The sequence below is a fragment of the Butyrivibrio sp. WCE2006 genome, assembly GCF_000701985.1.
GTDB lineage: Bacteria > Bacillota > Clostridia > Lachnospirales > Lachnospiraceae > Butyrivibrio.
The window spans coordinates 57,672-115,342 of sequence record NZ_JNKH01000001.1; the positions used below are offsets into that span (position 1 = coordinate 57,672).

Below are 57,671 nucleotides of genomic sequence, written 5' to 3' on the forward strand. Positions count from 1 at the left end.
ATCCTGAGGCAGCTGCAATCCTTCTTCGCAACTGGCTTAAGGAAGACTACGAATTATAATTTAGTTATTTGTTTGAACAAATTTAGAGGGGAGCACTTACTATGGCAATTGACGGTGAAGAGTTTGATGATGACGAGTTAGATGGTGCCGGTAATATGGGAGGTAATCTCCCGCCTGTAGGCAATTACGATCCGTCTCTTACTGCAGATTTATCAGGAACGCAGAAGGCTGCTATCCTTTTGATCGCATTGGGACCGGAAAAATCATCTGCAATTTTTAAACATTTAAAAGAAGACGAAATAGAGGAACTTACTCTCGAAATAGCTAATACCAGAAGCGTAACGCCGCAGATCAAGGAAGCTGTCATAGAAGAGTTCTATGGAATATGCCTTGCCCAGCAATATATTGCTGAGGGTGGTATAAACTATGCGAAGGAACTTCTGGAGAAGGCTTTGGGTGAAGACAAGGCGATGGATGTAATCAGTAAGCTGACTGCATCTCTGCAGGTTAAGCCCTTTGAGTTTATCAGAAAAGCGGATCCTTCCCAGCTCCTTACCTTTATTCAGGATGAGCATCCGCAGACTATTGCTCTTGTTATGTCCTATATGTCCTCAGCTCAGAGTGCTCTGATACTGGGTGCGCTGCCTCCGGAGAGACAGGCGGATGTTGCAAGACGTATAGCGACGATGGATAGAACAAGTCCTGATACTATCAAGGAAGTAGAGCGTGTTCTGGAATCAAAACTTTCATCACTGGTCAACCAGGATTACACGGTTGTCGGTGGTGTGGATGCTGTTGTTGAAATCCTCAACGCAGTTGACCGTGCGACAGAGAAGCACATCATGGAAACTTTGGAAATCGAGCAGCCTGAGCTTGCTGATGAGATCCGTAAGAAGATGTTCGTGTTCGAGGATATCCTTCTTCTGGACGATCGTGCCATACAGCGTGTGCTGCGTGATGTTGATAATGCTGACCTTGGTCTTGCCTGCAAGGGATCAACAGAACAGGTACAGACCGCAATCTTTAATAACCTGTCCAAACGTCTTGCTCAGATGATCAAGGAGGATATGGACTTCATGGGACCTGTTCGTATGAAGGATGTTGAAGAAGCTCAGCAGAAGATTGTTAATGTCATACGTAAGCTTGAGGATGCCGGTGAGATTGTAATCTCCAGAGGCGGAGGTGATGATCTGGTTGTCTAATCAATCTAATTTACTTAAGTTCGGTTGGTATCAGGTTGATGAGAACGATAAACATATCATTGATAACAACGAGCTTTCTGAGAAAAAAATAGAAAAATATCAGGCAGAAGAAGCGCGTCGAAGGGAGGCATTGGAGAAAGGTGAGCCAGTGCCTGCTTTTGGTGGTTTTGAAGAAGGCCTTGGATTTGAACAGATAGATGCTTTTGATGGTTCTTCAAATATAATAGGCAATACCAATTATGATCAGGAGGAAATGGGGGAGTTTTCAGAAGGACTCACAGATTCCTTTGATCCGGAATATGGTATGGGATATGAAGGAAATGAAGCCGGATTCTCAGATAATCCTGATTTTATTAACGAGAATAATTTAGATGCCTATAACGAGGGCAATTTTGAGAACTTAGATGGTGATCCTGCAATGGGACAGGAGATGACTGATGGTATTGGCAATCAGGGAATGCAGTTTTCTGATGAAGATATCGATCCCGGAATGCAGCAGATTGAAGAAACTGTTCAGGAGCCGGAGCCGCCACAGATCAATCTCGAAGAGATACAGGCACAGATTGATGAACAGATAAGAATGGCGGAAGAGCAGGCTAAACAGATTATCGATAACGCTAATGCTCAGGCTAACGAAATAGCGAAAAATGCTGAAACCCTTAAGAATCAGGCTATCGAAGAGGGCAGGAATGCCGGTTATGAAGAAGGCAAGAGAAAAGCTGAGGAAGAAATCGACCAGATGAAGGCAGCCGCTGAAGCAGAGATAGCTGAGGAAAGAAAAAAACAGCAGGCGGATTTTCAGCAGCTGATTGCCAGTATCGAACCGGATATGGTGGATACTCTGACTCAGATTTATGAGCATGTTTTTAATGTTGATCTTAGAGAGAACAAAGATATAATTCTTCATCTCATAAGAACAACTCTTGGTAAGGTTGAGAGTGGATCAGATATAATATTGCATATTTCTTCAGATGATTATGACCTTGTGATTGATGAGAGGGCTACTCTTGATGAAGCAATGGCGTCACCTAATTCAACGCTTGAGATTATTGAGGATCCTCTGCTAAATGAAAATGAGTGCATAATAGAATCTGACGGCGGTGTATTTGACTGCTCTCTTGGCGTGGAGCTTTCGGAACTTTCAAGAAAGTTAAAGCTTCTATCTTTTGACAGGAGTAAACGCTGATGGCAAATGGACTTATTGATTATTCTAAATACAAAAAAGTAGCTAATAATATGTTCTACAGGGTTCGCGGTAAGGTGGTGAATGTAGTAGGGCTTACTATTGAGTCGGCAGGACCTGAGGCTAAGATGGGTGATATCTGCTACATCTATTCCAAGAAAAAGGACGGAGAGGGTACTGCCAGGCCTTCCGGCAGAGGAACTATGGCCGAGGTGGTAGGCTTTAAGGATAATCATGTTCTTCTTATGCCCTATGAGAATATAAGCGGCATAGGTAATGGCAGTATTGTTGAAAATACTGATTCGCCTTTAAGAGTTAATGTCGGAGAGGGTCTTCTTGGTAAAACCCTTGATGGCCTTGGCAGAATAGATGGAACCAACTATGGAAAAGGGACCATGCTTGAAAATGGTATAGCTTATTCTGTAGAGAATCAGCCGCCGGACCCCATGACCAGAGATCCTATATCCGATGTTTTGTCCCTTGGAGTTAAGGCAGTTGATGGCCTTTTGACAGTTGGTAAGGGACAGCGAATCGGTATTTTTGCAGGTTCAGGTGTTGGCAAATCAACACTTATGGGTATGTTTGCCAGAAATACCAATGCGGATATAAATGTTATCGCTCTTATAGGAGAGCGTGGAAGAGAGGTAAGAGAGTTCATTGAGCGTGACCTTGGACCTGAGGGAATGGCGAGATCGATAGTTGTTGTGGCGACTTCAGATAAGCCTGCGCTTGAGAGACTTAAGGCAGCTAAGACCGCTACCTCAATCGCTGAATATTTCAGGGATAAGGGAAAAGATGTTCTTCTTATGATGGATTCTCTCACACGTTTTTCCATGGCGCAAAGAGAGATAGGCCTTGCAAGTGGTGAGCCGCCTGTTTCAAGAGGATATCCGCCCAGCGTGTATGCCGAGATGCCTAAACTCCTTGAGAGAGCGGGTAAATCCAGAAATGGTTCAATAACAGGACTTTATACAGTACTTGTAGATGGTGATGATTTTAATGAACCTATCACAGATACCGCCAGAGGTATTCTTGATGGTCATATAGTTTTAAACAGAAAGCTTGCTCAGAAAAATCATTATCCTGCTATCGATGTGCTTGCAAGTATTTCCAGATGCATGAGCGCAATTGCTCCCGCCGAGCAGAAGCGTGCAGCCGGAAAACTTAAGAATGTACTTGCGACCTATGCAGATGCAGAAGACCTGATAAATATCGGAGCATATAAGAGTGGAGCCAATAAGAGCATCGATTACGCTATATCCAAGATAGATGCGGTTAATAATTTTCTTATGCAGGAAACTGATGAGAAATTTACTTACGAAGAAGTGTGCGCCCAGCTTACAAGTATGTTTAAAGAATAATTAAGAGGTTTTATATGGCAAGATTCAACTACAGGCTCCAGGGAGTTTTGAACCTAAGACTCCAGCAGGAGGAACAGGTGAAAATGGAATTTGCCCAGGCCTCTAAAGAGCTGAATGATCAAATTGAAATATTAAACGGACTGATCGCTACCCGTGATGATTTTATACGTGAAGGGTATGAACTAAGAAATGCAAACGTGATGGATGTCCGGCAAATAGTTGACAATAATTATTATCAGAGACAGATGGATGTAATTATAAAGGATCAGGAGGTTAAGGTTGATTCCTACCGCGCCAAATTTGAGGTTGCAAGAATGAAACTCACCAGGGCGGTGCAGGAGAGAAAAATGCAGGAAAGGCTAAAAGAGAAGGCCTTTGAGCAATTCGTTGAAGAAGAAAAAGAAGCGGAAGCTAAAGAGGTCGATGAGAGGACCAGCTTTACATACACTCAGCGTAGCAGAGAGGAAGAGTAATGGCAGAAAAAGCAGAAAAGCAGAAAACTGAGGCACCGGCTGAACCCAAACCGATTGATCCGGATAAAGAAGCCAGACAAAAGCTGAAGGAAGACAAAAAAGCTTTAAGGCAGGAAATGAAGGAACAGCGTAAGGCAGCAAGGCTAAGGGAAATAGAACTGGCTGAAAGAAACGCTGAGCTAAACGGAGATGATTCCGGCAGCGTGGCTACGCTTATAGTTACCTGTGTGATCATTCTGGTATGGATAGCAATCATGTTAATGCTGATAAAGCTTGACGTTGGTGGTTTTGGATCTAATGTCCTGGCACCAATCATAGGTGATGTACCGGGGCTTCAGGCTATACTCCCGGAGGGAAGTTATACTCCGGTAGCTCAGAAAAAGGCTGAGGAAGCAGCCAACACACCTATCGTAAATCCCGTAGATGAAAAGCTTGCTAACAGCCTTGATGAGGCTAATCTTTATATCAAGAGACTTGAGGAAGAGCTTAGAAAAGAAATGGAAGATAACACCGCTCTTCAGGAGGAAAACGAAAAATTACAGGCAGAAGTCGAAAGACTGCAGCCTTTTGAGGAAGAACAGGCAAAGCTTGAGCAGGAAAAAGAGGATTTTTATAAAAACATTGTCTATGCTGATAATGCACCTACCCCTGAGGAGTACCAGAAGTACTACGAAATGATAGAGCCTGATGTGGCTGCTCAGATATATGCACAGATAATTCAGGGAAGTGCTGATGATGTCGAGCTTGAGCAGTATGTAAAGGCTTATTCATCCATGAAGCCTAAAGAAGCAGCAGCCATTTTTGATTCAATGGTTGAGAATGATACGGGTGATGCAGTCAGGCTTATTTCTAAAATACTTGGTGAGATGACTGCTGAGAACCGCGGAGCAATCCTTGATAAGATGACTGAGGAATATGCAGGAAAGGTTACGGATTACATGGAGCCAGCTGCTCATAAAGCCACGGTTTCAGGAGTGGGAAACAGTAATTGACAGATTTCCGAACGCTGTTCTTATTGCGTTTGGGAAAATATGATATGTAGTTTATAAAATTTTAATTTTTTTCGGCCATGTGGGTAAAGTTTTTTCCTGCATGGCCGATATATGTTGTGTAAAGCTATGGGGATAGTGTACCCATATTGTATTTTGTATGAAAGGAGGAAGTGAATTTGATTACAAATGCGATTCCGGGAATTACAAACATAAATGCATTGGTTAATACCGCACCGACAAAAGGAATTGCTGCATCAAAGGAGCAGACTGCAGATTTTTACAAGACCCTGAACAATGCCAATACTCAGAAGCAGGCATCGGCCATATCATCATCGATAGCAAAAACTCTCACAAATACAGGAGCTGTATATGAAAATAATAAAAATACCGCTGCTTATGAGAGAACTCAGGATTTGAAGCAGTCACAAAATGTATCAGGAGAAAATGCTAATTCTCAGAACGTTAACAGAACTGATACAACCAGGACCGCTGAGAACAGAGGAGCTGCTGAAAATTCAAGGGATACAGGAGAAGAAGTAAAGGATGTAAGAGAAGCAGCTGAAGTTCCCGAGGAAGTTATAGATCAGACAGAGGAACAGGAAGTAGTTGCTGAAGTTTTCATTCCGATTCCTGAAAATCCCGAGGGAGACGGGGCAGTACAGGTGGTAGATGAAGCACTGACAGCTCTCGAACAGGCGATGCTCGATGATAGCAGACAACTTATGCAGCAGCTTGCTGACACACTTGGCATGAGCATCGAAGATATCGAGAATGCCATGGCAACATTAGGGCTGACTAATGTAGCAATCCTTGATCCCACTAATCTCACGCAGATTATCGGAGAAGTTACAAATGCTGATGATGTGATGGCTATTGTAACCAATGCAGATCTTTACCTCAACGTGCAGAATATGCAGGATGCGGTTGATACCACAAGACAAAATCTTATGGAAGAGTTTAACCTTACAGAGGAAGGATTAAGCTCGGCACTGCAGAATTTCAACGAGAGCCTTGCAGAGAAAGAAGCACAGAGCCAGATTCTTGCAGCTGCAGAGGAAAATGTTAATGCTAAGAACCCAGCAACCTTTGAAACACCTGCTGCAACACTTCAGACAGAAGCGGTCAGACTTGATATCACAGGCGGTGAAGGTGTCATCAAAGAAGTTACATCTGAAGTAGCAAATAATGAAGTTATGGCAGAAGATGTTTCCGCTTCAGAAAACTTGAGAGGCAGGGGAAATGATGCAGAAGTTCCTGACTTTACTCTTAAGGTGGAAGCGCCTGTTGCAGAACAGGTAAAGAGCAGAGAAACCGGTAGTGAAAACAGCCAGAACAATGACAACAGTAATCTCCAGCAGAATACAGACGGCTCAATGTACAATCAGGTAATGAACCAGATATCATCCTCACTCTCTGAGGTAGTTGAGACTGAAAGCTATGGGCAGATGGCAAGGGTAGGCACTCAGGACATTATGGATCAGATAACCGAGTTCATTAAAATGAATGTTAAGGCTGATTCAACAACAATGGAGATGCAGCTTCATCCCGCAAGTCTTGGTAATGTGAATGTAATAATTGAAGCGGCAAGAGATGGTAATGTAGTTGCGAAATTCCTGACACAGAATGAGGATGTAAGAGCAGCTATTGAGAGCCAGCTTCAGCAGCTTCAGGATAGATTAAACGAACAGGGCGTAAAAGTAACCGCAGTTGAGGTTACTGTTAATGCGGGAGCATTTGATCAGACACTTAATGACAGCCAGAGTCAGAGAGAGGATGATCAGGATGCGCAGGAATCAATCAGAAAGCCCATGAGAAGAATAAGGCTGGATGATCTTACAGCAGAGGACTTTGAAGAAATTGACGAGGAAGATCAGCTCACAGCAGAGATGATGGCTATCAATGGTAACACAGTAGACTTCTCAGCATGACAAATTGTCGGAGGTGACAAAATGGGAGTAAATGCAGTAATTGAAAACGGTAAACTTGTTGATACCTCAAACAAAGTCGAAGATGCCAAAAAAGCGGCTGCTTCCAATCAGGGTTATGACAAAAATGCGTTCATGAATATTCTTTGTGCACAGATGAAATATCAGGATCCCTTAGAGCCTACTTCCAACACAGAGTATATTAACCAGTATGCGACCTTCACTCAGGTAGAGCAGATATCCAATATGGCTGAAGCGTTCTCAATGTCCAGAGCGTCAGATCTTGTAGGAAAAACTGTAATAGTGACGAATGAAGGCGGCGAGAAGGTTCAGGGTAAGGTTGATTACGTGACCTACAAGAGCGGAGAGGCATATCTTAACATCGATGGTACAGACTATAAGATGGATGATGTCAATTCCGTTGCGGATACACATTTTGCTGAAATCCATGATCAGGCAGATGACCTTGATACATTGATGAGCAAGTTCCCTGCATTTGAAAATATGGTATTTACCGATGCGCAGAAGGTATTCGATGCTTATGATTTTTACAAGCAGATGGATGCGGATGCGATTGCTCTTATTGATAAGAAGGACATCGAGAAGCTTGAACAATATTATCTGAAGGCGAAAGAACTTCTTGAAGAAGCACAGAAGAACGACGCTGAATATCAAAAGAACAAAGCAGCAGAAGATGCTAAAAAGGCAGAGGCGATTACGGAAGATAAAGATGCTTCCACAGATAGCGGAACAGATGAAAACGCAGCGACAGCACAGCAGCAGTAAGGATTCTTTATTTGCCAATTATTAATTTTTATTAAATATTGTTGATATGCCTTAATTATATGACTTATGTGCCGAAATATAAATCGGCAGAGCAAATAAAGGCTTAGTGTTTTGTTTATAGAAAGGAGTAAGCCGTGACAATAGATAAAAGCGGATTCCTTTCAATTGAACAGGTTCAGGGTAAATACCTTGGTCAGACTGAAAAGGTCAGAGGCGGGAATACCAATATTCAGAATTCTGATTTTGGAAAAATCCTTTCTCAGATCGAAAATAATCAGGCAGGCGTTAAATTTTCAAAACATGCCTCCAACAGACTAAGTGACCGCAACATTGAGCTTACACAGGATCAGATGAACCGCCTGAATAATGCAAGAAATCAGGCCAATGCGAAAGGAATAAACGAATCACTCATCCTGGTTGATCAGCTTGCCTTCATCGTTAATGTTAAGAGCAACACAGTTGTAACGGCGATGGATAGCCAGGAAACTGGCAACAACGTTTTCACCAATATAGACGGAGCGGTAATCGCATAGGTTCTACTAAAGAGAAGAATGAATGAAAAATGACCGGACCGAGGCTGAAGGGCAGTCAGCCGCAAGCTTACCGGAAGTGGTAAGTGTCTAAGGAGGCCATGAATTCCCGACTGACAGAAGGAATTCAATTTTCGTTTCCTTTCTTTTCATTCCCTATCGGAAAATAGAATATGTGTGCCGTCCCCGAAGAGTGCTTAATTGTACTCGGTTTTTCAGGAGGACATGCCTTATGATGAGATCACTTTTTTCTGGTGTAGCAGGACTTAAGACCCACCAGGTCAAGATGGATGTTATTGGTAACAACATCGCTAACGTTAACACCACATCCTTCAAGTCACAGTCTATCACCTTCAGTGATTTGATGTATCAGACTTCACAGCGTGCATCAAGAGCTACCGAGAGAGTCGGTGGTACAAATGCCCGTCAGATCGGTCTCGGTGCTAAGTCAGGCGCAATTGCTACAGCAATCACACAGCAGGGTGCAACAGAAACGACAAATAATCCCTTCGATATGCGTATTACCGGCGACGCTTTCTACGTAGTAAACAATGGTAACCAGACAATGTTTACAAGAGATGGTTCCTTCTACGTAGACGGTGCAGGAAACCTCGCAATGCAGTCAACAGGATACTTCGTATATGGCTGGTCTGCACAGGAAGATCCTGAAACCGGAGCAATCACAGTTAATACAAACGGCGGTGTTGGAAAACTGTCAATTATGACACCTGAGAATATGACATATCCGCCGGAAGGAACAACAGAAGCAGTAGTAAGTGGAAACATCGACGCTCATGATACAAATATCACAAGTGATACAGGAAAAACAGTATCTCTTGAATTCTATGATAACCTTGGTTATCTCTACACTGCTAAATTCGCAGTCCGCGACGTAGAAGGTGTTGAACATGCTTATACCATGACTCTTGATGATATCCTTGATTCAAACGGAAATACAATCGGTGCAGATAAGCTGAGTAATGTCAGGTTTACGAATCAAGCAAATGAAGAACCAATAACTTACAACATCCTGGATGATCATACAAAACTTATAAATACCACTAATTATTCTGCGATAGTTGGACAAACGTATACAACATTTAAGAACGCATCAGGTTCTACAGCGTACACTAAGGTGCCTACAACAGGAATTATACAAGATCTAAATGATAGTTTTCCGGGCTTTTTATATAATGTATATGGGAATGAAGCTTCAGGTGCAAATGCTACAAACTATTATGAAATAGCTGAAGACGGATCTATGACTATATATAAAGTTAATCCAGGAACCAACGCTACGGCAAATCTTGCGCCTTACTATCTAGCTCGAAAAACCGACTCGATGTTTACATATGCTTCGCCAGATGGAGATACGACTTCTATTGCTAAGACAGGTAACTGGGCTGATCTTGCAGATAATTCTGATCCAGCCAATCCTGATCCTAAAAAGAAAGTCCTTCAAGACATGTTTATGCTTACAGATGCAAATATGACTGCTATAGAAGCATTGAATGAACCAAGTTATGTTATTTCTAATGATGGAATTAGTAAATTGACTATAACTGGTTATGTTACTGGCAACAAGACATATGATACAAATAATGTTGTAATTACAAGTAATGGTTTAAGCAAAGCATATATTAAAATTGGTACGGGGGCCAAAAAAGAGATTAAGAAAGAAGGATCAATAACTGATCTAACTTCAGATATTAGGCAAGCATTAGGACTTGATGGGAATGAATTTAATACATCTTCTGCAAGATATACTATAGATACGGAAAATACTCCACCTACTGTAAGCTATAAATATCCAGATACAACTGTCGATATTGGACCGTTTGAAAATGATAGAATTTATGCGGTTGATAAAAAGAATGCACCAGCAGGAAGTATTCTTTTTAGAAATTTGAAGACTGATAAAACGGTTACCGTAAGTGAAAGCGGTACCGTGGGTAGCTTGGGATCATCTGTAAAAGGAATTCTTGAAGCTGTTTATGGTTATGTACCTTCTGATGATGATGTTACATATTCATTAACTGGAAATGGAGCCAATTTCCAGGTAGGAGTAAAAGATAATTCTGATATAGGTGGACCTTATGGCATAACCGTTTCAACGAAGGAATTAAATATTCTTGTTGAAACTCCGCCACAGATGACCGAAACAACAGCTACTTTTATTAACCAAACAGATGACTCTAAGCTGTACGAGAATATTCCAAGATCTGGTTATGTATCAGAATTATATGACGCTACCCTTACACATGATTTCTTTGAAGATGTTTATGGGTATACCCCTGATGCAGGTGCAACAGATTATGAAAATCTTACTTATAATATTCTTGAAAATGGAACATTACAGATAATCAAGAATTATATAGGAATGACTTATAATGAAAAAACAGGAGCTATTGAAACTCCAACTGAGAAGATTACACTTCAGTTCATTAAAGATAGTTTGATAGAAAATGATGTGGACCTTATGGGCGGCTTCACAAATGTAAATTTGGATCTTTCCACAACTACAAACTATAACACAATGGCAACCTCCACAATCGGAGCAGTAAAGGGAGATAAGGACAGTCTTAAGACCGGACGTGCAGTTGGTGAGATGAATGGTGTCACAATCAGCAAGGACGGATCAATCTACGCTACATATTCAAATGGACAGACAAAACTCCTCGGACAGATAGCTACAGCAGAATTTGCCAATGCATCAGGTCTTGAGAAGAACGGTGACAACCTCTACACACAGACCCTCAACTCCGGCGAAGCTACAATTCAGGATGTAACAACAGACGGTGGCTACATCACAACCGGTGTTCTGGAAATGTCCAATGTAGACCTTTCAAGTGAGTTCACCAGCATGATCACCACACAGCGTGGATTCCAGGCAAACAGCCGAATCATAACAGTATCAGACACACTCCTTGAGGAGCTTACAAATCTGAAGAGATAAAAGTAATCGCTTAGCGATGTGCAGAACACTTGGCGAGGTATTTTCGAGCCTAGTGTAATGTCATACAGTGTAGGTAATTTCGAGCTTAGCGTACTACTTTGTTCTGGCGAAGGCTTTAGCCTGAGAGCAGAACTTCATATTAGATGTATCGCACTTATCGAGGGGGAGAAGTGCAGAGTACATATAAAGGGCGCTCATCCGAGCGCCCTTGTGAATTATATGAAAATGTTTTAGCATTTATAAAGGACCATATTTTGATTTATATTTAGCAAGTTCTGCGTCTTTTTCAGCAATGACGGAATTCTGATCAGCAATAGTAGAATCCTTCTCTGCAATAATAGCATCTTTTTCTGCTATGATGACAGCAGCTTTAGCATTTGCTTCATCTATAGCGTCTTGGCGAACATTCTGTAAATGGAGTTCTTCATTATATTCAAATATGCTCATTTCCTGTACCTCCGCTCGATGCTTCATAAGAAAATCCACTAAAATACCTTCACTAATGCATTCATCAACTGCCTTTTCTACAGCATCCTCGATTACCATAATCTTAGCATATGCTCTGATTTTTGCAACGAAGACAGAGTAATCGTTGAGTGTCTTGCAGGCATGCATAATATCGGGATTGTGATTTTTGTTTATGTTGATGACTGTGACTACTAATTCCAATTCTGGTGTTGGAAGAGGTTTCTCATATTGATCTGACAGTCTGTAAGTAGATATATCATCATCCATATCTTCACCATTGTAGAAAACTACAAATCTGGGAGCAGGAATTTTAATTACTTTTTTCTTGTATAAGTCATCTCGAACGATCATTCCAGCAATTATCTTTGATACATAAAGCAGAAATCTTAGAGGCATATTTCCGCATTCCGTACTTTGATGCTCATATAGATTTAGCTCAAAACTGAAGATGAACGAGATATCATTTTTCATCTTCATATAGACACCTTCCTCAAGGGTGTTAATCTCTAAATCATCTACGTTTACATAATTGGTGTTGTTGACGGCATTGTATAAGGATAAGAGTTCTTCCTTGCGATTAAAAAGCATTCTGAAAACAGAATCTTTATATTTACTATTTACTTTTAATGTGTTATTCAATTTTTCCTCCATGTTGGTTCAATTTTTTATCAGAAAACCACACAAGGATTTAGAAATAAAAAAATGAGTTGTTAGTTTTAAAATATTCTATATAGGATAAAAAAATAAAAAGGAAAAAATGGGAGATGCTCCCTGGAAAACCTATATGGTTTTCTGATAGATAATCATAATAAAACATGAATATAACAATGTCAATAAATAAAATGATATTTACTTACTAAAAAAGGATGAACGGTGTCACAGTAAGTAAGGACGAAACAATCTACGCAACATATTCAAACATCCACACTTGCTCCTTGGACAGATTGCAACAGCAGAATTTGCTAATGCATCAGGTCTTGAGAAGAACGGTGACAACCTCTACACACAGACCCTTAACTCCGGCGAAGCTACAATTCAGGATGTAACAACAGACGGTGGCTACATCACAACCGGTGTTCTGGAAATGTCCAACGTAGACCTTTCAAGTGAGTTCACCAGCATGATCACCACACAGCGTGGATTCCAGGCAAACAGCCGAATCATTACAGTATCAGACACACTCCTTGAGGAGCTCACAAATCTGAAGAGATAAGTAATCACTTAGCGAGGGGGGAGATAAGTGAATAACATAAAAAATGGCGCGTGCTTAGCGTCATTTTTTATTACTACTATGCTTCAATATTATTGTCAGAATGTTTAGACCTGTATTCTTCGAAAAGCTTTTCTCTATAATCAGAATCGAAGCTCGCCTTCTTTACATCATCGTCACGATTATTGCTGTATAGCCAGGAATACAAATCATTGGTAAAATCGATTCCTCGTTTTATTCCTTCCTGTACTCCTCGCTGTTCTGCGCCTTGCATCTCCATATCGTAAAACACAGTATTAAGTTCGCTTTCAAATGTCATACGCTGTACCTCCCTATCCTGTGAAAAAATTTCTGCATCTTCATATATGTTTTTTATGAAGGGACTATTGCTGGTGGCATCGTATACGGAACGATTATTGATATCTGCAATAATTGCCAAGATAGCAAGCAGTTCAAGATCTTCATCTTGATTATAGGTCTTGTTTAAAAACTGTTCAAGGGCTTTATCCAGCTGAACAAATGCAATCTGTCTAAGCAGCGGAAACTCCATTCCGGTATCACTTGTGGCTGTTTTGATTCTGTGAATGTATCTGGTGCTATTAAATTCTTTGAATGCTTTTGGGCTGTTTTTCATAAGGATTACAACAACAGCGCTTTTTACATTTTTGTAGTTGACAGTATCCTTTTTTCTGCAGTCTGCTGAATATAACATCATGAGCATTCTGGAGGAATGGATGTCTGCACGATTAAAAATGAATTCTTGGGCAACAGATTGAAATTCGAGATTGGCATATCGACCGTCAGTTATCCATGAACTCATGTCAAAAATGAGTCTTTTTGATTCCATGTTGTCAAGAAGTGTTTCATTTGATGCAGGACTTTTTGTTACAAGAGTGTCATCTTTCATTATTCTCTGCATCAGAAAATCGAATCGCTCAGGATGAAGATCTGGTGAAAAGATTCTTTTTGCCATTACATCAGTTGTAAGAGGGACTAAAGCGTGACCATCTACAATTGATACCAAAAGCTTTTTGATATCTGGAGAGAGGTCCATATTGTTAATTATCTCTGCACGCAGAGAAATATTATTGTTGTTTTGTGTCATGTATTTCCTTTCGTATTTTTTCAGATTTCAGTAAATTTCTTTTGCAAAAAGATAATAGTGAAAATCAAATGAATGAAATTCATCTGTCGCATTAGAATAATGCTTGGACAAAATATCATAAAATCAAAATTGACACAAGAGAAGATTTCTTAAGATTTCTTTAATGAAAATAAATTACATATATAGCGATAAAATATGAAATAAAATTACATATAGTAGTCAAATTTAAACTGGTTTTAGGATGGAATATCTAAAATCAAAATAAACAAACAAGAAAAAAACTTTGAATTAAAAAAGTAAAAGCGTATAGGCACAAATGCTGTCAAAACTATTTTAATAAATTACGAGATGTTGTATAATTGAAAATAAAGTATGCACAAGATATAGCATGTAAAAATATTTCAAAAAAAAGAAATAAAATGTGAAATAAAAATACAAGACCCTTCTTTTTGCGGAATATTGTGCATCAAAATAATGAAAAACCATGATAAAATTGATTTATCATAGTTGATTCTGTAATTATTTTGATGTTTTGCCACTTTTTTTCGAAAAATATTTTCATGAAGAAACTGGCGTATATAGAGGAGATTGGCTGTGATTGAGGTAACCAGACTGGATGGCCGCATTATTTTGGTCAATGAGAATCTGATAGAAACTGTTGAATCAACTCCGGATACTGTTGTCTTAATGGCTAACGGACGTAAGTTTATTGTTAAGGAATCATTATCAGAGATAATGAAGAGATGCAATGAGAGAAGTGGCGTACAATGTGAAGCACCACTTGTATCTACAGGAGAGATGGCTGTGCAGAGCCGCATTAGTGAAGCAATGCACAGATGACAGCTGATTATAGTACTTCAGAAGGTATCGTGATATTAAATTGAGGGGGTAACTAAGTGGATATAGCGTCATTACTCGGTGTAGTACTTTGTTTCATATTCATGATTTTGAGTATCGTATTTGGTGCAGGTATTACCGGTGTTAAATACTTCGTGGATGCGCCTTCTGCGATGATCACATTTGGAGGAGCTTTCATGGCGGTTCTGGCTTCCAGAACAATGCCCAGCTTTATAAGCGGACTTAAATCCTACACACTTATTTTTAAGGCGCCGGCTGATGATACTAAGGCAGTAATAAAGCAGATCATTGATCTGTCCAATACCGCCCGTAAGGAAGGTCTTCTTGCACTTGAGGAAGCTGCCAGTAACATAGAGGACCCTTTCATGAAAAAGGGAGTTGGTCTTATAGTCGATGGTACTGAGCCTGAGCTTGTAAAGGCTATATTAGAGGCTGAGATAGATGCTATGTCTGAGAGACATAAAGAGAATTACACATTCTTCGCGGATGTTGCAGGTATGGGACCTTCCTGGGGAATGATCGGTACACTTCTTGGACTGGTTCTTATGCTTCAGAACATGTCAGATCCGTCTTCAATCGGACCGTCCATGGCCGTTGCTCTTATTACTACATTCTATGGCTCAGTTCTTGCTAACTGGTTCTGTTATCCTGCTGAGAATAAGCTTAAGGCAAGAGATAATGCAGAGTATACTCTTAAAAGTATTGTTATTGAGGGACTTTTGTCTATACAGGCAGGTGAGAACCCTCGTGTTACTGAGGAGAAGCTTAAATCATTCCTGTCACCTGCTAACAGAGCAGCCTATGAGGCAGAGAATGGTTCCAGCGATGGGGGTGGAGAGTAATGGCTAAAAAACCAGAGGAGATTAAGCCTGGTCTACCGGCCTGGCAGGGTACTTTCGGTGATCTGATGAACCTTCTCCTTTGCTTCTTCGTTCTTTTGTTCTCCATGGCTACCATGGACGCGCAGAAATTTGAAGAAGTGGCATCCTCCTTTAGCTCGGCCTTTGGCATTTTTAGTGGTGGTGAAGCCGCGTTGGGGAAGGGAGCACTGGTAGGAGATGGTATTTCGCAGCTTAACGAATTGTCCAATTATATTATTTCTATGGGTATTTCACAGTCCGGTTCACAACAGGAAGAAGTCACTGACACCAAGGGTGAAAACGCCAGTGAAAATGGCGGTGCCGGAGTAAATGAAGAAGGCGACAATGCCGGAATGATGCCCAGTGAGGGCTCTGAAGGTACAGGAGAAGATGGCAACGCTGCGGGCTCTGGTTCTGAGGGAGACCTTGAAAATGCAGGTCAAGAGAGTGAACCGGCGAGCGCCGAGGAGACACAGGAAGCAGCAGAAGCGGAACAGCTTAAGGCTTCTGAGAGCCTGGCTGCTGAGATAAGTGAATCTCTTGATGCTATGGATCTCACCAAGCAGATTGATGTAAATTTCACCAGTCAGTTTGTACAGCTCACACTTCAGGGAGCTATCCTTTTTGATACGGGTGAAGCGACACTTAAGGATGGTGCAAATGTAATTCTTGACAAGGTTGGTTCGGTACTTGAGAGATATGCCGGAGGCACAATAGAAATAGAGGGACATACAGACAATGTTCCCATGCACAGATCCTATGGAAAGTATACAAATAATGATGAGTTAAGTGATGGAAGAGCACTTTCAGTATTTTATTACCTGATGGAAAATACCAGTCTTGAGCCATCAAATCTGAAGCACTCAGGACGAGGTGAATATGAACCTGTTGCTGATAATTCAACACCAGAGGGACGTGCCAGAAACAGACGAGTTGAGATAAGAATTTATAATCCGCTAAGTCCTATGTATTAAGGAGAAAAATAAATGAAAAAGAACCTGCTTGCAATTATCATTTTAGCTTTACTTTTGGTTAATACCGGTATGACAGGCTTTATGATGCTTACAGTTATGACCACTAATAATCAGGCTGTTGCTCTTATAGGAGATATAGCAGCTGCGCTTCAGATTGAGGCTAACGGTGGAGAGAACGGACAGGGATTTTCCGGATCAGCAACGGGTAATGTTGATATCGCCAATGTTGATTCCTACTCAATTCCGGATATGACAATTACACTTAAAGATAGTGGCGATGGAAAGACTCACTACATGCTTTGTACAGTGGTTCTTTCCCTTGATAAATCAAATGAAGATTATGCTACATATGGTACAGCAGAATCCATTGTTACATACCAGGATATGATCAAGTCCAAGATTTCATCGGTAATTGGTTCATATACACTTGATGAAATCCGCGAACATGAGGATGACGCCAAAGCTACTATTCTTGAAGAGATTCAGGAATTGTTTGGATCAAGGTTCATATATGATGTGAACTTTACAGGAAACGTATATCAGTAATTTATTGGGGAGTATGAAAAGAGTTTATTATGTTTTTGTTTTGGTGTAAAAGTGAGGTGATCTACGCTTGAGTGAAGTATTATCACAGAATGAGATAGATAATCTACTGGCGGCTCTGAATACCGGTGAACTCGACGTAGATCAAATGTCTGCTGCGGACGAGAAAAAGGTCAAGGATTACGACTTTAAACGACCGGCCAAGTTCTCTAAGGAACACTTAAGAACTCTGGAGATGATCTATGAACATTATGGAAGACTGTTGTCAACAACGCTTCCGCTTTATCTTAGAAAAAACGTACAGGTTTCAGTTGCAAACTCTGAGACGGTTACCTACTCGGAGTTCAGTAACGCACTTAGTAACCCTGTTATTTTGGGAATTATCAACTTCCTTCCATTACAGGGAACAATAATACTAGAGCTTCAGGCAAATATAGGATTTGCATTTATAGACAGAATGCTTGGCGGAGAGGGACAGGGCCTTGATAAGACCAGACCTTTTACAGATATTGAGATTCCGCTTATAGAAAAGCTTATAACCATTTGCATGCAGCTTATGGTTGAGCCCTGGGAGAACGTTCTGGCGATAAATCCTATCATGGAGCGTATAGAGACGAATCCACAGTTTGCGCAGGTTATATCACCTACTGATATGATTGCGATCGTGACACTTAATATTAAGATTGGTGATGTGGAAGGACTTATGAATATCTGTCTTCCCTACTTTACTTTGGAGAGTGTCATGGATAAATTGAATACCAAGTTCTGGTTTTCAACTATGCAGAAGCATGATGATGATACATACGGGGATCATCTGGAGGCTTTGGTCAGACACGTAGATGTGCCTGTTAAAGCAATTCTTGGCAGATGTAATGTATCAGTTAGCGATTTTGTACAGCTCCAAAGGGGCGATATTATAAGACTTGATAATCAGGTTAACAGTGAACTTCAGGTATATGTGGGAGATATTTACAAATTCACCGCATTACCGGGAACTACAAAAGATAAGTATGCCGTCAGAATAACGTCGGTAGTAAGAGAGGAGGAAGAGTAGCAGCATGGATGGAATGCTTTCACAGGAAGAAATTAATGCACTGCTCGCCGGTATGGATACGTCAGGAGGTGGCGATGCCGGAGGTGGAGATGCACCAGCTGCAGAAGAGCCGGCAGGCGATGCTCCTTCAGGCGGCGGTGGCGGCGGCTTTGTGGCCGGAGAAATTGATGAGAGTCTTCTGAATGACGATGAGAAGGATGCGATTGGAGAGGTAGCTAATATCAGTATGGGTTCCTCTGCAACGACTCTGTATTCCCTTGTTAATCAGAAGGTTAATATCACTACGCCTCAGGTTGAGCTGGCAAATTGGAATACGGTTCTTAATAATTACGAAAAGCCCTGTGTATTTATTCAGATTAAGTACACGGTAGGTCTTGAGGGAACCAATATCCTTATTCTTAAGGAAAGAGACGTTATGGTCATCACTGACCTTATGATGGGTGGTGATGGAACTAATACAGATGGTGAAGTAGGAGAGCTGCAGTTATCTGCTATTTCTGAAGCAATGAACCAGATGATGGGTGCGGCTGCAACATCGCTTTCAACCATGATTGGTCAGAAGGTAGATATCAGTCCGCCGGAGGCAACACTTCTGGATATGATTGATGATGATCCCAGTGAGATATCAGAATTCCTGACAGGGACATTCTGCCGTGTTACCTTCAAGCTTCAGATTGGTGAGCTGGTGGATTCAACATTGATGCAGCTGTATCCTATCGACTTTGCTAAGAGTCTAAAGGATACCATCAGTACTGAATCAGCAGAGGATACTGCTTCTGCGGCAGTTCCGCCGCCGTCACCTGCACCTGCACCTGCTCCTGATATGGGAATGCCGACACCGGATCCTTCAGCTATGCAGGGTGGAATGGCAGGAATGGCAGGAATGCCGGGCATGGATCCTTCCATGATGCAGGGCATGCAGCCCCAGATGGGTATGCCTGGTATGGGAATGCCAATGATGCCTATGGGTATGCCGATGATGCAGCCTCAGATGATGGGTGCAAATGTGCAGCCTGCGCAGTTCCAGAGCTTTGCTCAGGGTAATCCTATGATGGCTGCAGGGGAGAACATTGGATTGATCAAAGATGTTCCTCTTGAAGTAACGGTTGAACTTGGAAGAACTGCCAAGGCCATATCGGACATTCTTGATTTTGCTCCGGGTACAATCATTGAGCTTGAAAAAGTAGCCGGTGAACCTGTAGATGTGCTAGTTAATGGTAAATTTGTAGCAAAGGGAGAAGTAGTGGTAATTGAAGAAAGCTTCGGTGTCCGTGTTACAGAAATTATCCAGTAATATTGGAAGGACTAAATAATGAATGTATCATCGGTATCGCAGCTTATTACGGTGCTTATACTATTTTTCCTGGTTTTGGCTGCGACCTATTATGTGACAAAATGGATTGCCAGATACCAGAAGCAGACAAATTATACTGCAAATATGGAGATCATGGAGACCTGCAGATTGTCTTCTTCCAAATATATGCAGATAGTAAGGGTTTCCAAAAAGTATCTGGTGATCGCAGTTTGCAAGGATACAGTAACTGTTCTCACGGAACTTTCTGAGGACGAGTATGATCCGCCGGATTTTAAGGCTAATGATCCGGTAGATTTTAGTAAGGAATTTGAAAAGGTTTTAGAGCGGTTTAAAAGCAAAAAGTAAAATGCAAATAGTTTTGACTTTTGATTTGTTCTAAGAAAATTTAGGTATGAAAAAAATTAGGGGAGTAATTGATTTAAGGCTGTTATTAAAGAGAGGCATTTCATTGTTATGCCTTTCTTTTGTAATGGCTTTTTGTATTTTTAATAGTGGTTCGGTTGATGTACATGCTACAACATCTTATGTTGATGATACTCACAACACAGACCCTACGGTTGACAGGGATACACATCTTACCGGAACCGATGGAGAGAGAACCAATATCACAGCGCCCGGTTCATCTAAGGATGCTGATGATCTCCAGGAACTTAATATAGCTAATACCGTTACGGTTACATATAACAATGGTAATGGTGAGCTTAATGGAGCGCTGAGAATTCTCATCACTCTGACACTTATAGGTTTGGCGCCGATTCTTTTGATAATGATGACTTCCTTTACAAGAATCATCATTGTCCTGCACTTTACAAGAGCAGCCATAGCTACACAGACATCACCTCCAAACCAGGTACTGCTTGGCCTTGCGCTGTTTCTGACTTTCTTTATCATGCAGCCGACTTTGAATGAGATCAATGAAACGGCCATACAGCCTTTTGATAAGGGAGAGATTTCGCAGCAGGAGTTCTTTGATACAGCCATGATTCCTATAAGAGATTTCATGTATGGTCAGACTCAGACCAAGGATGTCAGACTTTTTATGGAGATTGATAATATTGAGTGGGACGGGGAGCTTGATAGTATTCCCAATGCAGTACTTGTTCCAAGCTTTCTTATAAGTGAGCTCAGAACGGCGTTTATTATCGGATTTTTGATTTATATTCCGTTTATTGTTATTGATATGGTGGTTTCTTCAGTACTTATGAGTATGGGTATGATGATGCTTCCGCCTACCACAATTTCAATGCCCTTTAAGATTCTTTTGTTTGTTCTTGCTGATGGTTGGAATCTTATTATCGGAAGCCTTGTTAAGACGTTCTATTAAAAAGAAGGGAGTTCTTTATGACAGTAGATGACGTGACTGCCATTATGGCAAGTGGTTTGTTTATGGTAATCAAGATTGCTGTTCCTGTACTTTTGGTATCTCTGGTAGTGGGACTTTCTGTGTCCATATTTCAGACAGTAACATCAATTCAGGATCAGACACTTACATTCGTTCCTAAGATTATACTGACATTTGTGGCTCTGATGGTTCTGGGAAACTGGATGCTGACAGAATTATCCGGGTATGTTGTGAAAATGTGGTCGGATTTTTCTTTATATATACATTAGCGAGGGAATGAAGCTTTGATAGACTATACCTTTACCTATGGTGATTTGGAGATATTTCTGCTCATACTGGTAAGGGTGACAATGTTTGTTTATATTGCGCCTTTTTTCAGCATGAGTAATACGCCTCATCCCGTCAGAATAGGTTTTTCATTTCTATTATCGGTGCTTTTGTATGGATTGGTACCTGTGAATACGCTTGATTACAACACTATCTGGGGATTTACACTAATTGTACTGAAAGAATTTTTTACAGGTCTGCTGATAGGTTTTGCAGCACAGATATGTACATTGATATCCAATCTGGCAGGACAGATATCTGACATGCAGATAGGCTTGTCCATGGTTCAGGTTATGAGCCCCGGATCCAGGGAGAATGTAGCGGTATCTGCGGCACTTTATCAATATGCATTTATTGGAATGATGCTTGTAAGCGGATTGTACAGATATTTTATATCTGCACTGGTGGACTCGTTCAGACTTATTCCTGTCAACGGAGCAATATTTAATTCGGACAAGCTTTTAAATTCAATGCTTAAATTTGTCAGTGCTTATATGATCATTGGATTTAGAATATGTCTTCCGATTTTTATCGTTACTTTTGTAATGAATGTCATTTTAGGTATTCTTGCAAGAGTAGCACCTCAGATGAACATGTTCGCGGTAGGCGTTCAGCTTAAGATGATAGTTGGACTGTCTATGATGTATATAACAAGTATACTTCTATATAATGCATCGGATTTTATTTTTTCCAATATGCGGCAGCTTATGACGGAGTTTATAAATGATCTTATGTGAGAATCAGGAAAAACTGAATATTGGACTCATGATTTCCTATGATCTGCAGTTTTTTGCTGATGGTCCCGGTGGAGAAAAAACCGAGCAGCCCACGGCTAAGAAGCTTCAGGATGCCAGACAGGAAGGACAGGTGGCAAAGAGCCAGGAGATAGGTCATGCCGCCGGACTTATGGCGCTTTTTATCATGATCAGGGTCTTGTATCCGTATATGGGGACCAATTTTTCCAATACCTTCAAATATGTATATACGCAGATACCGGATATTATTGTGATGCATAATGGCAATATGCCATTTACTAATCTTAGGGTTATACTTACCCAAACGCTTTTGAGAATTCTTTTGACTGCAATTCCGTTTCTTGCGGTGGCTCTTATCATTGCATTTATCTGCAATGTAGTACAGGTAGGATGGAAGATCACCACAAAGCCATTACGTCCAAAGCTCAGTAAGCTTAATCCGATAAAAGGCTTTAAAAAGATTTTTTCAACAAGAAAAATCTTTGATCTGGTTAAAGCGATTGCCAAGATAGCTGTCATTGGTGTAGTTGTATATACATATTTTCTTAGTTATACAGCTTCAATATTTACTCTGTATGACATGCCTTTAAGACAGGGAATCGGTCTTATGGGTAATACCATAGTAGAGGTTGGCATCAGAATTGCTGCGGTATACGTTGTCATTGCTGCGATAGATTATGTATATCAGAAGCGCAAGTTCAGAAAAGATATGATGATGACCAAACAGGAAGTAAAGGATGAGTATAAGAATACTGAAGGAGATCCTCAGATCAAGGGACAGCAGCGCCGCCGAATGATGCAGGCATCCCAGAGGCGTATGATGCAGGAACTTCCCAAAGCAGATGTAGTCATCACGAACCCTACTCACTATGCGGTAGCAATATCCTATGATGCTGAAAAATATGATGCTCCCAGGGTTATAGCAAAGGGAGAGGGATATCTTGCCCAGAGAATCAAGGATATAGCCAAAGAAAACAATATAGAGATAGTAGAGAATAAACCTCTTGCCCGTATGCTTTATGCAAATGTTGATGTAGGTGAATTTGTTCCACCGGAGCTCTATCAGGCAGTTGCCGAAGTGCTGGCATTTGTATATCATCTCCAGGGTAAGGTGTGACCAGGTAAGCTGCTGCTCAGACAGCTCAGCACACCTGGTGAGATGAGCTTGAAAATATGTAAAGCTTTTAACTTCACATTAACTTCATTCTTGTGCCTAATTTTGTACTTGAATACAATATATAGTGTGCGATATACTAATTATGTATAAGTATAAATAATTGGGGAAGGGGGATGAATATGCTTGAAATTATCAGAAAGCGTGCATTTGATTATGGTGTGGCGCTGTATTTTGTTGCTGCAATCATCATGTTCATTGTGCCGATTCCCACATGGCTTATGGACTTTTTGCTTGCTTTTGATATGTCGCTGTCCTTTGTTATTTTGTTTACGGCGATGTTTTCAAAGGAAGTACTGGATATGTCATTCTTCCCGACAATCCTTTTGTTCACCACAATTTTCCGTATTGCACTGAATATATCGTCCACGAGACTAATCCTTACAGGCGGTGACGCAGGTAAGGTTATTGAGGTTTTCGGTTCATTCGTTGGTGCCGGAGATCTTATTATTGGTGCGATTGTTTATATTATTTTGATCCTTGTACAGTTTATGGTTATAAATAAAGGTTCTGAGCGTGTTGCTGAAGTATCAGCACGTTTTACATTGGATGCTATGCCCGGTAAACAGATGGCTATCGATGCAGATTTGAATACCGGAGCAATCACTGATCAGGAGGCAAAGGAGAGGCGTGAGAAGATTCAGAATGAAGCAAGCTTTTTCGGAGCCATGGATGGTGCTACTAAGTATGTAAAAGGAGATTCTACTGCCGGTCTTATTATTACTGCGGTAAATATTGTCGGTGGTATTCTCATGGGCGTTTTGAGGCAGGGAATGCCGATAACAGAAGCCCTTGATAAGTATTCTATTTTAACAATGGGTGACGGTCTTGTTAGTGCCATACCTTCACTTCTGGTATCTCTGAGCACAGGTATTCTTGTTACTAAGGGATCCAAGGAAGCGGATTTTGGTCCTGCACTTATTGGACAGCTATTTTCTGCTTCGAAGACTTTGTACCTTGTTGGCGGACTTATTGCAACACTGGGTCTTCTTACTCCGCTTCCCAATATTCTGTATCTGCCCCTTGGTGCAGTTATCGCAGGCCTTGGATTTTTCATGGACAGACACGAGAAGATTGCGGCTACAGAGGAAGAAGTCATGGCTGAGGAAGAGCAACAGGCTGAGGAGATAAGGCAGCCTGAGAACGTCACAAGCCTTCTTCAGGTGGATCCGATAGAGCTGGAATTTGGTTATGGTATTATTCCTCTGGCTGATGTCAATCAGGGCGGTGACCTTCTTGACCGAGTTGTAATGATCCGTAGACAGATTGCTCTTGAGCTCGGTACTGTTGTGCCAATCATTCGCCTGCGCGATAACATTCAGCTTAATCCGAATCAGTACATTATTAAGATAAAAGGTATTCAGGTAAGTGACGGAGAAATTCTGTTTGACCATTACATGGCAATGAATCCCGGTAATGTAGAGGAAGAGATAACTGGTATTCCTACCTTTGAACCATCTTTCCATCTGCCTGCAACCTGGATCACGGAGAGTCAGAGAGAGCGTGCCGAATCTCTTGGTTATACGGTAGTAGATCCGCCTTCAATCATTGCAACACATCTTACTGAGGTTATCAGAAATCATATCGCAGAGCTTCTCACAAGACAGGATGTTCAGAATCTTGTCAATAATCTGCAGGAGAGCAATCCTGCTCTGGTGGAAGAGCTTACGCCTAAGCTGATGAGTCTTGGTGAGATTGAAAAGGTATTGCAGAATCTTTTGGCAGAGGGAATCTCCATACGAGATCTGGTAACTATATTTGAGACTTTGGCTGATTATGCACCCTCAACCCATGACAGCGATATTCTTACGGAATATGTAAGACAGAGTTTGAGGAGAGCTATATCAAATAAATATTTTTATCCCGGTGAGACTACAAGTGTCATTACCCTTGATCCCAAGATAGAGCAGGAGATAATGCAGTCGGTTAAACAGACAGAGACCGGAGCTTATCTGACACTTGATCCCACGAGGACAAAGGCAATCCTTAAATCTGTAGGAGAACAGTCCAAGAAGCTTGAGGATGCCGGAATGATACCGATAATTATGACTTCGCCAATAGTGCGAATGTATTTTAAGAAAATGACAGAGGATTATTACAAGGATTTGATCGTACTTTCATACAACGAAGTTGAACCTAATGTAGAAATGCAATCTGTAGGAATGGTAACGGCATAATATGATTATAAAAAAATATACCGGAAAAACTGAATCAGAGGCTACAGAAATCGCAAAGAAGGAGCTGGGAGAAAATATTGTCATCATGAATGTCAGGCCCATGAAGAAAAGTGGACTTTTCGCTATTTTTTCTCCGCCCAAGATTGAAGTAACAGTGGCTCTTGAAGATGAGCCTTCAAAAGTGATGAGAGCTGTTAAGCCTGCAAAAGAGCAGAATAAAGCCGTAAGGCCGCAAAAGCCCCAGTCAATGGCAGACAAACTGCTAAAAGCCCAGGAACAGGGAGAGATTCCTCCGTTAAAAGTAACTCAGGTAGCGACTCCTGAGCCTGCAATTGCTCCGCCCAACGTAAGAGAGTTCTCTCATGCGCAGGATGAGAGCAGCGCTATAGAGGAAAAGCTTGACAGTCTTCACAATCTTTTAGAGAAGAATCTTAAGAATGAGAAGGAAGAACCCAGAGTAGAAGCACTTGATGAAGATATAGATGATGTGCGGACTGAGAATACTGTTTCCGAAGAAACGCTTTCTTTTGTGAGAGTTCTGTATAATACCCTCATTGAAAATGAGGTTGATGAAATTTATGCAAACCAGCTTACCGATGAAGTTGAAAAGGTCAGCAAACCCAATATTCCTATGGAATATGTGCTGGCAAATGTTTATCAGAAGATGGTTCTTAAGTTTGGACCTGCTGACAAGATAAAAGACAGTCAGGACGGCGCTATAGCAGAAATATTCATCGGCCCTACAGGCGTAGGTAAGACAACAACCATTGCCAAGCTCGCTTCAGAGCTATGCATTGCCAAAAAGAAAAAAGTGGCACTTCTTACGGTTGACACCTATAGAATTGCTGCTGCTGAGCAGCTTCGCACATATGCTACCATTATGGATATTCCGTTCAGGGTAATTTACTCCATAGAAGAGATGAAGCAGGCTGCAGAAGATTTTAAGGACTATGATTACATAATGGTAGATACTGCAGGCCACAGTCTTCACAATGAAGAACAGAAGGAGACAATGATAGGTTTTATCCACGCTCTGGAGGAGTGTGTTGAAACCGAAAATTATCTGGTACTAAGTGCTACCACCAAATACAGAGACTTGATAGAGATAGCAGATGGCTATTCGGAACTTGTTAAGTACAAGCTTATATTCACTAAGATGGATGAGACCAGGTCTGCAGGTAATCTCTACAATATTCATATGCACACCGGAGCTCCCATGTCATATATTACAAACGGTCAAAATGTTCCGAGTGATATTGCTGTATTTGATGCACAAAAAAGTGTTAAGGGTCTTCTGGGTGGAAAATAGTAGAAGAATTTAGGATATTTTGATAGAATAGAGACAGGATTATTTTTATGGATCAGGCACAGCAGTTAAGAGAAATTATTAAAGCAGAAAATGCAACTCAGCGGCCTTTGGCAAGGATTATAACGGTTACAAGCGGTAAGGGAGGCGTTGGTAAATCCAACGTTTCAATCAATCTTGCAATACAGTTCAGAAGGATGGGGCAGAGAGTAATAATACTTGATGCGGATTTCGGACTGGCTAACATCGAGATCATGTTTGGAACTGTACCAAAGCACAACCTGAGCGATTTGATATACAAACACAAGAATATAAAAGATATTATTACATGGGGACCGGAAGGTGTTGGATTTATATCCGGCGGCTCCGGTATTTCCGGTATGTATAATCTGGAGAGAAAATATCTCGTTGATATTATTGTTAATCTGGCGGAGCTCGATGCCATAGCAGATACGATAATAATTGATACAGGCGCAGGAATTTCCAGCGCAGTTATGGAATTTCTGGTTGCCAGCGGAGAGATTATTCTTGTTACCACACCGGAACCTACTTCGATAACGGATTCCTACTCTCTGCTTAAGGCGTTAAACCAGCAGGACAGATTTTCAAGGGATAATACGATTATCAAGGTTGTTTCAAACAGAGTGGCAACCGGTGAGGAGGGACAACAGCTGTTTAATAAACTGAATGCTGTTGTAGCGAGATATTTAAAGCTCCCGCTTAAATATCTGGGCGCAATACCTCAGGATCAGATGCTGGCAAGAGGAGTAATGCAGCAATCGCCGGTATCAATTCAGTATCCTAATTCGAAATCCTCGAAGGCTTTTGAGCAGATTGCTGCGGAACTGGTGAATAAAAATGAGATTGAAAAATATAAGCCAAGAGGAATGGCTGCATTTTTCTCACATATAATAACAGGGCGTAAACTTAATTCTGAGAAGAACACCGGAGATAAGGCTTCCGGTCAATAATAAAAGGTAAGAGGGGTACCTACATGCTTGCGGACTATATTGCGCCAGGCAACAAAATTGAACTGAAGGCCATCGGGAAGGTCTGGATGGACGATGACAGCCGCACTAAAAAGATTCACCTGAGTAAGATTACGGATATTTTATCAGAGGATAGAATTGAAGTTCTTATGCCAATGGATAAGGGAAAACTGGTTTTATTGCCGGTTGATGGTGAATACAGCTTGTGCTTTTACAGCTCAAGAGGACTGTTTCAATGTTACGGAAGGATAATTGACCGATACCGAAGTAATAATGTATATATTTTGGTTCTTGACCTTCTAAGTAATCTACAGAGACTCCAGCGTAGAGAATATTACAGATTCAGCTGTGCTTTGGAGCTTCGGTCGCGTATTTTTACGGAGGAAGAAGTTGAAGCCATAAGGCGAAACTGGGGATTACTACTTGGGACCAACAAACCATTACAGCGAAGCGTTATAGTAGATATAAGCGGAGGTGGTTTGAGGTTTGTTGCTAATTTCCAATACGAAGAAGGTAGCACAATTTATTGTTCTTATCGATTACCCGGAAATATTAATAATATAGAGTACGAAATGGTGTGCACCGTACTCAGGGTACAGGAACTCGAAAACAGGCCAGGACTGTATGAGCACCGCATACAGTACACCTACATTGATGAGACTTCCAGAGAGGATATTATTCACTTTATCTTCGAAGAAGAACGAAAAATTAGAAAGAAGCAAAACTAAATGTCGAAAAAAATTTTATTAGTTGATGACTCTGCACTCATGAGAACCGTCCTTAGTGATATAGTTAATTCAGATTCTAGATTTCAGGTTGTAGATAAGGCTAAAGACGGGGTAGAAGCCCTTGGGTTACTTAAGACCAAAACATATGATGCTGTCATATTGGATGTAAATATGCCGCGTATGGATGGTATTACGTTACTCAAGGAGATTAACAAAAATAAAATCAGGGCTAAGGTTATGATGTGTAGTACAGACACCAAGGAAGGGGCAAAAGTAACATTGGATTCATTAGAACTGGGAGCACTTGATTTTATTCACAAACCGGATCGCGCCTCGGATTGTCGTGGCGACGATTTCACCAAGACGCTTACAAGGACACTCGCAGCAGTTTGCGAGTCCAGAGCGCCTGTCAGCGCGAAGGCTTTTTCAATCGATGAGATCAAGGCCTCTCGTAAGATGGTGGATATTGTCGCTAAGCATGCAGACAAGGTTACAGGTAATCGTATTGTGGCGATTGCCAGTTCTACGGGTGGCCCTCGTGCGCTTCAAGCGGTAATTCCGAAACTTCCCAAAAATCTGAAAACACCGGTTGTACTTGTGCAGCATATGCCGGAGGGCTTTACAGCTTCACTTGCAGAGAGATTGGATTCTCTTTCTGAGATCAAGGTTAAAGAGGCTGCTGAAGGAGATGTACTTCAGGCAGGAACCGTCTATATTGCAAAAGGCGGCAAGCATATGCACATTATTACATCAGCCGGAAAGCATACCATACACTATGTGGATGGCCCCACAAGAGAAGGCGTTAGGCCTTGTGCAAACTTCATGTATGAGTCTTTGATGGATTCCGATTATGACTCTATATGCTGTGTTGTACTTACAGGTATGGGGGCAGATGGTACTGAGGGAATAAAAAATCTGAAATCAGCAAAGAAGGTTCATGTCATTGGTCAGGATGAAGCATCCTGCACAGTATATGGCATGCCTAAGGCAGTGGCAACAGCTGGTCTCGTTAATCAGGTAGTAACACTTGATGACGTAGCCCAGGAAATAATTTTGAACGTTGGCGTTAAGTAATCGTCTTGCGTTGTAATTGTTCCCTGTGTAATAGAACACTTTGGCTTGCAGAGTGTAGAAAGGATTACATTTGGCGGAACATTTATCGGGCATGACGCACTTCCTTGTGAAGCTGAGAGCAGAAGTATCCTGATTCCTTTATTTGACGCTTGCGTGACGTTTATATGGAGGTATAGGGATTATGGATGTTTCTCAGTATCTAGGCGTCTTTCTTGATGAAGCAAAGGAGCATCTCCAGACACTGAATGACAGTATCATGCAGTTGGAGCAGGATCCGGAGAACGAAGATTGTATTAACGAAATTTTCCGTTCTGCACATTCCATGAAGGGAATGGCAGGAACCATGGGCTATAAGAATATGCAGAATCTTACCCATGATATGGAAGATGTATTTTCAGACGTTCGTAATGGAACGCTTAAAATTGACTCTAGTATGATAGATACATTGTTCCAGTGTCTTGATGCAATTCAGGCATATGTGGACAATATCACGGAGTCTCAGGACGAAGGAACTGAGGAAAATGCTAACCTGATTAAAGCCTTGGCTGATATCAGAGCAGGCGGAACAGGCGGCGGAGCAGCTCCTGCTGCAGCACCCGCACCGGCAGCTGCTCCTACACCGGAAGCAGCACCTGCACAAGCGGCTGCACCTGCAGCGTCAGCACCTCCTTCAGATGCCGATCCTACAAAGGATTACAGAGCTATAAAGATTGATCCTGATACCAAGGGCACCTTAGAGGATGCTAAGAGCCAGGGCAAGAAGCTTTATGGTCTCAATGTAAAAATTCAGGAGAGCTGCATCCTTAAGGCAGCAAGAGCATTCCTTGTATTTAAGGGTATTGAGGAAATTGGCGAACTTATTATTTCAGAGCCATCAACCCAGGATATTGAGGATGAGAAGTTTGAATTTAATTTTAGTCTAATTATTTCTACAGACGAAGAAGATAAAGATAAGATCAAAGATATTGTTAAGAGTGTTTCTGAAATCGAAGATTGTGAAATCGGAGATTATGATCCTAACGCAGCAGTAAGTGCTGAAGAAACAGCAGCACCTGCAGCAGCACCTGCAGCTGCACAGCCGGCTCAGGGAGCAGCGCCTGCAGCAGTACCTGCAGCACCTGCGGCTAAACCTGCTGAGAAGGCACCAGCAAAGGATGCAGGAGGTAAGAAACCTGTTGGTAAGCCTGTTGTTAATCGTACAGTTCGTGTTGATATTGATAAACTGGATGTCCTCATGAACCTGGTTAGTGAGCTGATTATAGCTAAAAACTCTTTGATTTCTGCAGCGAATTCTGCAGGTATAGTAAGTGGCAATGTAAACGAGCAGATTGAATATCTGGAAAGCGTTACTACCAATCTTCATGAATCTGTCATGAAAGTTCGAATGGTACCTATTGAAAGCGTACTCCAGAAATTCCCTCGTATGATAAGAGATCTTAATAAGCAGCTTGGTAAGAACATGGAGCTTACCATGACCGGTGAAGATACTGAAATGGATCGTACCGTTGTTGACGAGATCGGTGATCCTTTGATGCACCTTTTGCGTAACAGTGCTGACCACGGTATCGAATCTGCTGAGATTCGTGCAGAGAGAGGCAAGCCGGAAGAAGGACATATCTTCCTGCATGCTTTCCAGGATGGTAACAGTGTTGTTATTGAAGTCGGTGATGACGGTAATGGTATTGATGCTGAAATCGTAAAGAATAAAGCTATTGAAAAGGGAATTGTAACTCCTGAAGAAGCTGCAACTTTAACTGAACAGCAGTGCATAGATTTCCTTTTCCATCCCGGATTTTCAACGGCTAAAAAGGTTACCGAAGTTTCAGGACGAGGAGTTGGTCTTGATGTAGTTAAATCAAAGATCGAATCTCTTTCTGGTGAGGTAAGTGTTAAGACTAAGCTTGGTGAAGGAAGTACATGGCAAATCAGACTACCTCTTACTTTGGCTATTATTCAGGCTCTGATGGTTGTAGTTGGTAATGAAAAATATGCTATTCCTCTTGATTCAATCCAGAGTATTGAGGATGTTGCACCGACAGATATTAAGACTGTTGAAAATAAAGAAGTTATCAATCTTCGCGGAAGCGTAACTCCTATCATTCGTGTAAGTGATGCACTTGATACCGAGACTACCAAGAATGAAGATGAAGATCTTGTTGTTGTAATCACAAGAAAAGGTGATCAACAGTTCGGTCTTGTAATAGATGAACTGATGGGACAGCAGGAAATCGTAATCAAGCCTCTTGGCAGATACATGAATAAGTGCCGTATGATCAGCGGAGCTACGATACTTGGAGATGGTGAGATAGCACTCATTCTTGATACAAATCAGTTGGCATAAAAGTGAGATAGAAAATCTCTGATTTTCGTTATCGAACTTTGTTCTGGCGAGCGAAGTGAGAGCAGAACTTCTGTGTTGAAGTAAGCAGAACTTCCTCATACAACGAAAGGATAATAATATGAATGAATTAAGAGATACACAGGATGTCGGCGAACTGATTCAGTATATTATCATCAAACTCGGCGACGAACAGTATGGAATAGATATTAAGTACATTGATAATATTGTACGCATGCAGCAGATAACAAGAGTTCCTCAGGTTGCTCATTATTTAAAGGGCGTTATCAACATTCGTGGTGTCATCGTTCCTGTGATGAGTCTTAGACTTAAGATGGACATGGCTCCCGATGAAATAACGGATAAGAGCAGAATTATTATTCTTAAAGCAGAAGAGGATACTCTTATTGGAATCATCGTAGACCAGGTTAATCAGGTTCTTACTCTTGGAAGCAAGAGTATTGAAAAGGTTACGTATAGCGCAGATAAAGGCAAGAAACTTAACAGCTTCATAAGTGGTGTAGGAAAATATGAAGGCGGGCTGGTTTCAATTCTTGATCTAAGTATGGTTGAGATGGAAGAAGACAAGGCAAAGGCATAATGGTTGAAGGAGTCGGTTACCGTTAGTGTACGTCTCTTTGGCGCTTGCGGTATCCGACAGGACTAAATTTACATTTATAGAGGAGGAAGACCTTTGAGTGAGATGAGTTTGGAGAATATGTCTGACCAATACTTTGATGTTCTTAAGGAATTGGGAAATATTGGTGCGGGCAATGCAACAACTGCACTTGCACAAATGCTTGGTACAAAGGTAGATATGTCTGTACCACAGGTTAAGCTTCTTGATTTTAAAGATGTCGGCGACCTGATGGGCGGTGCTGAACAGATTATGACTGGTATTTACCTCGCTGTAGAGGGTGATATCAATGGTAGTATCATGTTTCTTCTTGGCATGAAGGCTGCAAGACACCTCGTAAATATGCTGATGGGAATCACTGATAAGGATGAGAATGTCCCTTTTGATGACACGGAACTTTCTGCAATCAAGGAAGTGGGAAATATCATCACAGGTTCCTACCTGAATTCACTTTCCATGATTACAAATTTGAAGCTCCTGCCTTCGGTACCTTTCCTGGCTATAGATATGGCCGGAGCAATTCTTTCAGTACCTGCAATTGAATTTGGTATGATGGGAGATAAGATTCTTCTTATCGAAACAAACTTTTTTGACACTGAAGTTCTCAGCGGATATTTCATCCTGCTGCCTGATGTAGACGGTTACAGTAAGATATTGACATCCCTCGGAATGGGAGATGTCAGCATTAGTGGATAAGGAGCTAAGTGAATGAGTCAAATTATCAAGGTTGGTATGGCCGATCTTAATATTTGTGTCAGTCCTGACGGAATCACGACACTTGGACTTGGCTCCTGTGTAGGGATTGCTGTAAGGGATCCGGTGACAAAAATAGGCGGTTTGGCGCACATTATGCTCCCTGATTCTAAGGAAATCAAGAATAATTCCAATATTCCAAAGTTTGCGGATACTGGAATTGATGAACTTATTAAGCAGGTTGTGGCAAAAGGTGCCAGCAAGTCTCGTCTTGTTGCAAAGATAGCTGGCGGAGCCCAAATGTTTGCATTTAATTCAGGTAATGCGACCATGCGTGTCGGAGAAAGAAATGTTGCAGCTACGATAAAGAAACTTAAGGAACTTGGTATTCCGATTTTAGCTCAGGATACTGGCAATTCTTATGGACGTACTGTTATTTTCTATCCTGAAAATGGCAACTTTGTTATCAGGGCAGTGGGGAAACCGGAAAAGACGATATGAGTGCTGAAGACAATACTGAAGAAGTTAAAACCAAAAAAACAGTTGAAAAACAGACCAACGAAAATCAAGCTGATGAAGCCGGCGAGGAAACTCCTGAAATAGTTAATGAAGACAATACAGAGGAAGCGCCGGAAGAAGAAAAGAAGGAAAAAGAGAAAAAGTATCGTACAGAGACTATTACGATTACTGAAGCTCCTAAAACCAGGCTGATAACTGCTTTCGTAATGCTTGTGGGTAGTGGATTCATTGCAATCTATACAATGCTGCAGCATTACGAAATCGGAGCCTGGATAAAGACTCTCTTTGTGTCTGTAATTATTTTTTTCATCGTCGGCAGACTATTTGAGCTATTGGTTGTTCATTTTGATACCCTTAATTCGGATAAAGAAAAAGCAATCAAGGCACAGGAAGATGCAATAGCTCAAAGACTGGCTGACGAAGAGGCTGCCCGCATTGCCGCTGAAGAAGCCGCAGAAGCAGAGCGCCTTGCAGCTGAAGAAGCTGAGAGGCTTGCAGCTGAGGAAGCAGAAGAAAATGAGAATAATACACCGGGTGAATATGATTCATTCGGAGAAAGCGATGATTTCGATTTAGGTGGAGACCTTTCGGAATTTTAACAGGGATAATTAACTTATGGATGAAGCTGGAAGAAGTAAGCTTTGGAATGAATATCATAAGAATAAGGCACCTGAGCTCAGAGAAAAACTTATTTTGGAATACGCTCCGCTGGTGAAGCTCGTTGCAGGGCGCCTTTCCATGTATTTGGGATTTAATGTTGAGTACGATGATCTTGTGGGCTATGGAATTTTCGGACTTATTGACGCTATAGACAAATTTGACCTTATGAAGGATGTTAAATTTGAAACTTACGCCAGTGTCCGTATCAGAGGTGCCATTCTCGATCAGATCAGAAAAATGGACTGGATTCCCAGAACTATCAGGCAGAAGCAGAAGAAGATTGAGGCTGCCATTCACGAGATAGAAAAAGAGCAGGGACACCCTGCTACTGATACTGAAATAGCGTCTAAGCTGGGAATTTCTGATGATGAATATGTAAACTGGCAAAATCAGATGAAAGTCACAGGTGTTGTTTCCCTCAATGAGTTTATGGAACAGGGAAGCGATGTGCCTGAGGACACTAATAATCTTGCATCCAGTTTCGAAAAGCCTGAAGAGGCAATAGAAAAAGAAGAATTAAAGAAGATGCTGGCCGAGAGTCTTGCACTTCTTACCGATAAAGAAAAGAAGGTTATTTTGTTATATTATTACGAAGAACTTACTTTGAAAGAAATAAGTAATGTTCTCGAGGTTTCTGAATCCAGAGTATCACAACTTCATACAAGAGCACTTCAGAAGATGCGTGAAAAACTCGGAAAGTATATGGGAATTCTCACACAACTTGGCTGAACGCACGATTTAGGAGGGGATAATGAACGGTTACTTTCAGCTAATCACAATGCCCACATCCACAGGAATTAGAGTTTATGAGCCCACCGATGGCGGCGAGACTTTGAAATATGATGATGTAAAAGAATACCTTGATGAGAGAAAGGTCAGCTATAAACCGGCTATATTAAACGAGGCTATTACGGAAGCAACAGGAGAGATTGTTGTTTTAAACGATAATTCCTGTTTTCCAGAAAGAGAAAGCTATAAGCTTACGATTTCTCGAGACCGTATGGAGGCCTCGGTGTTTTTTTATGCTCCATCTGAAAATGCAGAATATATGAATCCCCAGGAATTTCTGAATGACCTCGCATCCAGAAATATTGTGTACGGTATCGATCAAGAGGCGATATTTGCATATTTTTCACACAGAGAATACTGCAAAGAAATAGTTATTGCCAGGGGGACAAAAGTAAGAGAAGGCAGTAATGCGAAAATAGATTTACAGTTCAATGCCAATCTTCATGCAAAACCGGCCATGCGTGAGGACGGTAGCGTTGATTATTTTAACCTGAATATTATCAATCATGTTCATAAAGGGGAAGAACTGGCTATTCTTACGCCGGAAGATCCGGGTGATGCCGGGAGTAATATCTATGGAGAAGTACTAAGACCTCACCCTGTAAAACCCAAAAAGCTTGTTGCAGGCAAAAATACTTATCTTTCTGATGATGGTCTTATTTTGTATGCTGACACTGACGGACATGTTACTGTTAGAGATGGTAAAGTTACAGTCAGCAATGTAATTCAATTTGAGAATGTTGATGTTGCTACCGGTAACATAAATTACGACGGTAGTGTTGAGGTAAAAGGAACCGTAGCCGCAGGCTTTTCAATAAAGGCAGGAGCTAATATCCATGTTAAAGGTGCTGTCGAAGGCGCCAGTCTTACGGCAGGTAATGATATCATCCTTGAGCGTGGAATAAATGGCACTGGTAAAGGTGAGATAAAAGCCGGTGGTAATATAGTTACAAAATTCATTGAAAATGCTAAAGTAAGTGCTAAGGGGAGCATTACAAGCGAGAGTATATTACATTCCAATGTTTCCGCCGGAACTGAAATCCGTGTTTCCGGTAAAAAAGGATTCATAGCAGGTGGAAGAGTAACAGCCAGAGATAAGATAATTGCAAAGGATCTTGGAAGCGATATGGGTGCAACTACTATAATTGAAGTAGGTGCTGACCCAAGCATAAAGGTGAGAATCAGGGAGCTTCAAAAGGCAATATATGATTCAACGAAAAGGCTTGAAAACATAAGGCCTACAGTCGAAGCTGTAACCAAGAGACTCCGCAGTGGAAGCCGTTTGTCAGCAGAACAGACGAGGCAGGCTCAGCAACTTATTACTCAGAACAAAATTCTGACTTCTCAGATTGATAAGAATTCCAAAGAGCTTGAAGAATTGCAGCAAAAACTTGCTGATTCAAAGGAAGCGTATGTTGTCGTTGAGGGGACTGCATATCCCGGGATTACTATTCATATTGGGGATCAGCAGACAACGATTAAACTTGAATCTACTTATTGCAGATATGAGCTAAGAGATGGGAAAATTAAGACGGGTCCAATCTAATTATGTTGAGTAAATTTGTCGATATATAATACATGAAAAGGGGGAGATATAGCGGGAGAAGGGAGGTAAATATGTCGATAAACAGGATTGATTTTCAGGGCTCTGTTGTCAGAACAAATGATATTTCACAGATAAAAGCCAATGAAGATAATAAAGCATTTACTGATCAGAATGCTTTTCAAACGGAATTTAATAAAGAAGTTGACCAGAAATCAACTTCCGTAACGAAAAAAGAAAATGCTGATCAGAAGCAACAGGAAAAGCATGATGCCAGGGAAAAAGGAAAAAATGAGTACTTTGGTAATGGCGGAAAAGGAAGAAATCACTATAAATCTCCGGAAGAGCTTGAAAAATTGACGGAAACTCTTATCGGAGCTGATGGTAAGCCTTTGGATATGCATATTTCCTCAGGGTTTGACTTCAAAATTTAAACACTTTATAATACTAGATAATGTATTCTGAATGGGAGCGGAATACAAAATCAGAGTGGGGATTATATGATTAGCGTTACGGAAATAATTTTAATCGCTGCCGGGATCCTGGCGGTTATATTAGGGTATCTGATTCCTAACGGAAAAGATTCTTCAGGCTTTGATTTTGATGGGGCAAATCAAAGAATTAATGACATGGTTTCAAAGGCTATCAAGAATTCACAATCTCAGATTGATGATATGCTTGATGATTGCATGGAGGAAGCAATCAGTAAGGCTGAGCGCGCCATGGATCGTGTGACTAACGAGAAGATGTCTGCTATTAGTGAATATTCAGATACTGTCATGAATGATATCCATAAAAATCATGATGAAGTTGTTTTTATGTATGATATGTTGAATGACAAACACAAGAACCTCAAAAACACTGTCTCTGAGGCTAATCGTGCTGCAAAAGAGGTGAAGGAAGCAGAGGCTAAGCGTCAAGCAGAAATTGAGGCTGAAGCGAAGCGTAAGGCAGAGCTTGAGGCTGAAGCTAAAAAGCAGGCTAAACTTCGTGAAGAGGAAATGAAGAAGGCAAAACGCGAAGCTGAGGCAAGAAGGCTTGCTGAACTTGAGGAGGAAGCAAAACGTAAGGCTTTAATTGAGGCAGAAGCCAGAAGAAAGGCTAAGCTTGAAGCTGAAGCAAAACGCCAGGCAGAGCTTGAGGCTGAGGCAAAGCGAAAAGCAGAGCTCGAAGCAGAGGCAAAGCGCCAGGCTGAGCTTGAAGCACAGGCAAAGCGACGCGCAGAGCTTGAAGCAGAAGAACAACGCCTTGCTGAGATTGAAGCTGAAAATCAGCGTCAGGCAGAGCTTGAAGCACAGGCCAGACGCCAGGCAGTACTTGAAACAAAAGCGAAGCAGTTATCAGGATATGCAGCAGATACATTTGTAAATGATGAATATGATAATAATGCAGGGAATATGGCTGTGATAACGCCTGAGAAGAATATACAGGGCACTCAGGAAGAAAGGTTTTATGATTCCGGTGCAAGTTCTCCGTTTGCTGATGAGCCGCATTTTTCATCACTTTCAGATATACTTGACAGAGCAGATGCTGCGGCTGCAGCAAAGACCAATAACAGGGTTATCGGAACTGACACAGCTATGAATAATGCTGAGGACGATGGATATTATTATGATGATTATCTTGACGAAGATGAATATAATAATATAGAAGTTCCTGCAAAGGTAGTTTCAATCAGCGATGCTCCGAGGAAGAAGGCAGAAGTAGTTGAAGAGACTAAGGCTAAGGATTCTGTAAGTGATCCTGTTTCCAGAAATCAGAAAATTTTAGATATGCATAAAGCTGGTAAATCAGCCGTAGTTATCGCCAGAGAGTTAAGACTTGGGATCGGTGAGGTAAAGTTGGTTATAGACCTTGCAGGTAAGCATAAGAAAAGCCGTACTTCAATAATGTAAATGATTTTGGTAATGCATTTCAGATAGATCTTTAGTAATAAAGTATGAATCTTGTGGGCTATTTCCTCTTTTACCCGCAAGAAGTCATTATTTTATTCTAAATAAATAAAATAACAGCTCCGGGGGAAGCAGATAATTAACTATGAAACTAAAATACTATTTAAGAGGACTTGGACTTGGCACAGTTCTTACGGCGATCATAATGGGAGTTGTGCTTGGAAAGCCGAGTAAGAATATCACGGATGCGGAAGTCATAAAAAGAGCAAAACAGCTTGGAATGGTTGAGGCTGAAAGCACATTATCAAGTTATTCGGAATCATCAAAAAATCCGGAGGAATCAGACGAAAATGTTTACAGTTCATCCAATAAGGAAGTGGATAAAGAAGGAGAAGAAATATCTGAAGAAGTCCACGAAGGGGAGCCTGAAGCAGGTGATGCAGTTTCACAAGTGGTACAGGAAGCGCAAAAGAGTGGTGAAACTGGAGAAAGCAGTGAAAGCGTTGAACCCGAAGAAGATGTTAAGCTCGCTTCTAATGAAGCTGGTGGCACAGTTTCGACAGATGTGGTCGAGGCGAAAGGACAGGAAGGCATCGGAGCAGGCACAAATGATGCTTCAAATGGAGCAGTCGCAAAAGATTCAGAAAAAGCAGATGAAAGCAGCTCTGAAACAGTAAATACAGCCGCAGAAACAACGATAATTACTGATGAATCCAATGCGCAGAATTCCGGGCAGTCAGATAATACTGAAAACGCTAACAATACAGCTTCTGTAAATAATGCTGAAGCTACCAATAATACTGTTCCTGCCAATAGTATTGAAGCCGCTAATAATTCGACTTCAGCAAATAATGCTGAAGCAGTTAAAAACAGCGAGCCTGTTAAAAATGAAGAACCTGTGCAGAGCGATACTGAAGTTCAAGACACGGAAACGTCTTCAGATTCATCAGCTGCCGGCAATGATGTCAATTATATCGTTGTTGATCTTCCAAGCGGAAGTGAATCAGATGACTGTGCAAGAATCCTCAGGGAGGCAGGAGTTATCGATGATGGGGTAGGTTTTAACAAATATCTCATAAGCAGCGGTCAGGACAGACGTATAAGATCAGGCTCCAAGCAAATTCCCAAGGGATCATCCTTTGAGGAAATAGCAGCAATAATAACAAAATAAAAGCTTGTCAAAAGCCCAAAATCATGGTATTCTAATGAGGCTGTGAGCGTTTGGGCTTTTATTATGCCCATTTTTAGCTGACAGAGTCACAAATAAACACGCACATCCAGATTTTATCCGGTGTCCTTTTGGGGATAGGATGAGATGCTTTCGAAGGAAATAACGCCCCTTCGGTTACAAAGTAACAGATGCGCGGAAGATTAACCAAATGGAGGTAATAACATGAGCGTTGTATCAATGAAACAGTTACTTGAGGCAGGTGTACACTTTGGTCATCAGACAAGAAGATGGAACCCTAAGATGGCTCCTTACATCTTCACAGAGAGAAATGGTATCCACATCATCGATCTTCAGAAGTCAGTTGTAAAGGTTGACGAGGCTTATAAGGCAGTATTTGAGATCGCTTCACAGGGTGGTACAGTTCTTTTTGTTGGTACAAAGAAGCAGGCACAGGATGCAGTTAAGACTGAGGCTGAGCGTTGCGGTATGTACTATGTAAACGAGAGATGGCTTGGCGGTATGCTTACAAACTTCCGTACAATCCAGAGCAGAATCGAGCGTCTTAAGAAGCTTGAGAAGATGCAGGAAGATGGAACATTTGATGTTCTTCCCAAGAAGGAAGTAGCACAGCTCAAGAAAGAATATGAAAAGCTTGACAAGGTTCTTGGCGGAATCCGCGACATGAAGAGAATCCCTGATGCTATTTTTGTAGTAGATCCTAAGAAGGAAAGAATCTGCATCCAGGAAGCTGAGGCACTTGGAATCACACTTATCGGTATCGGTGATACAAACTGTGATCCTGATGAACTTGATTTCATCATCCCTGGTAACGATGATGCTATCCGTGCAGTAAAGCTTCTTGTTGGCAAGATGGCTGATGCTGTTATCGAAGCTAATCAGGGTGCTGAGAACCTCACATCTGAGGAGCAGGCTACTGAGGAAGAGGCTACTGAAGAGTAATTCTTTAGAATTTAGTCTGGCTCAGCCTTATGGCTGAGCATATTATCAAAAAAAGAAAACTTTATATTATTTATAATTGGAGGACTTAATAGATGGCTATTACAGCAGCAATGGTTAAAGAGTTACGTGAGTCTACCGGTGCAGGCATGATGGAGTGCAAAAAGGCACTTACTGAGACTAACGGTGATATGGATGCAGCAGTAGAATTCCTTAGAAAAAATGGTCAGGCTAAGGCTGAGAAAAAGGCTAGTAGAATCGCAGCCGAAGGTCTTACAAGAGTAGCTGTAAAGGATGATAAGACAGCAGCTGTTGTAGAGGTTAACTCAGAGACTGATTTCGTTGCAAAGAACGAGCAGTTCCAGAATTTCGTAGAAGCAGTTGCTAAGCAGGCTGCTGAGACAGATTCTAAGGATATGGATAGCTTCATGGCTGAGAAGTGGATCCTTGACGGTTCTAAGACTGTTCAGGAAGCACTTGTTGAGATCACAGCTGTTATCAGTGAGAAGATCAGCATCCGTCGTTTTGAGAAAGTTGTAGCTGAGAACGGTGTTGTTGTTCCTTACGTTCATGGTGGCGGAAGAATTTCAGTTCTTGTAGAAGCTGATACAGATGTTGTCAACGACAATATCAAGGATGCTCTTAAGAACGTTGCAATGCAGATTGCAGCTCTTTATCCTAAGTATGTTGATATGAATGATGTTCCTCAGGAATTCAAGGATCATGAGAAAGAAATCCTTCTTGCTCAGGCTACAAAGGAAAATGAAGAGCTTCCTGAAGGCAAGAGAAAGCCTCAGCAGATCATCGAAAAAATGCTTGTTGGTCGTCTCCAGAAAGAGCTTAAAGAGATCTGCCTTAATGAGCAGGTATATGTAAAGGCTGAGGATGGCAAGCAGACAGTTGCTCAGTACATAGCTCAGGTTGCTAAAGAGAATGGTGCAAACCTTTCAATTAAGCGTTTCATTCGTTTTGAGACCGGTGAAGGCATCGAGAAGAGAGAAGAGAACTTCGCTGAAGAGGTTGCTAAGCAGGCAGGAATGCAGTAATTCCTATTTATTTCATTAGAAATAAACTGCTCCGCAAGGATTATTTTAAATGTGATTGCCCTTGCCGTTAAGCTGACGGCAGGGGCTTTTATACATATAAAATGTTAACAAGCTAAAGTTTTGCTGGGAGCATGTTACCGTCCATGAACAAAGTGAATGGTACGGTATCCGTATCCGACCAGAATTAATCAGATATAAACTATCGTTTATAGAGGAGGAATTGGTACAGATGGGAGTAGTTAATCTGAAAGGTACAAGCTCCGGTATTATACTGGAACTTGATCCAAAACTTCCTTTTGACGTTCTGATCACGGAAATAGCTAATAAGTTTCGCGAATCCCGTTCATTTTTGGGGAAAGCCTCTATGGGAATCATCGTTAGGGGCAGGACTATAATTGATGAAGAGGAAAATGAAATTTTAGGTGCTATTAACGAAAACAGTGATATAAATGTCACATGTGTTTTAAGGGAAGATCCTGAAACGGACAAAATATTTGCCAGTTATATAAAGGAAGAGGTGCCGGAAGTTGTCGAACCGGCAGTGACTCAGGAAGTGCAACAGGAGCCCTCATTTGATGAGGAAAAACTTATAGAAGATAAGAATTCAGCTGTAATTCATGCCGGTAATCTGAGATCGGGACAATCAATAACCTATGATAAGAGCGTTATTATAATGGGTGATGTTAAGCCCGGTGCATCTGTTAATTCCAAAGGCAGCATATTTGTTCTTGGGGCATTAAGGGGAAGTGCTTATGCCGGTACAGATGGTAATGAGAATGCATTTGTTATGGCTCTTGAGTTTAATCCCCTGCAGGTTAGAATTGCCAATTCAATAGCAATTTCACCTGATTCTGAGACAGGGCCAAAATTAAAAGTGCGAAGGTTCAGGAAAACCGCTACGGTTAAGAACACTGAAGTAGCATACATTTTAAATGGCCACATTGTAAAAGATATTTACGGCGCAGCGTTTTTGCGCGATAATCGATTTATATAAGTAATACGGAGGATGGAATGGGAGAAGTAATAGTAGTAACATCCGGCAAAGGCGGAGTCGGAAAAACAACAACTACAGCAAATATCGGTACTGGACTTGCTAAACTTAATAAGAAAGTAGTACTGATAGATACTGATATAGGCCTTAGAAATCTTGATGTTGTTATGGGCCTCGAAAACAGAATAGTCTATAACCTGGTAGACGTAGTTGAGGGAAGCTGCAAAGTTAAGCAGGCTATGATAAGAGATAAAAGATTTGATACTCTTTTCCTTCTTCCTGCTGCACAGACTAAGGATAAGACCAGTGTAACACCTGATCAGATGAAGAAACTTGCAGATGATCTCAAACAGGAATTTGACTACGTAATTATGGATTGCCCTGCAGGAATTGAGCAGGGATTTAAGAATGCTATAGCAGGAGCTGAGAGAGCGATTGTTGTAACTACTCCGGAGGTTTCAGCCGTAAGAGATGCAGACAGAATAATCGGTCTTCTCGAAGCTAATGAAATTGGAAAAACTCAGCTTATAGTTAACAGATTAAGACCTGATATGGTTAAGCGTGGCGACATGATGAGCGCTGAAGATGTTATTGATATTCTTGCTGTTGACCTTTTGGGCGTAGTACCTGATGATGAGAATATTGTTATTGCTACAAATAATGGTGAACCACTTGCTGGTGACAGTTCACTTGCAGGTCAGGCATATATGAACATCTGCCGCAGAATACTTGGTGAGACCGTACCATTCCTTAATCTGGAGGATAAAAAAGGCTTATTTGCAGCAATAGCAAGTGTTTTTCGTAAGTGATAAGGGGGATAGGGCATGAAACTGACAGATATTTTCAAGAAAAAGTCTTCAGGACAGGCTGCCAAGGACCGTCTAAAGCTGGTTCTTGTTTCAGACAGATCAAGCTGCTCTCCCGAAATCATGGAGAAAATCAAGAATGATATTCTCGACGTATTATCAAAATATGTTGAGGTAGATCAGGCAGGGCTTGATATTAAGTTGACTCAGATGGATACTGAGGGAGCTGATACTGATGCAAAGAGCGTTCCTGCACTGTATGCTAATATTCCTATCAGGAATATGAAGCACACAGCAAAAGACTAATGCAGATAGTGTGTTTCTTTTAAATTCTTTATTATGTAAAGGGTGCTTTAGGGCATCCTTTTAATATGAAGAATTTACTTTAAATTTTGATTATATTTTTATAAAAAACATTGAAAAAAACAGAGATTATTGATATTATACAGTAGAAAGTATTATTGTACGCAATTAAATATATATTATTTGAATTATTAGGAGGAAAAATGAGTAAAGAAAATTATGATGGATTAAAACTGGAGAATCAGTTATGCTTTCCGCTTTATGCATGTTCTAAGGAGATCATCAGAGCATATAAGCCTTTTTTGGATGAGGTGGATTTGACATACACCCAGTACATAACCATGATGGTTTTATGGGATAAAAAGGAAATGAACGTAAAGTCACTTGGAGAATGCCTGTATCTCGATTCCGGTACACTTACACCTGTGCTTAAGAAACTTGAGAGCAAAGGCTACCTTAAGAGAACCAGGTCTAAGACTGACGAGAGAAACCTTCTTGTATCAATTACAAAAGAGGGAGAAGCACTTAAAGAAAAGGCAAAGGACATTCCTTCTAAGATAGGTGGATGTGTCAGACTTTCTGAAAATGATGCCAAAGAACTCTATAGATTGCTCTACATGGTCATTGATAATGTACGCTAATTATTTATGAAAAATTTGTTTTAATTATAATAATTTTTTATGTAAAATTTCATAATTTGTGGTAGTATATTTAAGGCATGTTTTGAGCTCTTTTGCTTATAGACTGTTAATATTTTATCCTGAAAGGGGTGGAGATTCTTTGACTATTTCAATTCTTAAAGCAGTGAGTTTCCTTATTCTATTTCCGTTTGTGATTGCAGTAATGATGTTCTGCATAAGGAATTCATCTCTACTGCGTAATTTTGTTGCAATTGTGGGCGGATTCAGCGTTATGGCTACGGCAATCATGGTGGGTATCAGAGTACTTTCCATGAAAGGCACAACGCGTAATACATATCTGACTTCAACTGCACCCCATGACCATATAATAATGGGAGGAGAACTCCTTTTGATGGCCATAGTTATTTTCCTGAGTTTAAAGTATAAAAAGTATTATGCGATACTTTTATCAATGATCGGAACAATTCCGGTTTTGGCTATGGATCTCTCAGGTTATGCTGTTGAGGGGAATGCTCATTTAAGGGTGGATTTCCTTTCCGCAGTAATGATCCTTATCGTTGGTATAGTTGGTATCCTTATTTGTATCTACGCTGTTGGATATATGAAGGATTATCATAACCATCATACTGATGTAGAGGACAGATCTAATTACTTCCTTGCACTTTTATTCGTCTTCATTGGTGCTATGTTTGGTCTTATTGTTTCTGATAATCTTGGATGGATTTATTTCTTCTGGGAAATCACAAGTGTATGTTCTTTCCTTCTTATTGGATATACAAGAACAGAAGAGGCTGTTAATAACAGCTTCAGAGCATTATGGATGAACTTGCTGGGTGGATGCGGCTTTGCAGCTGCTCTTTTACTTTGCAATTTCAAATTTGGCATTTCAAATCTGAGTCAGCTTACAGCAATCATACCAAGACAGAACATGGTTGTAATGGTACCTGTTACTCTGATTGCTTTTGCTGCGCTTACAAAGAGTGCGCAGTTCCCTTTCTCCAGATGGCTTCTTGGAGCGATGGTTGCACCTACACCCAGTAGTGCACTTCTTCATTCAGCTACAATGGTTAAGATTGGTGTGTATATGCTTATCAGACTTTCACCTATGCTCAAAGGAACCTTTACAGGTGTCATGATCACAGTTATAGGTGGATTTACATTCTTTGCCGCCTCACTTCTTGCAATTACTGTTAGTGACGGTAAAAAGGTACTTGCTTATTCAACAATATCAAACCTTGGACTTATTACAGCCTGCGCAGGCACAGGAACCACAGAAGGTGTCTGGGCTGCTACAATGCTTATACTGTTCCATGCTGTTTCCAAGTCACTTCTGTTCCAGACAGTTGGTGATATTGAGAACTGCATGCATAGCCGTGATATAGAAGACATGCATGGTCTTATTATCAAGCTTCCAAAGCTTGCATTCATTATGATCATTGGAATCTGTGGAATGTTCATGGCTCCTTTTGGAATGCTTGTATCAAAGTGGGCAGCTCTTAAGTCATTCGTTGATTCCAATTCTGTATGGCTTGTTCTGTTCCTTGTATTTGGTTCAGGTTCTACACTTTTCTACTGGGCTAAATGGCTTGGAAAGATTTGTACTGTAATTCATCAGTCATATGAGCTTGAAGACATCACTCCTAAGAGTGAGATGATTTCGCTTATACCTCTTACATGTATGATCATTGTTATGTGTTTTGCATTCCCTAAGATGTCTGACATAATGATACAGCCTATTCTTAATGAGGCATTCCATAAGAACATACCTAATGTTATCGGTGGTTCTGATGTTATCATCATGATGATCATGGTTGCCATGATATTTGCTATTCCGATTGGAAGCAGATTACTTGCAATTGGTAAGAAGAGTAAGATGACTATGTCTTATGTAGCCGGTGTTAACGCTGGTGATGACAGACATTATATCGATTCATTTGGTAAGGCCAGACCGCTTTATATGTCAAACTGGTACATGACAGAATATTTTGGAGAGGATAAGCTTCTTGCTCCCAGTATTGTAATCTCTGCAATAATTGTGATTGTAATGCTGATAATTGTATGCGGAGGTGCTTTCTAATGGTTATGACAACAGTTATAAAGGTAGTTCTTTATATTTTACTTGCTCCTATTATTGGAGGACTCATGGAAGGTATCGACCGTGTTGTTTCTGCTCGTATGCAGAGAAGACAGGGCCCGCCGCTTTTACAACCCTTCTATGATGTCTATAAGCTTCTTGCAAAACAGACAACCGTTGTTAACAGCATTCAGGTTCTGTTTGTTATAGCTTATCTGATATTTACCATATTTACCGGTTCGCTTTTCTTTGGCGGCGGTGATATGCTGCTTGTATTTTTCGCTCTTTCAATGTCAGAGGTAATGATGGTACTTGCTGCATATTCAACAAATGGTCCTTACAGTGCACTTGGTGCCAATCGTGAGCTTTTGCAGATGATGTGCTATGAGCCCATGATTCTCCTTGTTGCAATCGGATTCTATGAAGCTAACGGAAGCTTCATGGTTAATGATCTTGTACAGGCTGCTAATCCGGCTATTTACAAGATCCCGGGTATGCTTATTGGATTTTTGTTTATCTTAACAATAAAATTCAGAAAATCTCCTTTTGACATGAGTACATCTCATCACGCACACCAGGAGATGGTTAAGGGTCTTACATCAGATATCTCAGGTACCAACCTTGCATTTTATGAGATAGCAGAGTGGTATGATGAGGTACTTATGATGGGTATTGTTGCTATGTTCTTTATTTACAACAACCCTATCAGTATAGTTTGGGCTCTTATTGCATGTGTAATTTTCTATCTTATGGAGACACTGATAGATAATGTATTTCCTCGTGTTAAATACATGGCAATGCTTGTCAGCAGCTGGGTTGTAATTCTTGTTAGTGCAGGAACAAACCTTCTTATCCTCAGTGTAATAGGTAAATAAAGGAGAAACTATGAAAATTTCAAAATCACCCTGGGTGTTACATTATGATGGATCCAGTTGCAATGGATGTGATATTGAGGTTCTTGCAACAATGACTCCACTTTATGACGTTGAAAGATTCGGAATTATAAATACAGGAAATCCTAAGCATGCAGATATTCTTCTTCTAACAGGAGGAATTAATGCTCAGACAGCACCTGTTGTCAGACAGCTTTACAATCAGATGCCTGATCCTAAGGTAGTTATTGCCTGCGGTATCTGTTCATGTGACGGAGGTATTTTTAAGGAGTGCTACAACATTTTAGGAGGATCAGATAAAGTTGTTCCTGTTGATGTTTATGTACCCGGTTGTGCTGTAAGACCTGAAGCACTTATTGATGGTGTCGTTAAGGCACTTGCAATTCTTGAAGAAAAGAGAATTAAGGTTAAGGAATCAATGAAGCAGGGTTACTGCACAGTTGATTACAGTAAGATTGCAGTACGTATGAAGGCAGAGGATTATGATCCTGCTACACAGTATGATGCTGTTCTTACAGAAGAAGCACTTCGTGAGCAGGCTGAAGCTAAGATTGCTCAGACTGCAAAACCGGCACCTAAGCCGGCAGCACCTGCGGCAGCGGCACCTGCAGCTGCACCTAAAAAGGATGAAGGAGGAAACGCCTGATGAATATGGATTTAAAGATTGTTAAGGCGGAAGAAATCATCGACGAGGCGCAGAGACTTAAGTTTGATGGATATCATCTTATGCAGCAGTGTGCAACACGTACCGCTGATGGTTATGAACTTGTTTACAGCTTTGGCAAAGCATTAGAGGTTTGCCAGGTTAAAATTATACTTGCGGAAGATCAGCCTATTAACAGTATAAGCCATGTATTTCCATGTGCTTTTCTTTATGAGAATGAAATGCATGATCTGTTTGGAATAGATATTCAGATGATCAGTCTTGATTATAAAGGCTCATTCTACCGCACTGCGATAGAAACACCATTTAAGTAATTGCTTGGCGAAGTTTTCATGAGCTTAGCGTACCACTTAGTTCCCATATAATTGGTTACGGAACTAAGTGGTGATAATAACGAATTAGAAAGAGGAGATTCTATGTCAACTAGAAGTGTAATTCCTTTTGGACCTCAGCATCCTGTTTTGCCGGAGCCCATTCACCTTGATCTGGTATTAGAGGATGAGAAAGTTGTTCAGGCTATTCCTTCCATCGGATTTATACATCGTGGCTTGGAGAAGCTTGTAGATAAAAAAGATTTTCATGAAATGGTTTATGTCGCAGAGCGAATCTGCGGTATATGTTCACTTGGACATGGCCTTGGTTACTGTGATGCTGTAGAGCACATCATGGATCTTGAGGTGCCGGACAGAGCAAAATACCTGAGAACTATGCTCTCTGAGCTTAGCAGAATGCATTCACACATGCTTTGGCTTGGTCTTCTTGCAGATGCATTTGGATTTGAATCATTATACATGGAATGCTGGAGAATAAGAGAAGAAATTCTCGATATGTTTGAAATTGCAACAGGTGGTCGTGTTATCTTTTCAATAATGAAAATTGGCGGACTTAGAAGAGATATACCTGATGATATGCTCAGAGATTTCCGTCAGAGACTTGACAGCATCAAGGAAGGCCTTGATATAGTTGCAAAGCCTTTTATAGATGACGTGGCAGTTAAGAACAGACTTGTTGATGTTGGTATTCTTACTCCTGAGAAGGCAGATTTACTTGGAACAGCAGGTCCTTTCCTTCGTGCCAGCGGAATCGCCCGTGATATCAGATCAACAGGATATTGTGCATATGGTGATATCGACTTCGAGCCTATTATCAGTACAGGTTGTGATTCTTACGCACGTACTGAGGTCCGTATAAAGGAGATATATCAGGCAATCGATATTATGCGTCAGTGTATTGATAAGATGCCTGCAGGCCCCGTTGATATTCCGGTTAAGCCTAATCAGTTCCCTAACGGCGAATATATGGCAAGAATAGAACAGCCCAGAGGGGAAGCTCTTTACTATGTAAAGGCTAACGGAAGCAAATTTATCGATCGTATGAGAGTAAGAACTCCCACATTTGCTAATATACCTGCACTTGTAGACGTTCTTGCCGGATGTGATCTTGCAGATGTGCCGATTCTTGTACTTACTATTGATCCTTGTATCAGTTGTACAGAGCGCTAACGCTAACACAGAATGAAAGAAGGTAGGAAGATTTGAGTCTTATAAATTTTAATACACAAGTAATTAAAAATCTGTTCTCAAAGCCTGCGACTTGTAAATATCCATTTGAGCCGAAGGAATATCCTGAGCGTACACGCGGACATGTACAAAATGATATGGACGTATGTATTCTTTGCGGTCTTTGTTCCATAAAGTGCCCTACACATGCTATCACAGTTGATAAGGCAGCCAAGACCTGGTCTATCAGACCTATGAGTTGCATTCAGTGCAGATGCTGTGTAGATAATTGCCCTAAGAAATGCCTTTCAATGGATACACATTTCACAGAGCCCGGTTCTGAGAAGGTTACAAAGACTTTCAAGCAGTCAGAAAAAGCTATTGCAGCACAGGAAGCTCTTATGAAAGCAGCTAAGGAGCGTGCAGCAGCCGCAGCTGCAGCAAAGGCAAAAGCAGCTGGTAATGCGGCCCCTGCAGCAGGAAATGCAGCCCCTGCAGCTGGAAGTGCAGCTCCTGCAGCCGGAAATGCAGCGCAGCAGCCTGCAAAGCCAGCAATGACCGGTGCAGAACAGCTTGCAGCAGCTGCTAAGAAAGCACAGGCAGAGAAAAAGGACGAATAAAAATGAGAGCACTAATCCGTGTTTCGGGAGCTGTACAGGGTATAGGGTACAGACCTTTCGTAGCAGAGCTTGCAACTAAATATGAGCTCAAAGGAGAAGTGAAAAATCTTGGCGGTATTGTAGAGATAATTGTGGATGGTGGTGAAAAAAGCATAAGCTCATTTAAAGATAAGCTTTGGACTTCATCACCCTCCGGCAGTATTATTGTTAACATATCTTTAGAATATCTTAATGAGACTGAACCGGAATGTCTAAAAGACAGTTCCGGTTTTCGTATTGTTGAGAGTAGTGATGATGAGGATAATACCTACATTCCTGTTTTTCCACCGGATATCGGTATATGTGATAGGTGTCTTTATGAACTACAGGATAAAAATGACAGAAGATATGGCTATCCGCTTATCAGTTGTGCATCCTGCGGGCCAAGATTCAGCATTTTGCAAAAGCTTCCCTACGACAGAGAGACGACCACAATGGGCGTCTTTTCGATGTGTCCGGAATGTGCAAAAGAATATAAGATGGGTAGACGCAGACATGCGCAAACCATATCATGTCATAATTGCGGTCCTCAGCTTAAGTTTTTAAGACCAGATAATTTAAACATAGAAGGCAATGAGGACGCTATCAGTGCAGCTGTTGAATTGCTAAGGAATGGCGGCATTATTGGACTTAAAGGAATAGGTGGGTATCAGTTACTTGCAGATCCATATAATTATGATGCAGTTAGTAAGCTAAGAGAAATAAAAGGAAGAGAACGAAAACCCTTTGCTGTTATGTTTGATTCCATATCAGATATAAGAGAAAAGTGTGAAGTGTCTGAGCTGGAAGAAAAATACTTATGTTCATCAGCAAGGCCGATAGTTCTTCTTGATAAGAAGGCAAAGAAAATACTGAAGGCTAAATATCATTTAACTGAGGAATTGGATTTATCAGCAAAAGAGACTGAATTCTCCGAAAATGTCTGCGGTGAATCAAGGCAGATAGGAGCCTTTTTACCTTCAAGCGGTATTCATAAAATGATCACTGTGCAATTAAAAGCCATAATTGCAACAAGCGGTAATATATCCGGCGAGCCTATGATTATTTCTGATGATATATTTAGAGAGAAATTTTTAGATAAGATTGATGGGATTTTGTATTACGACAGAGAAATTCTAAGGCCCTTAGATGATTCTGTTCTGCAGATTATAAGACGCTGTGACAATACTGAAGTCCCGAGATTTATAAGAAGAGCACGAGGATATGTGCCTACTCCTGTTTTTCTCAAAAACAGACTGAAATGTAGAAACTTATATCATTCCTTTGGAGCTGATTTAAAAAATACGTTTTCAATAGGATATGGCGACAGAATTGTCATGAGCCAGTTTCTCGGAGATATGGAAAATTATGGGATTTTAAAGCTACAACAAAAGGAAGTTGAAGAATTTGATGCTATTTTCAGAACAGATAAATTAGATATTAAGGATGAGATAATTGTCTCCGATATGCATCCTGGATATCATTCATCCAAGCTTGCAGATTTATATGCCAAAAACAGGATGACATGCATATATGATATGCATACTCGTAATGGGCAGACATCAATTCAGGATGATAACGTACGAATAGAATGCATACAGATTCAGCATCATCATGCCCACATAGGTTCAGTTATGGCTGAGAATGGTCTCACGGAGTGCATAGGCGTTGCATTTGACGGCACGGGATTTGGAGAGGACAAAACCATATGGGGAAGTGAATTTATGCTTTGCCGCAGTGGTGAATTTGTAAGAGAGGGATATCTTAAGCCTGTTCATTTGGTAGGACAGGATGAAGGAATGAAAAATGCAGCAATAGCGGCAGCATGTTACCTTGTTGAATATGATAAGGAGATTCCTTCTGATATTATGGAGCCTGGCGAGTCAAATCTCATCAGAGCTGCAATCAGTAATAATATAAATTCTTACCCGAATTCCGGAATGGGGAGACTTTTTGATGCCATTAGCTGTATTTTGAGGGTGTGCAAATATAATTCCTATGAGGGTGAATGTGCCATAAGACTCCAAAATCTGGCTGAAGAATACATTGAAGATGTAATAAACTGCTCTGATATAGAGGATAAAAATCGTATAGATGTATTTAAAAATATGTCTCATTTACCGAAAACACCACTAATAGATATCAATGACCTAACAGGTGAAATGGATGTATCCGAATTGTTGGAATTTTTCCTGAACTCAAGAGATAGTGGTGATGCAGGGAAGCTGGCTTACATCTTTCATTATTCTCTTGCAGATGCTGTGAGAAAAAGGTGCATTCGTTTGCGGGAAAAATATGGTATCAGCACGGTATGCCTTTCCGGAGGAGTGTTTGCAAACAGGCTCCTTCTCACAATGTGTGAGAAGTTCCTTTCAGATCTTGATTTTGTGGTATACTATAACAGCATTTTACCTACAAATGATGGTGGGATTTCAGCAGGGCAGATTTATCTGGCTGATTTGAGACAATATTGAACTTTACATTAACTGTAAAGTGTTTATAAGAAAGAGGATAAAAATATGTGCGTAGCATTACCGGGACGCGTTACAAGTATTGACGGAACCAAGGCGACTGTTGATTTTTCAGGGAATACAGTTGAAGCCGAGGCAGGACTTGTGAAGATTAAATTAGGTGACAGAGTGCTTGTTCATGCAGGATGCATCATTCAGACAATGAGTGATGCGGAAGCTGACGAGATAGAAGAACTGTTTAAGGAAATAGAGGATCTTTAATTTATATATGGATAAACTTGAGTATATAAAGGAACAATTAAAAAACTATGATGGCGAAGAACTCAGATTTATGGAGGTTTGCGGTACTCATACAGCAGCAATTTCTGAAAATGGAATTCCGAACCTTCTGTCTCCGAAAATACATCTTATTTCGGGACCGGGGTGTCCTGTATGCGTCACAGTTACTGCAGTGATAGACAGGCTCTGTGAATTATCCATGACTGAGAATACTTATGTTCTTACCTTTGGAGATCTGATAAGGGTCAGAGGAAGCAAGATGAGCCTTGCGGATGCAAGAGCCGAGGGTGGGCATGTGGAGATGCTGTATTCCCCCATGGATGCAGTGAAAATGGCTATCGAAAGGAAGGACAGAAATTATGTTTTTGCTGCGATAGGTTTCGAAACCACTACTCCTGTATATGCCATGGTTCTTGAAGAAGCAATCAGGCAGGGAGTCAGAAATCTGAAGCTTTTGACATCATTAAAGACAATGCCGGAGGTTATCAGATGGGTTTGTAATAATACTGATAATATCGATGGATTTCTTGCTCCCGGACATGTATCAGTTGTTACGGGATCTAAGTTATTCAAGGAGTTATCGGAAGAACTTGATATGCCATTTGTAGTAGCAGGATTTGAAGGCCAGGGACTCCTTGCTGCAATTTATGCTCTTATGAAGCTGAAAGGTCATTCAGGCTTTAAGAATATGTATAAGAGCGTAGTTACGGAAAATGGAAATGGGGAAGCAAGAAGAGCAGTCAGCAAGTATTTTGAAAAATGTGATGCTTCCTGGAGAGGTATGGGACTTATACCGGGTTCAGGTATGAGGCTTAAAGAGGAATTTCTTCAATTTGACGCAGGAAGTTATGGACTTGATGATGATCATATGCCGCCGGGATGCAGCTGTGCTAAGGTTTTGACCGGAGAAATATCCCCGGATGAATGTCCTCTTTTTGGAAAGATGTGCTCACCGCAGGATCCTCACGGTGCATGCATGGTATCTACGGAGGGCAGCTGCTATAACTATTTTATATCTGGAAGAACAAAAAGATAATTGTAAGTACATTTGGAGTTGATTAGGAAATGAAAGTAACAATGGCACACGGAAGCGGTGGAGCTTCAACGTCAGAACTTATTGAAAATATATTTGCAAAGCATTTTAAAAACGAATATCTGGACCGCATGGAGGATTCCGCGGTTGTTCCCGGAAATGAGAGATTAGCGGTTACAACAGACAGCTTTGTTGTGACACCTTACTTTTTCCCTGGTGGAGATATAGGAAGATTGTCTGTATGTGGTACTGTAAATGATCTTCTTATGAGCGGAGCTACTCCCAAGTATCTTACCTGTGGATGCATACTTGAAGAAGGCATGGATCTGGATGACCTTGATAAAATCATAGCTTCTATGGCAAAAACTGCAAAAGAAGCCGGTGTGTCAATCGTTACGGGAGATACAAAGGTTGTTGAAAAACGTGGAGATTTTGGCGGTATAATGATAAATACTTCCGGAGTCGGATTTGTACCTGAAGGTTTATCATTATCACCATCAGGCTGTAAGGATGGAGATGTGATCATTGTATCCGGTAATCTTGGAGATCATCATGCAGCCATTCTTTCAGGCAGAATGAATATTAAAAACAATATTAAATCTGATAATGCTCCTCTTGTACAGATGGTAACAGGACTCATTAATGAGAATATAAAGCTTCATGCAATGAGAGACGTTACAAGAGGTGGTCTTGGTACCGTACTTCATGAGTTCGCTAATGCTTCTTCCTGTGAAATTCATCTTTATCAGGACAGACTTCCTGTAGGAGATGAAGTCAGAGATTTCTGTAAAATGCTTGGACTTGATCCGGTTTACATGGGAAATGAAGGGAAAATAATCTGTGTAGTTGATGCTTCTGATGCAGATAAAGCCTTACAGATCATAAAGAATTCACATTATGGCGAAACTGCAGCTATAATCGGAGAAGTTAAAAGAGCCGATAATATTGGTGTAGTACTTCATACACCTATTGGCGGAGAAAGACTCATCGGTCCTTTATACGGAGAAGGCCTTCCAAGAATCTGCTGATTTCTTTTGCATTTATGCATTACTGTGATATAATGCACTATATGTTGTAGTTAGGGATAACAGACTTCTTGTACTAGTCAGACCAAACATTTTACCTTGTGATATTCGAGAAGTCATTACATGGTTATACGTAATGTGGAGTTGTATTTATGAAATTTACAAGAGTTAATAAGGATACCGTTAATTGCATAATCACTGAAGACGACATGGATGAGCAGGGATTAAAGCTAGAGGATCTTTTTGATAAAAGTAAGGAAGCAATGGATTTTCTTCATGATATAATGGAGAAAGCGGCTACAGAAGTGGATTACAAGCCGCAGGGGGCTTTCACTCCAATGCAGATCACTGTATTGCCGGATCATTCAATATCTCTTACACTCTCTGAGAACACAGAGGGAGCTTTTGCAGATATGCTTAAGAATCTTACGGAGAAGGCGGGACTTCGTTTCCCTAAAAACTTCTTAGAAGAGCTTGGTGATACACCTGAGGAGGACAGAATCCCAAGACTTAGTGAGTATCTTCAGAGCCTTAAAGATTTTACCAATTCTGTTAAGGATATGGTTGAGAAGACCAGAACCGAAGCTGAGAAGATAGATAAAGATGCCATTCCTGTTAAGAAGAAGGAAAGTGGCAGAAAAACTAAAATCGTTCCGGACGAGCAGAAGGACAATGGAAAAAATGAGCTCGACAGACTTGGATTTTCAACTTTTGTTTTTGAGCTCAAAAACTTAAGGACTGCTATTGCACTTAGTAAGCAGATTTCGGGTACGATTTCCATGGAGAGTACTCTTTACAGAAGCAACTCTGCCAATGCTTATTATATGGTATTTGACAGAAGGGATGAGAATGCTAAGACATTTGCTGCTGTATTTTCAATCTGTTATGAGTTTGGTAAATTTGTAACTACTAAAGATAATATTATTTGTCATATGGATGAGAGTTTCGACACAGTTCTTAAGAAGAACGCTATTGAGACACTCCGTAGCTTATAAATACTGTTAGAGAAGTGCGACTGCATTTTATCAGGTTTTCAAACGGGACGACTTCATAATGAAGGACGTTCCGTTTTAGTATAGATTCCTAAATTTCTTCAGAAATTTAGGAATCGTACAGGTCTTGTGGGCTATTTCCACTTTTGCCCACAAGAAGTCAATGAAGCAATGTAATAGAGGAAATGCTATTGATAAACGAAGATAGTAAAGCAATAAGATTAAATAAATATATCGCCATGTGTGGCATTTGTTCCAGAAGAGATGCTGACAAGCTTATCCAGGATAACAGAGTAACAATTAATGGTAAAATTGCCGAAAACGGTGCAAAGGTCACAGACAAAGACGAAGTATGTCTCGATGGGAAAGTCATCAGAATGAATGATGAGAAGGTTGTCCTGGCATACAATAAGCCTGTTGGAGTTGTCTGCACCGAGAAGGATGAGCATGCTGAGAAAACAATAATTGATGATATAAAGTATGAAAAACGTGTAACCTATGCCGGACGTCTCGATAAAGATTCAGAGGGACTGATGATCCTTACAAATGATGGGGATCTTATACAGGCAATGATGAAGTCTGCCAATGGCCATGAAAAGGAATATGTGGTTGAGGTGGATAAAGAGATTTCTGATGCTTTTGTAAAAGATATGGCAAAGGGAGTTTATCTTAAGGATCTTGATCAGACGACAAAAACATGTGTGGTCAGAAAAAACGGTAAAAAGAGTTTTAATATAATACTTTCGCAGGGCCTTAACAGACAGATAAGACGAATGTGCGAGGCTTTTGGCTACAAGGTTACAAAACTAAAGCGAATCAGAATTTTAAATATTGAACTTGGTAATCTTGATTATTCTGAATATAGGATTATCCGGGGGCAGGAATTAAAAGAATTATATAAAGTATTAGATAACAGGGGAATTAGTTAATGGTAATAACTGAGATTAAATCAAAATACACGGAACTTTCTGAGAAAATCCGTTATCATATGGATCGATATTATAATCAGGATTCACCGGAGATATCTGATTATGAATATGATCAGCTTATGCAGGAATTGAAAAAGCTTGAGAGTGAGTATCCCGAGCTGATTACAAAGGACTCACCTTCACAGATAATCGGAGGTACGACAAAGCGCGAGGCTGGAGTTAAGGTTACTCACAATGTACCAATGCTTTCAATAGAGGATGTTTTTGACAGGGAATCAGTTATTGCCTGGGTGAACAAAGTTCATGAAAAACACCCTGATGCGCTTTTTTCAGTTGAGCAGAAAATTGATGGCCTTAGCATGACATTAAGATATGAGAGCATGACCGAGAAGCCGGGATTTATGCATCTGACTCTTGCAGAGACAAGAGGTGATGGCAGAATCGGAGAGGACGTAACCATAAATGCTCTTGTTATTCCCGATGTAAAAAAGGAAATTCAATATGATGCGACTTATCTGGAA

At 40.8% G+C, this 57,671-nt stretch carries 57 protein-coding genes and 1 pseudogene (2 of these 58 cut by a window edge); 56 read left to right on the top strand and 2 right to left on the bottom strand.

Going from position 1 to position 57,671, the window contains the following annotated elements:
• From T501_RS00265 to T501_RS22820, 10 genes are all read left to right on the top strand, one after another.
• Positions 1–59 carry the 3' portion of a flagellar M-ring protein FliF C-terminal domain-containing protein gene (locus tag T501_RS00265; RefSeq protein ID WP_044912603.1) on the top strand. It extends 1,612 nt beyond the left edge of the window, so the window shows 59 of its 1,671 coding nt (coding positions 1,613–1,671); the start codon falls outside the window, past its left edge; its stop codon occupies positions 57–59.
• Positions 60–155: 96 nt separating this feature from the next.
• Positions 156–1,202: a flagellar motor switch protein FliG gene (gene fliG / locus T501_RS00270; protein WP_044912897.1), complete on the top strand. Its 1,047-nt coding sequence runs from the start codon at positions 156–158 to the stop codon at positions 1,200–1,202.
• Complete coding sequence (locus T501_RS00275) at positions 1,186–2,388, top strand: FliH/SctL family protein (RefSeq protein WP_044912605.1); 1,203 nt, start codon at positions 1,186–1,188, stop codon at positions 2,386–2,388. Before fliG ends, T501_RS00275 begins: the two co-directional genes overlap by 17 nt.
• Complete coding sequence (fliI, locus tag T501_RS00280) at positions 2,388–3,746, top strand: flagellar protein export ATPase FliI (RefSeq protein ID WP_044912607.1); 1,359 nt, start codon at positions 2,388–2,390, stop codon at positions 3,744–3,746. Before T501_RS00275 ends, fliI begins: the two co-directional genes overlap by 1 nt.
• 14 nt (positions 3,747–3,760) lie before the next feature.
• Complete coding sequence (fliJ, locus tag T501_RS00285; RefSeq protein WP_044912608.1) at positions 3,761–4,219, top strand: flagellar export protein FliJ; 459 nt, start codon at positions 3,761–3,763, stop codon at positions 4,217–4,219.
• Positions 4,219–5,211: a MotE family protein gene (locus T501_RS00290; protein ID WP_049945715.1), complete on the top strand. Its 993-nt coding sequence runs from the start codon at positions 4,219–4,221 to the stop codon at positions 5,209–5,211. The genes fliJ and T501_RS00290 overlap by 1 nt, the downstream gene beginning before the upstream one ends.
• A 176-nt stretch (positions 5,212–5,387) precedes the next feature.
• On the top strand, positions 5,388–7,139 hold the full coding sequence (locus tag T501_RS00295; protein WP_044912610.1) for a flagellar hook-length control protein FliK: 1,752 nt from the start codon (positions 5,388–5,390) through the stop codon (positions 7,137–7,139).
• A gap of 21 nt (positions 7,140–7,160) precedes the next feature.
• Positions 7,161–7,922: a flagellar hook capping FlgD N-terminal domain-containing protein gene (locus T501_RS19695; RefSeq protein ID WP_050008029.1), complete on the top strand. Its 762-nt coding sequence runs from the start codon at positions 7,161–7,163 to the stop codon at positions 7,920–7,922.
• Between the two features lie 134 nt (positions 7,923–8,056).
• On the top strand, positions 8,057–8,455 hold the full coding sequence (locus tag T501_RS00305) for a TIGR02530 family flagellar biosynthesis protein (protein ID WP_026509963.1): 399 nt from the start codon (positions 8,057–8,059) through the stop codon (positions 8,453–8,455).
• Between the two features lie 229 nt (positions 8,456–8,684).
• Positions 8,685–11,408: a flagellar hook-basal body complex protein gene (locus T501_RS22820; protein ID WP_050008030.1), complete on the top strand. Its 2,724-nt coding sequence runs from the start codon at positions 8,685–8,687 to the stop codon at positions 11,406–11,408.
• Positions 11,409–11,645: 237 nt separating this feature from the next.
• Here the strand turns inward: T501_RS22820 and T501_RS00315 are convergent, their stop codons facing one another.
• Positions 11,646–12,515 carry a hypothetical protein gene (locus T501_RS00315; RefSeq protein ID WP_050008031.1) on the bottom strand — a complete coding sequence of 290 codons (870 nt, stop codon included), beginning with the start codon at positions 12,513–12,515 and terminating at the stop codon, positions 11,646–11,648.
• A 227-nt stretch (positions 12,516–12,742) separates the two neighbouring features.
• Here T501_RS00315 and T501_RS00320 point away from each other — a divergent pair.
• Positions 12,743–13,089, top strand: a pseudogene (locus T501_RS00320) (flagellar hook-basal body complex protein); the annotation flags it as partial.
• Positions 13,090–13,165: 76 nt separating this feature from the next.
• On the opposite strand, the gene T501_RS00325 reads toward T501_RS00320, so the two are convergent.
• Positions 13,166–14,191, bottom strand: coding sequence for a PD-(D/E)XK nuclease family transposase (locus T501_RS00325; protein ID WP_044912613.1), 1,026 nt, complete (start codon positions 14,189–14,191; stop codon positions 13,166–13,168).
• Positions 14,192–14,785: 594 nt separating this feature from the next.
• Here T501_RS00325 and T501_RS00330 point away from each other — a divergent pair.
• The 45 genes from T501_RS00330 to ligA form a co-directional block, all read left to right on the top strand.
• Complete coding sequence (locus T501_RS00330) at positions 14,786–15,031, top strand: flagellar FlbD family protein (protein WP_044912615.1); 246 nt, start codon at positions 14,786–14,788, stop codon at positions 15,029–15,031.
• Positions 15,032–15,087: 56 nt separating this feature from the next.
• A complete protein-coding gene (locus T501_RS00335; protein ID WP_044912617.1) occupies positions 15,088–15,891 on the top strand; it encodes a motility protein A in 804 nt (267 codons plus the stop codon).
• Entirely contained in the window at positions 15,891–16,883 is a 993-nt protein-coding gene (locus T501_RS00340; RefSeq protein WP_044912619.1) for an OmpA/MotB family protein, read from the top strand. The genes T501_RS00335 and T501_RS00340 overlap by 1 nt, the downstream gene beginning before the upstream one ends.
• A gap of 12 nt (positions 16,884–16,895) precedes the next feature.
• Complete coding sequence (locus T501_RS00345) at positions 16,896–17,429, top strand: flagellar basal body-associated FliL family protein (protein ID WP_044912621.1); 534 nt, start codon at positions 16,896–16,898, stop codon at positions 17,427–17,429.
• A 67-nt stretch (positions 17,430–17,496) separates the two neighbouring features.
• Positions 17,497–18,480, top strand: a complete 984-nt coding sequence (fliM, locus tag T501_RS00350; RefSeq protein ID WP_044912622.1) for a flagellar motor switch protein FliM — start codon at positions 17,497–17,499, stop codon at positions 18,478–18,480.
• Between the two features lie 4 nt (positions 18,481–18,484).
• Positions 18,485–19,774: a flagellar motor switch phosphatase FliY gene (fliY, locus tag T501_RS00355; protein ID WP_050008032.1), complete on the top strand. Its 1,290-nt coding sequence runs from the start codon at positions 18,485–18,487 to the stop codon at positions 19,772–19,774.
• 18 nt (positions 19,775–19,792) lie between these two features.
• Positions 19,793–20,140: a flagellar biosynthetic protein FliO gene (locus T501_RS00360; RefSeq protein WP_044912624.1), complete on the top strand. Its 348-nt coding sequence runs from the start codon at positions 19,793–19,795 to the stop codon at positions 20,138–20,140.
• 46 nt (positions 20,141–20,186) lie between these two features.
• Entirely contained in the window at positions 20,187–21,119 is a 933-nt protein-coding gene (fliP, locus tag T501_RS00365; protein ID WP_044912626.1) for a flagellar type III secretion system pore protein FliP, read from the top strand.
• A gap of 17 nt (positions 21,120–21,136) precedes the next feature.
• Entirely contained in the window at positions 21,137–21,406 is a 270-nt protein-coding gene (fliQ, locus tag T501_RS00370) for a flagellar biosynthesis protein FliQ (protein WP_026509955.1), read from the top strand.
• A gap of 15 nt (positions 21,407–21,421) precedes the next feature.
• Positions 21,422–22,201 (top strand): flagellar biosynthetic protein FliR, encoded by a 780-nt coding sequence (locus T501_RS00375; RefSeq protein ID WP_026509954.1) that lies wholly within the window; start codon positions 21,422–21,424, stop codon positions 22,199–22,201.
• Entirely contained in the window at positions 22,188–23,336 is a 1,149-nt protein-coding gene (gene flhB, locus T501_RS00380) for a flagellar biosynthesis protein FlhB (protein WP_044912627.1), read from the top strand. The genes T501_RS00375 and flhB overlap by 14 nt, the downstream gene beginning before the upstream one ends.
• A gap of 179 nt (positions 23,337–23,515) precedes the next feature.
• Positions 23,516–25,570: a flagellar biosynthesis protein FlhA gene (gene flhA, locus T501_RS00385; RefSeq protein WP_330363571.1), complete on the top strand. Its 2,055-nt coding sequence runs from the start codon at positions 23,516–23,518 to the stop codon at positions 25,568–25,570.
• A 1-nt stretch (position 25,571) separates the two neighbouring features.
• Complete coding sequence (flhF, locus tag T501_RS00390) at positions 25,572–26,879, top strand: flagellar biosynthesis protein FlhF (protein ID WP_026509951.1); 1,308 nt, start codon at positions 25,572–25,574, stop codon at positions 26,877–26,879.
• A 47-nt stretch (positions 26,880–26,926) separates the two neighbouring features.
• Positions 26,927–27,847: a MinD/ParA family protein gene (locus tag T501_RS00395; protein ID WP_044912628.1), complete on the top strand. Its 921-nt coding sequence runs from the start codon at positions 26,927–26,929 to the stop codon at positions 27,845–27,847.
• A gap of 23 nt (positions 27,848–27,870) precedes the next feature.
• Positions 27,871–28,593, top strand: a complete 723-nt coding sequence (locus T501_RS00400) for a flagellar brake protein (RefSeq protein WP_026509950.1) — start codon at positions 27,871–27,873, stop codon at positions 28,591–28,593.
• Positions 28,594–29,667: a protein-glutamate methylesterase/protein-glutamine glutaminase gene (locus T501_RS00405; RefSeq protein ID WP_044912629.1), complete on the top strand. Its 1,074-nt coding sequence runs from the start codon at positions 28,594–28,596 to the stop codon at positions 29,665–29,667.
• 181 nt (positions 29,668–29,848) lie between these two features.
• Positions 29,849–32,008, top strand: coding sequence for a chemotaxis protein CheA (locus T501_RS00410; protein WP_044912631.1), 2,160 nt, complete (start codon positions 29,849–29,851; stop codon positions 32,006–32,008).
• A gap of 118 nt (positions 32,009–32,126) precedes the next feature.
• A complete protein-coding gene (locus tag T501_RS00415) occupies positions 32,127–32,606 on the top strand; it encodes a chemotaxis protein CheW (protein ID WP_026509947.1) in 480 nt (159 codons plus the stop codon).
• A gap of 93 nt (positions 32,607–32,699) precedes the next feature.
• Positions 32,700–33,338, top strand: coding sequence for a chemotaxis protein CheC (locus tag T501_RS00420; RefSeq protein ID WP_026509946.1), 639 nt, complete (start codon positions 32,700–32,702; stop codon positions 33,336–33,338).
• A 12-nt stretch (positions 33,339–33,350) separates the two neighbouring features.
• Positions 33,351–33,836 carry a chemotaxis protein CheD gene (locus tag T501_RS00425; protein ID WP_026509945.1) on the top strand — a complete coding sequence of 162 codons (486 nt, stop codon included), beginning with the start codon at positions 33,351–33,353 and terminating at the stop codon, positions 33,834–33,836.
• Positions 33,833–34,453, top strand: a complete 621-nt coding sequence (locus tag T501_RS00430) for a hypothetical protein (RefSeq protein ID WP_044912632.1) — start codon at positions 33,833–33,835, stop codon at positions 34,451–34,453. The genes T501_RS00425 and T501_RS00430 overlap by 4 nt, the downstream gene beginning before the upstream one ends.
• 16 nt (positions 34,454–34,469) lie before the next feature.
• The gene (locus tag T501_RS00435; RefSeq protein WP_026509943.1) at positions 34,470–35,243 is read left to right on the top strand and encodes a FliA/WhiG family RNA polymerase sigma factor; all 774 of its coding nucleotides are present in this window, start codon (positions 34,470–34,472) and stop codon (positions 35,241–35,243) included.
• A 22-nt stretch (positions 35,244–35,265) separates the two neighbouring features.
• Positions 35,266–36,849, top strand: a complete 1,584-nt coding sequence (locus tag T501_RS00440; protein WP_044912634.1) for a FapA family protein — start codon at positions 35,266–35,268, stop codon at positions 36,847–36,849.
• A gap of 71 nt (positions 36,850–36,920) precedes the next feature.
• Positions 36,921–37,280 (top strand): hypothetical protein, encoded by a 360-nt coding sequence (locus tag T501_RS00445; protein WP_026509941.1) that lies wholly within the window; start codon positions 36,921–36,923, stop codon positions 37,278–37,280.
• Positions 37,281–37,346: 66 nt separating this feature from the next.
• Positions 37,347–38,741, top strand: coding sequence for a DUF6115 domain-containing protein (locus T501_RS19705; RefSeq protein WP_050008033.1), 1,395 nt, complete (start codon positions 37,347–37,349; stop codon positions 38,739–38,741).
• Between the two features lie 142 nt (positions 38,742–38,883).
• Entirely contained in the window at positions 38,884–39,909 is a 1,026-nt protein-coding gene (locus T501_RS19710) for a RodZ family helix-turn-helix domain-containing protein (RefSeq protein WP_050008034.1), read from the top strand.
• A gap of 222 nt (positions 39,910–40,131) precedes the next feature.
• Positions 40,132–40,869: a 30S ribosomal protein S2 gene (gene rpsB, locus T501_RS00460; protein ID WP_026509938.1), complete on the top strand. Its 738-nt coding sequence runs from the start codon at positions 40,132–40,134 to the stop codon at positions 40,867–40,869.
• 92 nt (positions 40,870–40,961) lie between these two features.
• Complete coding sequence (gene tsf, locus T501_RS00465) at positions 40,962–41,912, top strand: translation elongation factor Ts (protein ID WP_026509937.1); 951 nt, start codon at positions 40,962–40,964, stop codon at positions 41,910–41,912.
• Between the two features lie 229 nt (positions 41,913–42,141).
• Positions 42,142–42,906: a septum site-determining protein MinC gene (locus T501_RS00470; protein WP_050008035.1), complete on the top strand. Its 765-nt coding sequence runs from the start codon at positions 42,142–42,144 to the stop codon at positions 42,904–42,906.
• Between the two features lie 17 nt (positions 42,907–42,923).
• Complete coding sequence (minD, locus tag T501_RS00475; protein WP_026509936.1) at positions 42,924–43,712, top strand: septum site-determining protein MinD; 789 nt, start codon at positions 42,924–42,926, stop codon at positions 43,710–43,712.
• Between the two features lie 15 nt (positions 43,713–43,727).
• The gene (minE, locus tag T501_RS00480; RefSeq protein WP_026509935.1) at positions 43,728–44,015 is read left to right on the top strand and encodes a cell division topological specificity factor MinE; all 288 of its coding nucleotides are present in this window, start codon (positions 43,728–43,730) and stop codon (positions 44,013–44,015) included.
• Between the two features lie 200 nt (positions 44,016–44,215).
• Positions 44,216–44,653, top strand: coding sequence for a MarR family winged helix-turn-helix transcriptional regulator (locus T501_RS00485; RefSeq protein ID WP_026509934.1), 438 nt, complete (start codon positions 44,216–44,218; stop codon positions 44,651–44,653).
• Positions 44,654–44,792: 139 nt separating this feature from the next.
• Complete coding sequence (locus tag T501_RS00490) at positions 44,793–46,730, top strand: NADH-quinone oxidoreductase subunit 5 family protein (RefSeq protein WP_242832967.1); 1,938 nt, start codon at positions 44,793–44,795, stop codon at positions 46,728–46,730.
• On the top strand, positions 46,730–47,602 hold the full coding sequence (locus T501_RS00495; protein ID WP_044912636.1) for a respiratory chain complex I subunit 1 family protein: 873 nt from the start codon (positions 46,730–46,732) through the stop codon (positions 47,600–47,602). The genes T501_RS00490 and T501_RS00495 overlap by 1 nt, the downstream gene beginning before the upstream one ends.
• A 10-nt stretch (positions 47,603–47,612) precedes the next feature.
• A complete protein-coding gene (locus T501_RS22475; RefSeq protein ID WP_026509931.1) occupies positions 47,613–48,266 on the top strand; it encodes an NADH-quinone oxidoreductase subunit B family protein in 654 nt (217 codons plus the stop codon).
• On the top strand, positions 48,266–48,598 hold the full coding sequence (locus T501_RS00505; RefSeq protein WP_026509930.1) for an NADH-quinone oxidoreductase subunit C: 333 nt from the start codon (positions 48,266–48,268) through the stop codon (positions 48,596–48,598). The genes T501_RS22475 and T501_RS00505 overlap by 1 nt, the downstream gene beginning before the upstream one ends.
• 102 nt (positions 48,599–48,700) lie before the next feature.
• On the top strand, positions 48,701–49,786 hold the full coding sequence (locus T501_RS00510) for a hydrogenase large subunit (protein WP_026509929.1): 1,086 nt from the start codon (positions 48,701–48,703) through the stop codon (positions 49,784–49,786).
• A gap of 32 nt (positions 49,787–49,818) precedes the next feature.
• On the top strand, positions 49,819–50,403 hold the full coding sequence (locus T501_RS21705; RefSeq protein ID WP_081842977.1) for a 4Fe-4S dicluster domain-containing protein: 585 nt from the start codon (positions 49,819–49,821) through the stop codon (positions 50,401–50,403).
• 2 nt (positions 50,404–50,405) lie between these two features.
• Entirely contained in the window at positions 50,406–52,895 is a 2,490-nt protein-coding gene (hypF, locus tag T501_RS00520; RefSeq protein WP_044912638.1) for a carbamoyltransferase HypF, read from the top strand.
• Between the two features lie 45 nt (positions 52,896–52,940).
• Complete coding sequence (locus T501_RS00525; RefSeq protein ID WP_044912640.1) at positions 52,941–53,153, top strand: HypC/HybG/HupF family hydrogenase formation chaperone; 213 nt, start codon at positions 52,941–52,943, stop codon at positions 53,151–53,153.
• A 7-nt stretch (positions 53,154–53,160) separates the two neighbouring features.
• Positions 53,161–54,207, top strand: a complete 1,047-nt coding sequence (gene hypD, locus T501_RS00530) for a hydrogenase formation protein HypD (protein WP_026509925.1) — start codon at positions 53,161–53,163, stop codon at positions 54,205–54,207.
• Between the two features lie 29 nt (positions 54,208–54,236).
• Positions 54,237–55,232, top strand: a complete 996-nt coding sequence (gene hypE / locus T501_RS00535) for a hydrogenase expression/formation protein HypE (RefSeq protein ID WP_044912642.1) — start codon at positions 54,237–54,239, stop codon at positions 55,230–55,232.
• Positions 55,233–55,381: 149 nt separating this feature from the next.
• The gene (locus T501_RS00540; protein ID WP_044912643.1) at positions 55,382–56,224 is read left to right on the top strand and encodes an adaptor protein MecA; all 843 of its coding nucleotides are present in this window, start codon (positions 55,382–55,384) and stop codon (positions 56,222–56,224) included.
• Positions 56,225–56,415: 191 nt separating this feature from the next.
• A complete protein-coding gene (locus T501_RS00545) occupies positions 56,416–57,150 on the top strand; it encodes a pseudouridine synthase (RefSeq protein ID WP_442856330.1) in 735 nt (244 codons plus the stop codon).
• Positions 57,150–57,671 carry the 5' portion of an NAD-dependent DNA ligase LigA gene (gene ligA, locus T501_RS00550; protein WP_044912646.1) on the top strand. The gene runs 1,503 nt beyond the window's last position, so only the first 522 of its 2,025 coding nucleotides appear in the window; it begins with the start codon at positions 57,150–57,152; its stop codon lies off the right edge, out of view. Before T501_RS00545 ends, ligA begins: the two co-directional genes overlap by 1 nt.

Coding starts and splice junctions, on each gene's coding strand:
- fliG (WP_044912897.1), top strand. CDS start 156: ATGGGAGGTAATCTCCCGCCTGTAGGCAATTACGATCCGTCTCTTACT.
- T501_RS00275 (WP_044912605.1), top strand. CDS start 1,186: ATGATCTGGTTGTCTAATCAATCTAATTTACTTAAGTTCGGTTGGTAT.
- fliI (WP_044912607.1), top strand. CDS start 2,388: ATGGCAAATGGACTTATTGATTATTCTAAATACAAAAAAGTAGCTAAT.
- fliJ (WP_044912608.1), top strand. CDS start 3,761: ATGGCAAGATTCAACTACAGGCTCCAGGGAGTTTTGAACCTAAGACTC.
- T501_RS00290 (WP_049945715.1), top strand. CDS start 4,219: ATGGCAGAAAAAGCAGAAAAGCAGAAAACTGAGGCACCGGCTGAACCC.
- T501_RS19695 (WP_050008029.1), top strand. CDS start 7,161: ATGGGAGTAAATGCAGTAATTGAAAACGGTAAACTTGTTGATACCTCA.
- T501_RS22820 (WP_050008030.1), top strand. CDS start 8,685: ATGATGAGATCACTTTTTTCTGGTGTAGCAGGACTTAAGACCCACCAG.
- T501_RS00325 (WP_044912613.1), bottom strand. CDS start 14,191: ATGACACAAAACAACAATAATATTTCTCTGCGTGCAGAGATAATTAAC.
- T501_RS00340 (WP_044912619.1), top strand. CDS start 15,891: ATGGCTAAAAAACCAGAGGAGATTAAGCCTGGTCTACCGGCCTGGCAG.
- T501_RS00345 (WP_044912621.1), top strand. CDS start 16,896: ATGAAAAAGAACCTGCTTGCAATTATCATTTTAGCTTTACTTTTGGTT.
- fliY (WP_050008032.1), top strand. CDS start 18,485: ATGGATGGAATGCTTTCACAGGAAGAAATTAATGCACTGCTCGCCGGT.
- T501_RS00360 (WP_044912624.1), top strand. CDS start 19,793: ATGAATGTATCATCGGTATCGCAGCTTATTACGGTGCTTATACTATTT.
- fliP (WP_044912626.1), top strand. CDS start 20,187: ATGAAAAAAATTAGGGGAGTAATTGATTTAAGGCTGTTATTAAAGAGA.
- fliQ (WP_026509955.1), top strand. CDS start 21,137: ATGACAGTAGATGACGTGACTGCCATTATGGCAAGTGGTTTGTTTATG.
- flhB (WP_044912627.1), top strand. CDS start 22,188: ATGATCTTATGTGAGAATCAGGAAAAACTGAATATTGGACTCATGATT.
- flhA (WP_330363571.1), top strand. CDS start 23,516: ATGCTTGAAATTATCAGAAAGCGTGCATTTGATTATGGTGTGGCGCTG.
- flhF (WP_026509951.1), top strand. CDS start 25,572: ATGATTATAAAAAAATATACCGGAAAAACTGAATCAGAGGCTACAGAA.
- T501_RS00395 (WP_044912628.1), top strand. CDS start 26,927: ATGGATCAGGCACAGCAGTTAAGAGAAATTATTAAAGCAGAAAATGCA.
- T501_RS00400 (WP_026509950.1), top strand. CDS start 27,871: ATGCTTGCGGACTATATTGCGCCAGGCAACAAAATTGAACTGAAGGCC.
- T501_RS00405 (WP_044912629.1), top strand. CDS start 28,594: ATGTCGAAAAAAATTTTATTAGTTGATGACTCTGCACTCATGAGAACC.
- T501_RS00410 (WP_044912631.1), top strand. CDS start 29,849: ATGGATGTTTCTCAGTATCTAGGCGTCTTTCTTGATGAAGCAAAGGAG.
- T501_RS00415 (WP_026509947.1), top strand. CDS start 32,127: ATGAATGAATTAAGAGATACACAGGATGTCGGCGAACTGATTCAGTAT.
- T501_RS00425 (WP_026509945.1), top strand. CDS start 33,351: ATGAGTCAAATTATCAAGGTTGGTATGGCCGATCTTAATATTTGTGTC.
- T501_RS00430 (WP_044912632.1), top strand. CDS start 33,833: ATGAGTGCTGAAGACAATACTGAAGAAGTTAAAACCAAAAAAACAGTT.
- T501_RS00435 (WP_026509943.1), top strand. CDS start 34,470: ATGGATGAAGCTGGAAGAAGTAAGCTTTGGAATGAATATCATAAGAAT.
- T501_RS00440 (WP_044912634.1), top strand. CDS start 35,266: ATGAACGGTTACTTTCAGCTAATCACAATGCCCACATCCACAGGAATT.
- T501_RS00445 (WP_026509941.1), top strand. CDS start 36,921: ATGTCGATAAACAGGATTGATTTTCAGGGCTCTGTTGTCAGAACAAAT.
- T501_RS19705 (WP_050008033.1), top strand. CDS start 37,347: ATGATTAGCGTTACGGAAATAATTTTAATCGCTGCCGGGATCCTGGCG.
- T501_RS19710 (WP_050008034.1), top strand. CDS start 38,884: ATGAAACTAAAATACTATTTAAGAGGACTTGGACTTGGCACAGTTCTT.
- rpsB (WP_026509938.1), top strand. CDS start 40,132: ATGAGCGTTGTATCAATGAAACAGTTACTTGAGGCAGGTGTACACTTT.
- tsf (WP_026509937.1), top strand. CDS start 40,962: ATGGCTATTACAGCAGCAATGGTTAAAGAGTTACGTGAGTCTACCGGT.
- T501_RS00470 (WP_050008035.1), top strand. CDS start 42,142: ATGGGAGTAGTTAATCTGAAAGGTACAAGCTCCGGTATTATACTGGAA.
- minD (WP_026509936.1), top strand. CDS start 42,924: ATGGGAGAAGTAATAGTAGTAACATCCGGCAAAGGCGGAGTCGGAAAA.
- minE (WP_026509935.1), top strand. CDS start 43,728: ATGAAACTGACAGATATTTTCAAGAAAAAGTCTTCAGGACAGGCTGCC.
- T501_RS00485 (WP_026509934.1), top strand. CDS start 44,216: ATGAGTAAAGAAAATTATGATGGATTAAAACTGGAGAATCAGTTATGC.
- T501_RS00495 (WP_044912636.1), top strand. CDS start 46,730: ATGGTTATGACAACAGTTATAAAGGTAGTTCTTTATATTTTACTTGCT.
- T501_RS22475 (WP_026509931.1), top strand. CDS start 47,613: ATGAAAATTTCAAAATCACCCTGGGTGTTACATTATGATGGATCCAGT.
- T501_RS00505 (WP_026509930.1), top strand. CDS start 48,266: ATGAATATGGATTTAAAGATTGTTAAGGCGGAAGAAATCATCGACGAG.
- T501_RS00510 (WP_026509929.1), top strand. CDS start 48,701: ATGTCAACTAGAAGTGTAATTCCTTTTGGACCTCAGCATCCTGTTTTG.
- hypF (WP_044912638.1), top strand. CDS start 50,406: ATGAGAGCACTAATCCGTGTTTCGGGAGCTGTACAGGGTATAGGGTAC.
- T501_RS00525 (WP_044912640.1), top strand. CDS start 52,941: ATGTGCGTAGCATTACCGGGACGCGTTACAAGTATTGACGGAACCAAG.
- hypD (WP_026509925.1), top strand. CDS start 53,161: ATGGATAAACTTGAGTATATAAAGGAACAATTAAAAAACTATGATGGC.
- hypE (WP_044912642.1), top strand. CDS start 54,237: ATGAAAGTAACAATGGCACACGGAAGCGGTGGAGCTTCAACGTCAGAA.
- T501_RS00540 (WP_044912643.1), top strand. CDS start 55,382: ATGAAATTTACAAGAGTTAATAAGGATACCGTTAATTGCATAATCACT.